At 42.3% G+C, this 57,671-nt stretch carries 39 protein-coding genes (2 of these 39 cut by a window edge); 26 read left to right on the top strand and 13 right to left on the bottom strand.

What is annotated here, in order from left to right; translation table 11 throughout:
- Both FN809_RS12055 and fghA read left to right on the top strand, forming a co-directional pair.
- Positions 1-1,026, top strand: partial view of an S-(hydroxymethyl)glutathione dehydrogenase/class III alcohol dehydrogenase gene (locus FN809_RS12055; protein ID WP_142533784.1) — the 3' portion only. It extends 96 nt beyond the left edge of the window; 1,026 of the gene's 1,122 nt are visible here — the last part of the coding sequence; its start codon lies off the left edge, out of view; the stop codon is at positions 1,024-1,026.
- A 75-nt stretch (positions 1,027-1,101) separates the two neighbouring features.
- The gene (gene fghA, locus FN809_RS12050) at positions 1,102-1,947 is read left to right on the top strand and encodes an S-formylglutathione hydrolase (RefSeq protein WP_142533783.1); all 846 of its coding nucleotides are present in this window, start codon (positions 1,102-1,104) and stop codon (positions 1,945-1,947) included.
- Between the two features lie 464 nt (positions 1,948-2,411).
- Here fghA and FN809_RS12045 read toward each other — a convergent pair whose 3' ends face one another.
- Complete coding sequence (locus tag FN809_RS12045) at positions 2,412-2,927, bottom strand: hypothetical protein (RefSeq protein WP_142533782.1); 516 nt, start codon at positions 2,925-2,927, stop codon at positions 2,412-2,414.
- Positions 2,928-3,068: 141 nt separating this feature from the next.
- Between FN809_RS12045 and FN809_RS12040 the strand changes: the two genes are divergently transcribed.
- The 7 genes from FN809_RS12040 to uvrA all read left to right on the top strand — a co-directional run bounded on the left by FN809_RS12040 (position 3,069) and on the right by uvrA (position 14,096).
- Entirely contained in the window at positions 3,069-4,256 is a 1,188-nt protein-coding gene (locus FN809_RS12040; protein WP_142533781.1) for a Re/Si-specific NAD(P)(+) transhydrogenase subunit alpha, read from the top strand.
- A gap of 8 nt (positions 4,257-4,264) precedes the next feature.
- Positions 4,265-4,579 carry an NAD(P) transhydrogenase subunit alpha gene (locus FN809_RS12035; RefSeq protein ID WP_142533780.1) on the top strand — a complete coding sequence of 105 codons (315 nt, stop codon included), beginning with the start codon at positions 4,265-4,267 and terminating at the stop codon, positions 4,577-4,579.
- A 6-nt stretch (positions 4,580-4,585) separates the two neighbouring features.
- Positions 4,586-6,025 carry an NAD(P)(+) transhydrogenase (Re/Si-specific) subunit beta gene (locus tag FN809_RS12030; protein ID WP_142533779.1) on the top strand — a complete coding sequence of 480 codons (1,440 nt, stop codon included), beginning with the start codon at positions 4,586-4,588 and terminating at the stop codon, positions 6,023-6,025.
- Positions 6,026-6,043: 18 nt separating this feature from the next.
- Complete coding sequence (gene acnA / locus FN809_RS12025; RefSeq protein WP_142533778.1) at positions 6,044-8,833, top strand: aconitate hydratase AcnA; 2,790 nt, start codon at positions 6,044-6,046, stop codon at positions 8,831-8,833.
- Positions 8,830-10,245, top strand: coding sequence for a nicotinate phosphoribosyltransferase (locus tag FN809_RS12020; protein ID WP_142533777.1), 1,416 nt, complete (start codon positions 8,830-8,832; stop codon positions 10,243-10,245). The genes acnA and FN809_RS12020 overlap by 4 nt, the downstream gene beginning before the upstream one ends.
- A gap of 95 nt (positions 10,246-10,340) precedes the next feature.
- Positions 10,341-10,895, top strand: a complete 555-nt coding sequence (locus FN809_RS12015) for an isochorismatase family protein (RefSeq protein WP_142533776.1) — start codon at positions 10,341-10,343, stop codon at positions 10,893-10,895.
- A 402-nt stretch (positions 10,896-11,297) separates the two neighbouring features.
- Positions 11,298-14,096, top strand: a complete 2,799-nt coding sequence (gene uvrA, locus FN809_RS12010; RefSeq protein ID WP_142533775.1) for an excinuclease ABC subunit UvrA — start codon at positions 11,298-11,300, stop codon at positions 14,094-14,096.
- A 60-nt stretch (positions 14,097-14,156) separates the two neighbouring features.
- Here uvrA and FN809_RS12005 read toward each other — a convergent pair whose 3' ends face one another.
- The 4 genes from FN809_RS12005 to FN809_RS11990 all read right to left on the bottom strand — a co-directional run bounded on the left by FN809_RS12005 (position 14,157) and on the right by FN809_RS11990 (position 17,424).
- On the bottom strand, positions 14,157-14,567 hold the full coding sequence (locus FN809_RS12005) for a hypothetical protein (RefSeq protein ID WP_142533774.1): 411 nt from the start codon (positions 14,565-14,567) through the stop codon (positions 14,157-14,159).
- A 67-nt stretch (positions 14,568-14,634) separates the two neighbouring features.
- A complete protein-coding gene (locus tag FN809_RS12000; RefSeq protein WP_142533773.1) occupies positions 14,635-15,570 on the bottom strand; it encodes a hypothetical protein in 936 nt (311 codons plus the stop codon).
- A 68-nt stretch (positions 15,571-15,638) separates the two neighbouring features.
- Positions 15,639-16,625 carry a dihydroorotate dehydrogenase-like protein gene (locus FN809_RS11995; RefSeq protein WP_142533772.1) on the bottom strand — a complete coding sequence of 329 codons (987 nt, stop codon included), beginning with the start codon at positions 16,623-16,625 and terminating at the stop codon, positions 15,639-15,641.
- A gap of 76 nt (positions 16,626-16,701) precedes the next feature.
- The gene (locus FN809_RS11990; RefSeq protein WP_142533771.1) at positions 16,702-17,424 is read right to left on the bottom strand and encodes a YggS family pyridoxal phosphate-dependent enzyme; all 723 of its coding nucleotides are present in this window, start codon (positions 17,422-17,424) and stop codon (positions 16,702-16,704) included.
- A 381-nt stretch (positions 17,425-17,805) separates the two neighbouring features.
- Between FN809_RS11990 and FN809_RS11985 the strand changes: the two genes are divergently transcribed.
- The 3 genes from FN809_RS11985 (at position 17,806) to FN809_RS11975 (ending at position 21,952) form a co-directional block, all read left to right on the top strand.
- Entirely contained in the window at positions 17,806-18,276 is a 471-nt protein-coding gene (locus tag FN809_RS11985; RefSeq protein WP_142533770.1) for a MaoC family dehydratase, read from the top strand.
- Positions 18,277-18,530: 254 nt separating this feature from the next.
- The gene (locus tag FN809_RS11980) at positions 18,531-19,895 is read left to right on the top strand and encodes a S41 family peptidase (RefSeq protein WP_142533769.1); all 1,365 of its coding nucleotides are present in this window, start codon (positions 18,531-18,533) and stop codon (positions 19,893-19,895) included.
- Positions 19,896-20,077: 182 nt separating this feature from the next.
- A complete protein-coding gene (locus FN809_RS11975; protein WP_142533768.1) occupies positions 20,078-21,952 on the top strand; it encodes a tetratricopeptide repeat-containing sensor histidine kinase in 1,875 nt (624 codons plus the stop codon).
- Positions 21,953-22,011: 59 nt separating this feature from the next.
- Here the strand turns inward: FN809_RS11975 and rplS are convergent, their stop codons facing one another.
- A complete protein-coding gene (gene rplS / locus FN809_RS11970; RefSeq protein ID WP_142533767.1) occupies positions 22,012-22,365 on the bottom strand; it encodes a 50S ribosomal protein L19 in 354 nt (117 codons plus the stop codon).
- A 317-nt stretch (positions 22,366-22,682) separates the two neighbouring features.
- Here rplS and FN809_RS11965 point away from each other — a divergent pair, with 317 nt between their 5' ends.
- A complete protein-coding gene (locus FN809_RS11965) occupies positions 22,683-23,399 on the top strand; it encodes an energy transducer TonB (protein ID WP_142533766.1) in 717 nt (238 codons plus the stop codon).
- Here the strand turns inward: FN809_RS11965 and FN809_RS11960 are convergent, their stop codons facing one another.
- Complete coding sequence (locus FN809_RS11960; RefSeq protein ID WP_142533765.1) at positions 23,400-24,977, bottom strand: peptide chain release factor 3; 1,578 nt, start codon at positions 24,975-24,977, stop codon at positions 23,400-23,402.
- A gap of 385 nt (positions 24,978-25,362) precedes the next feature.
- On the opposite strand from FN809_RS11960, the gene FN809_RS11955 reads away from it, so the two are divergent.
- Positions 25,363-26,337, top strand: coding sequence for a M23 family metallopeptidase (locus tag FN809_RS11955; RefSeq protein ID WP_142533764.1), 975 nt, complete (start codon positions 25,363-25,365; stop codon positions 26,335-26,337).
- Positions 26,338-26,413: 76 nt separating this feature from the next.
- Here FN809_RS11955 and FN809_RS11950 read toward each other — a convergent pair whose 3' ends face one another.
- Positions 26,414-26,983 carry a YceI family protein gene (locus FN809_RS11950; protein ID WP_142533763.1) on the bottom strand — a complete coding sequence of 190 codons (570 nt, stop codon included), beginning with the start codon at positions 26,981-26,983 and terminating at the stop codon, positions 26,414-26,416.
- Positions 26,984-27,268: 285 nt separating this feature from the next.
- On the opposite strand from FN809_RS11950, the gene FN809_RS11945 reads away from it, so the two are divergent.
- On the top strand, positions 27,269-28,915 hold the full coding sequence (locus FN809_RS11945) for a diphosphate--fructose-6-phosphate 1-phosphotransferase (protein WP_142533762.1): 1,647 nt from the start codon (positions 27,269-27,271) through the stop codon (positions 28,913-28,915).
- A 212-nt stretch (positions 28,916-29,127) separates the two neighbouring features.
- The gene (locus tag FN809_RS11940; RefSeq protein ID WP_142533761.1) at positions 29,128-29,526 is read left to right on the top strand and encodes an RrF2 family transcriptional regulator; all 399 of its coding nucleotides are present in this window, start codon (positions 29,128-29,130) and stop codon (positions 29,524-29,526) included.
- A 41-nt stretch (positions 29,527-29,567) separates the two neighbouring features.
- Here the strand turns inward: FN809_RS11940 and FN809_RS11935 are convergent, their stop codons facing one another.
- Together FN809_RS11935 and FN809_RS11930 are read right to left on the bottom strand one after the other, a co-directional pair.
- Entirely contained in the window at positions 29,568-30,272 is a 705-nt protein-coding gene (locus FN809_RS11935) for a 16S rRNA (uracil(1498)-N(3))-methyltransferase (RefSeq protein ID WP_142533760.1), read from the bottom strand.
- A gap of 47 nt (positions 30,273-30,319) precedes the next feature.
- Positions 30,320-32,539 carry a sensor histidine kinase gene (locus FN809_RS11930; RefSeq protein ID WP_142533759.1) on the bottom strand — a complete coding sequence of 740 codons (2,220 nt, stop codon included), beginning with the start codon at positions 32,537-32,539 and terminating at the stop codon, positions 30,320-30,322.
- Between the two features lie 269 nt (positions 32,540-32,808).
- Between FN809_RS11930 and pruA the strand changes: the two genes are divergently transcribed.
- The 4 genes from pruA (at position 32,809) to FN809_RS11910 (ending at position 37,917) form a co-directional block, all read left to right on the top strand.
- Positions 32,809-34,434, top strand: coding sequence for an L-glutamate gamma-semialdehyde dehydrogenase (gene pruA / locus FN809_RS11925; RefSeq protein ID WP_142533758.1), 1,626 nt, complete (start codon positions 32,809-32,811; stop codon positions 34,432-34,434).
- A gap of 384 nt (positions 34,435-34,818) precedes the next feature.
- Entirely contained in the window at positions 34,819-35,376 is a 558-nt protein-coding gene (locus FN809_RS11920; protein WP_142533757.1) for an RNA polymerase sigma factor, read from the top strand.
- A 179-nt stretch (positions 35,377-35,555) separates the two neighbouring features.
- The gene (locus tag FN809_RS11915) at positions 35,556-37,115 is read left to right on the top strand and encodes an outer membrane beta-barrel protein (RefSeq protein WP_142533756.1); all 1,560 of its coding nucleotides are present in this window, start codon (positions 35,556-35,558) and stop codon (positions 37,113-37,115) included.
- Positions 37,116-37,302: 187 nt separating this feature from the next.
- Positions 37,303-37,917: an L-threonylcarbamoyladenylate synthase gene (locus FN809_RS11910; protein ID WP_142533755.1), complete on the top strand. Its 615-nt coding sequence runs from the start codon at positions 37,303-37,305 to the stop codon at positions 37,915-37,917.
- A gap of 104 nt (positions 37,918-38,021) precedes the next feature.
- On the opposite strand, the gene FN809_RS11905 is transcribed toward FN809_RS11910, so the two are convergent.
- Complete coding sequence (locus FN809_RS11905; protein ID WP_142533754.1) at positions 38,022-38,744, bottom strand: XRE family transcriptional regulator; 723 nt, start codon at positions 38,742-38,744, stop codon at positions 38,022-38,024.
- A 255-nt stretch (positions 38,745-38,999) separates the two neighbouring features.
- On the opposite strand from FN809_RS11905, the gene dinB reads away from it, so the two are divergent.
- Together dinB and FN809_RS11895 are read left to right on the top strand one after the other, a co-directional pair.
- Positions 39,000-40,214 carry a DNA polymerase IV gene (dinB, locus tag FN809_RS11900; RefSeq protein ID WP_142533753.1) on the top strand — a complete coding sequence of 405 codons (1,215 nt, stop codon included), beginning with the start codon at positions 39,000-39,002 and terminating at the stop codon, positions 40,212-40,214.
- A gap of 476 nt (positions 40,215-40,690) precedes the next feature.
- Positions 40,691-43,630, top strand: coding sequence for a DNA polymerase III subunit alpha (locus tag FN809_RS11895; protein ID WP_142533752.1), 2,940 nt, complete (start codon positions 40,691-40,693; stop codon positions 43,628-43,630).
- Positions 43,631-43,768: 138 nt separating this feature from the next.
- Here FN809_RS11895 and FN809_RS11890 read toward each other — a convergent pair whose 3' ends face one another.
- Together FN809_RS11890 and FN809_RS11885 are read right to left on the bottom strand one after the other, a co-directional pair.
- Positions 43,769-44,503 carry a hypothetical protein gene (locus tag FN809_RS11890; protein ID WP_142533751.1) on the bottom strand — a complete coding sequence of 245 codons (735 nt, stop codon included), beginning with the start codon at positions 44,501-44,503 and terminating at the stop codon, positions 43,769-43,771.
- A gap of 151 nt (positions 44,504-44,654) precedes the next feature.
- Positions 44,655-45,482 carry a nitroreductase family protein gene (locus tag FN809_RS11885; RefSeq protein ID WP_142533750.1) on the bottom strand — a complete coding sequence of 276 codons (828 nt, stop codon included), beginning with the start codon at positions 45,480-45,482 and terminating at the stop codon, positions 44,655-44,657.
- 254 nt (positions 45,483-45,736) lie between these two features.
- On the opposite strand from FN809_RS11885, the gene asd reads away from it, so the two are divergent.
- From asd to FN809_RS11865, 4 genes are all read left to right on the top strand, one after another.
- Positions 45,737-46,612, top strand: coding sequence for an archaetidylserine decarboxylase (gene asd / locus FN809_RS11880; RefSeq protein WP_142533749.1), 876 nt, complete (start codon positions 45,737-45,739; stop codon positions 46,610-46,612).
- A 1,466-nt stretch (positions 46,613-48,078) separates the two neighbouring features.
- Positions 48,079-52,587: a T9SS type A sorting domain-containing protein gene (locus FN809_RS11875; protein WP_142533748.1), complete on the top strand. Its 4,509-nt coding sequence runs from the start codon at positions 48,079-48,081 to the stop codon at positions 52,585-52,587.
- Between the two features lie 81 nt (positions 52,588-52,668).
- Positions 52,669-56,625 (top strand): PKD domain-containing protein, encoded by a 3,957-nt coding sequence (locus FN809_RS11870; protein WP_142533747.1) that lies wholly within the window; start codon positions 52,669-52,671, stop codon positions 56,623-56,625.
- Positions 56,625-57,671: the beginning of a CARDB domain-containing protein gene (locus FN809_RS11865; RefSeq protein ID WP_142533746.1), read on the top strand. Its footprint extends 8,007 nt past the window's final position; only the first 1,047 of its 9,054 coding nucleotides appear in the window; its start codon is at positions 56,625-56,627; its stop codon lies off the right edge, out of view. Before FN809_RS11870 ends, FN809_RS11865 begins: the two co-directional genes overlap by 1 nt.

The following is a 57,671-nucleotide window of genomic DNA, read 5'->3' as shown; positions in this document are numbered from 1 at the left end:
GAAGTGATGGTAAAAATTATCGCCACCGGTGTTTGCCACACAGATGCCTTTACATTATCTGGTGAAGATCCTGAAGGTATTTTTCCGGCTATTTTAGGCCACGAAGGTGGAGGCATTGTACATGCCATTGGCGAGGGCGTAAGCAGCGTTGCCGTGGGCGATCATGTTATTCCTTTATACACTCCGGAATGTGGGGAGTGCAAATTTTGTACATCGGGTAAAACAAATCTTTGCCAAAAAATTCGCGAAACGCAAGGTAAAGGCTTAATGCCCGATGGCACCACACGCTTTTTTAAAGACGGCCAGCCCATTTATCACTACATGGGTACATCCACATTCTCTGAATATACGGTAATGCCCGAAATATCACTTGCTAAAATAAATAAGGAGGCTCCACTCGAAGAGGTATGCCTCTTAGGTTGTGGTGTAACAACCGGTATGGGTGCAGTTTTGAATACGGCTAAAGTAAAAGCCGGCGATACCGTTGCTATTTTTGGCTTGGGTGGTATTGGATTATCAGCTATTATTGGTGCAAAAATGGCAGGAGCGAGCCGTATTATTGGTATCGATATCAATAATAGTAAATACGATTTAGCCACCAAACTGGGTGCAACAGATTTAGTTAACCCTAAAGATTTTGACAAACCAATTCAAGATGTGATTGTAGAAATGACCGATGGCGGCGTTGACTTTTCATTCGAATGTATCGGTAATGTGGATGTGATGCGCTCGGCATTGGAGTGCTGCCATAAAGGATGGGGCGAGTCGGTAATTATAGGCGTGGCCGGAGCAGGTCAGGAAATCTCTACCCGTCCGTTCCAACTGGTAACAGGCCGAGTATGGCGGGGTAGTGCATTTGGTGGCGTGAAAGGCCGTTCGGAGTTACCTGAAATTGTAGAGCGTTACATGGCTGGTGAATTTGCACTGGACGACTTTATAACCCATACCATGGGCCTTGAAGACATTAATGATGCATTTGATTTAATGCACCAGGGTAAAAGCATTCGCACAGTAATCCATTACTAAAGCAGATAATTAATAATAATTTAAATTTATAAGCCGCAATTCTTACTTTAATCTTGTGGCACTATACATATAGTTATGTTAGAAAATATTTCAAGTGTAAAAGTATCCGATGGTTGGCATAAGCAATATAACCATAACGCTACAAGCACAAACTGCAGCATGCGTTTTGCCATATTTTTACCTCCTGGTGCTAGCGAGAGCAATAAAGTGCCCGTGCTATATTGGCTTTCGGGCTTAACCTGTACGGATGAAAACTTTATGCAAAAAGCAGGTGCCTTCAAAAAAGCCGCTGAATTGGGTATGGCCATTGTGGCACCCGACACCAGCCCCAGAGGCGAAAATGTACCCGATGAAGACAGCTACGACTTTGGCCAGGGTGCGGGATTTTATGTAAACGCTACACAAGCACCGTATGCTACACATTACCACATGTACGATTATGTGGTAAATGAATTGCCCCGGCTTATTGAAAAGCACTTCCCTGTTACCGGCACAAAAGCCATTAGTGGGCACTCAATGGGTGGGCACGGTGCCTTAATGATTGCGCTTAAAAACCCGCAAAGTTATGTCAGCGCATCAGCGTTCAGCCCTATCGTAAATCCTGTAAATAGCCCATGGGGTGTGAAAGCCTTTACGGGTTATTTGGGTAATGATAAGGCCGTGTGGGCTCAATACGATTCATGCGAATTGATGCGTCAAGCCAAGCAAAGCGATTATTTACCTATGCTGGCAAGTCAAGGCGATGCCGACAATTTTTTAGAGGAACAATTAAAACCAGAGAAATTAATAAACGTTGCCAAAGAAAAAAACTATCCGCTAAGCTTTGAAATGCAAGCTGGTTACGATCATAGCTACTTTTTTATCAGCACCTTTATCGATCAGCATTTATCATTTCATCATAAGTATCTGCAGGGTGAATAAGCGAATCGCTGTCTTGGTGAGGATATTGTCGATTAGGGCTTCATAGACATAAATTCATACACCGCTTGCAACAAATCCACCCCCTTTTTTGCACCTCCGCTAAAGCTATACGACGGCAAGCAGAAGGGTGGGGTGGATAATATAGGTGCTTACGCTAGGGTTTGCGCAGAGCTGATTTTTCTGATGGCTACAGCTCTTGGCTAAGGACACTGCGCCTGCAGAAAGCTTTCTTTAGAGTGTAGTCATGTGCTTGCGCCAGGGACTTCAGCCCAGGAGCATGACGCATGATTCAGCCACCGCGTGCGGTGTTAAATTAAAAAACGGGTTGGTTATATACCATACCAACAAAAGTCATATTTGATGGATAAACCGTGAATCACTTTATTTGTTTGTTTAAACAAATATTCCAGTAGAGATTAAACTAACAGCGCTGGTATACGTTCTCAATCTAAACTTTTATCTCTTCACAACTTCCTCAACAGTCTTTTTGCCCGGGCTTTAAATGCTATCGTGTTGTTGTTGGTTTGTTCCTCTATAATCAGCTTTAATTCAGCACGGAGCTCAGGGTAGGTCTGCGAAATGTTGAATAACAATTGCATGGCGTGTACTTTTACTGCTACTGCTACCGATTCATGTTGTAACAAATCAAAACAAGTATTCACAAAGTTACCATCAACTTTTTCTGTGATGTCGTAAAACGATAGCAGCTTACCCAAAATACGTCTTGTACTGTCGTTATCGCTCAACATAAAAAGGTTTATCATCTTATTTACATAGGTGTTTATTAGGTTCGGATTATCTTGATAAATATGATCGAGTACCCAGGCCGCTTTCCATGCTTTTTTATGCTTGGGATCTTCCATCAATGCAAAAATTAATTCTATCAAAGGCTTATTTTTGGCTATGTGCCCGGCCAAAAACAGCGCCTGCTGCTTAGAGTTGCAGCTCTCAATCTTTTGAAACAGTTCTTCTTCGTTCATATCATAAAAATATTCCACCTCGCCATTCAAACAAATATGCCTTTTGTTGGTTGGAATGCTATAAACGACCTAAGTGTCTTTATTGAATTCCCCGATAAATTTATCTAATTTAGAGTAATTATTAAATAAAAACTATTTTCTATGATTCTTGGCTTACTTAGAGAGCCCGGTGACGAAACGCGTGTGGCGTTGCTCCCGGAGTTGGTAAAAGAGCTGGTAGTGGCTAAAGTGGAAGTGCTCACCGAAAATTCGGCCGGTGAAAAAGCATTTGCCAGCGATGCCGACTATGAGGCTGCAGGAGCAAAGCTTGCTTCGCGAGAGGCTGTTTTTGAGCGTGCAGAGGTGTTGTTACAAATTCAACCACCCAACGACAGCGATTTATCTCTTATCAAAAAAACACAGATATGGATCAGTGTTTTTAATCCACTTTGGGAAACGGTATTGGTAGATACCTTTTTAAAAAAGGGACTTACTACCTTTAGTCTGGATTCTATACCACGTAGCACACGGGCGCAGGCCATGGATGTTTTATCTTCTATGGCTACCGTGGCAGGATACAAGGCGGTGCTGGAAGCTGCGTTACGCTTACCTACCTTCTTTCCAATGTTTATGACAGCTGCGGGTACGATACGCCCGGCGAATGTATTAATTTTAGGAGCCGGGGTAGCAGGTTTGCAAGCCATTGCATCAGCCCGCAGGCTGGGTGCTCAGGTTCAGGTGTTTGACGTACGCTCTGCTGTAAAAGAAGAGGTGATGAGCCTTGGTGGTAAATTTGTAGAGGTGGAAGGTGCTGTAGAAGATAAGGCGGCAGGAGGATATGCCGTGGAGCAGACAGAAGAATTTAAAAGGAAACAGCAGGAAGCCATAGACCAACATGCGGCCAAAGCCAATGTAGTTATTTGTACGGCACAGATTCCCGGACGTAAAGCACCCGTTCTTATTCATAAAGCAACGGTAGATAACATGAAACCAGGTTCGTTAATTATTGATTTGGCTGCTTCTACCGGAGGCAATTGCGAGCTGACCAAAAACAATGAATCCGTAGTACACAAAGGGGTTACCATCATAGGGCAGAGCAATTATCCGGCGCAGATGCCCGTGGATGCCAGTCGTATGTTTGGTAAAAATGTGTTTAACTTTTTAAAGCTTATCATAGGCGAGGAGGGTACACTCAACCTTAATTTCGATGATGATATTGTAAAAGGAACCTGTATCACCCATCAGGGCGAAGTATTGAATGAAAGAGTGAAATCGATAATAGAGAAAAAAAACGGAAGTCCGGCAATAAAAGAAACAGAAATAAAAACCGGAACAAAAACCAAAAAATAATTTGAGATATGGAAAGCGTATTACAATTCTTCTTTACACATAAAGAAGCCATTTTTATCATAGCTTTATCCATTTTTTTGGGTATAGAAGTTATTTCAAATGTCCCTTCTGTATTGCACACCCCACTTATGTCGGGAGCCAATGCCATTAGTGGGGTCATCATCATAGGAGGCATAATTTTAGTAGGTCATGCCGACCTTTCTACCTTCTCATTAAACCTGGTACTGGGTATCCTGGCCCTTATCTTTGGTACCTTAAATGTGGTGGGCGGTTTTGCCGTGACGGACAGGATGCTAGAAATGTTTAAAAAAAAGAAAAAGTAAAAAACTATGGATAAAATATTAGGCGTTCTGAACGGTACTGCATATACCGTTGGAAGCACATTGCTTGAACTGAGTTATCTCCTTGCGGCTCTTTTGTTTGTTTATGGACTTAAATTGCTCTCCCATCCCGAAACGGCACGCAAGGGCAACCTGTGGGCAGCCGGCGGTATGGGACTGGCCATGCTGACCACCTTACTGCTGCATAAAAATGCAGCCGGTGGAGGTATCTCTTTAGTTAATATATGGATAATAATTGCTGCAATAAGTGTAGGTGCTCTAGCCGGCTGGATTATTTCGCGTCGTGTTAAGATGACGGCCATGCCGCAATTGGTGTCTTTGTTCAACGCATCCGGAGGTGCTGCATCGGCACTGGTGGCCTTGTTGGAGTATCCCAACGCAATGGCAGGCAACGTGGGTTCTATTTTGGTAACAGTGCTTGGCCTTATCATCGGTGCTGTAGCTTTTAGTGGTAGTATGATTGCTTTTGGAAAGCTCGATGGTAAAGTGGGTGATGTGATGAAACCTTTTATGACCTACTTTAATCTGGGGCTTTTAATCGTGACCCTGGCTCTGGGAGCTTATTTGGTGGCTTCGCCAAATCCCCCGCTTCAAATGCTTTGGGCCATCTATTTATTAACAGCTCTTGCGCTTTTGTATGGTGTTACATTTGTGTTGCCCATTGGCGGGGCCGATATGCCCGTGGTAATATCGCTGCTAAATGCTTTTACTGGCGTTGCGGCAGCTATGGCCGGATTTATTTATAACAATCAAGCTATGATTCTGGGGGGTATTTTGGTAGGCTCGGCCGGAATGATATTGACCGTACTCATGTGTAATGCCATGAACCGATCTTTGCTAAACGTGATTATTGGTGCCTTTGGTGGTGGAGGTGCCTCTGCTACTGGCGAAGAGGGTACCATTGCAGAAATTACCTTGAGCGATGCAGCTGTTCTGCTTAGCTATTCGCAAAACGTGGTGGTAATACCCGGATACGGATTGGCAGTTGCCCAGGCGCAGCACATTGCGCACGAACTCGACATTTTATTAGAAGGAAAAGGTGTACAGGTACGATATGCCATTCATCCCGTGGCAGGTCGTATGCCCGGGCATATGAATGTGTTGCTGGCAGAGGCTGATGTACCCTACGAAAAATTGGTGGAGATGGATAGCATTAACCCCGATATGCCCAATGTTGATGTGGCCATAGTGGTGGGAGCCAACGATGTGGTTAATCCTGCTGCACATAGCGATCCGGGAAGCCCTATTTATGGTATGCCCATCATAGAGGCCAGCCAGGCTAAAAATATCATCGTAATGAAACGAGGAATGGGAAAAGGTTATGCCGGGATTGAAAATCATTTGTTTTTCAACGATAAAACACGTATGCTCTTTGGTAACGCCAAAGATACCCTTCAAAAATTGGTGACTGAGATAAAGAATTTTTAAGATTAAAAAATAAATATCATGGAAAAGGACATCTTTCATATTAAAAAAAATATTTCGGTAGAAGGATCAGATTATACCTACTACAGTCTTTCTGAGCTGCAAAAGCAAGGATATAATATTGACAAGATGCCCTTTTCCATTCGCATCTTGCTCGAAAATGCCCTGCGCAATTACGATAACTTTGCTATTACACGCGAAAACATCGAAACCATTTTGCAGTGGAAGCCCAAGGCCAGCGACAAGGACATACCCTTTAAGCCTGCCCGGGTATTGATGCAGGATTTTACAGGAGTGCCGGCAGTGGTAGATATCGCTGCCTTGCGCGCCGAGTTTGCCCGAAAAGGCCATAATCCTGATGCCATCAACCCCTTAATTCCGGTAGATTTGGTGGTGGATCACTCCGTACAGGTTGATTATTTTGGTACCGAACAATCCTACCAAAAAAATATAGAGCGAGAGTATGATCGGAATAAAGAGCGTTACCAGTTTTTAAAATGGGCGCAAAATTCCTTCGATAACTTCAGGGTGGTGCCACCGGGGATGGGAATTTGCCACCAGGTAAACCTGGAATATTTCGCCAAAGGAGTCATTACGCGGAATAACGAAATCTTCCCCGATACTTTAGTTGGTACAGACAGCCACACACCAATGGTAAACGGAATAGGCGTGGTAGCTTGGGGTGTTGGTGGCATAGAAGCAGAAGCGGCCATCCTGGGCCAACCCATCTATTTTATCATGCCCGAAGTAATCGGTTTGAAACTCACCGGCAATCTACCGCTGGGTTCAACGGCTACTGATCTGGTGCTGACCATAGCCAACCTGCTGCGTAAATTTGGCGTGGTGGGTAAATTTGTGGAGGTGTTTGGACCCGGACTTGATAATCTTTCGGTGCCCGATAGAGCTACCATTGGTAACATGTCGCCCGAATTTGGATGTACCGTCACTTATTTTCCCATAGATGACAAAACATTGGAGTACATGAAAAAAACTAATCGCTCCAATGAACAAATAACTTTGGTCGAAAAGTACTGCAAAACCAATATGTTGTGGCGCGAAAATGAAGATAAAATTAACTATACCCATGTATTAGAGCTTGATATTTCCACCGTTCACCCCACTGTTGCAGGTCCTAGCCGGCCACAAGACAAAATATTACTAAAAGATTTTAAAGATCAGTTTATCCAACTCCTGCACGATTCTTTTAACCGGGAATATATCCCTCAGAACGAGCGCGAAATGGATAAGTCTATTACCAGGTTCGACGGCGAAGGAGGGGATCTCCTCTTTTTGGATAAGGATAAAGATAAATTGACAATAGAAATGGAGGCGCGTGAAGCAAACGGCCTAAAAACAGTTTGGATAACCAGAGGGCCTGAAAAATTTATGCTTTCCGACGGAGCGGTAGCTATTGCCGCCATTACTTCCTGCACCAATACTTCAAATCCTTTTGTGATGATAGGGGCCGGCTTGTTGGCCCGCAAAGCCAGAGAACGCGGAATAGGTGTCAGACCTTGGGTTAAAACATCACTCGCTCCGGGTTCCAAAGTGGTAAGCGATTATCTTGAGAAAGCCGATTTGATGAAAGATCTGGAGGCTTTGGATTTTCATTTGGTGGGTTATGGTTGCACCTCGTGTATCGGAAATTCGGGGCCTTTGTCGCCCGATATCGCTAAAGCCATTGACGACCAGGGATTGGTGCTCACTTCTGTTCTCTCCGGTAACCGGAATTTTGAAGCCAGAATACATCCGCAAGTGAAAATGAATTTTCTGATGTCGCCTATGTTAGTTGTGGCCTATGCTATTGCAGGCCGCGTGGATGTCGATTTAATCAACGAAGCTATTAGTTATGATTCGAATCAGGAGCCGGTTTATCTTAAGGATATTTGGCCGTCAGACGATGAAATAAACGATGTTATGCGTCAGGTTTTAAGTCCTGATGATTTTGCAAAAAACTATGGGAAGATATTTGAAGGCAACAGTACATGGCAAAACCTGCAAGTTCCCAAGGACAAGCTTTATCGTTGGAATAACGAATCAACCTATATTAAAGAGATACCTTTTTTCCGTGATATTTCGGTTGAGCCTGAAATGTTGAAGGATATTAAAGAGGCAAGAGTGCTGTTGAACCTGGGCGACAGTGTTACAACCGACCATATATCTCCAGCCGGTGCATTTAGTGAAGATTCAGCCTCGGGGGAATACCTATTATCACGTGGCGTGGAGAAACGGGATTTTAATTCCTATGGTTCGCGCAGGGGAAATGATGAGGTGATGGTGAGGGGTACTTTTGCCAACGTAAGGATAAAAAACAAGTTGGCCACAAAGGAAGGTGGCTATACGCGTTATTTGCCTACCAACGAGGAACTGACTGTTTACGATGCTACGGTGAAGTATAAAGCGCAGCAAACTCCATTGATGGTGTTGGCAGGAAAAGAATATGGCAGTGGCTCGTCACGCGATTGGGCTGCCAAAGGCACTTTTTTACTCGGAATAAAATGCGTGCTCGCCGAAAGCTATGAGCGTATCCATCGAAGTAACCTGGTGGGTATGGGTGTGTTACCGCTACAATATAAAGAGGGCGAAACAGCACAAAAATTAGGGCTCACCGGTGAGGAAGTATATACCATTACAGGGATTGAAGAGGGTTTAAAGCCTTTGAAAGAGATACAGGTTACCGCCAAAAATGAAAAAGGGGAACGCACATTTCGGGTTATTGCCCGTTTAGATTCGCAAATTGAGATAGAGTATTACCGCAACGGTGGCATATTGCAATATGTATTAAGGCAATTTCTAAAAAAAGCAAAATGAATCGCAATACGGAACATTTAGGGCTTTTTCTGGATCATTACGAGCTGAGTATGGCTCAGGGATATTTTTTTACCGGAAGAGGTAACATAAGCTGTAACTTCGATTATTTTTTCCGGACTAATCCCTTTGAATCCGGGTTTACAATTTTTGCTGGTTTGCAGGATTTATTGGAGATGATTGGAGATTTTAGATTCGATAAAGAAGCCATTGATTATCTGCATAAAATTGGCTTTAAAAGTGATTTTCTTGAGTTCTTGAAAAGCTTTTCGTTTAAAGGAAATATCTATGCTGCCCGCGAGGGGGAAGTGGTATTTTCAAACGAGGCTGTCCTTTGTGCACAAGGAACCATTATCGAAACTCAATTGTTGGAAACACTCATTTTAAATGTCCTTAACTTTCAATCCCTCATCGCCACAAAGGCAAATAGAATGCGCAAGTCGGCCGGAGACAGGAATTTAATGGAATTTGGTATGCGACGCGCACAGGGCAGAGCCGCCATCGGGGGCAGCAGAGCCGCCGTTATCGGAGGCATGGACAGTACTTCTAATGTAATGAGTGCTTTCCTGTATGGTGTAAATTCATCCGGAACACAGGCACATTCGTGGGTGCAGAGTTTCGACGATGAGCTGACTGCCTTCAGAAAGTTTGCCGAAACACATCCCGAAAATTGCGTACTACTGGTGGATACCTATCAAACTTTAGAAAGCGGGGTACCCAATGCCATAATCGTGGCAAAGGAAATGCAGCAAAGAGGACAAGAACTGGCGGCCATTAGATTAGATAGTGGCGATCTGGCATATATTTCTAAAAAAGCCAGAGCAATGCTCAATGCTGCCGGTTTGAAGGGTGTAAAAATTATTGCTTCCAACCGCCTGGATGAATATCTGATTAATAGTTTAATTCAGCAAGGTGCACCGATCGATGGTTTTGGGGTGGGTACCAGTTTAATTACGGCACACCCCGATGCAGCGCTCGACGGTGTATACAAGTTAAGTGTAATTAATAACAAGCCAACCATTAAGTTATCGGAGGATGCTGCTAAAGTAACATTGCCGGGCATTAAAAAAATTGTGAGATACTTTAATAGCGATAAGCAGTTTTGTGCCGATGGTATCGTGCTCAATGAGGAGAAAGAAGAGGATATTGACTCTATTTATCATCCCCAATTTACAGATAAAAAATCCTGTGTAAAAGGATTAGAAAGTGAAACCATTGTTTCAAAGGTATACGAAAATGAAACCATAATCAACAAGAAAAAAACCATTGCCGAAATATCAGATTACAGAAAGCACCGGGTGGCACAATTACCTGAGGAGTTTCATAGATTTGAGTATCCTCATGTATATAAGGTTGGACTGAGTAAAGGCTTAATTCAATTAAGGAATGATTTGATTCAGGGAGTCCATAAATAAGGCGCTTAAATAGTAATAATTATGGAAGAGCCTAGCCTTAGATTGCTCACTATGAAACCCCTAATCCCTAATGTCTAACATCTAATCTTATTCCAATGAAAGCACTTTTTATAGTAGATTTGCAAAATGATTTTTGTCCCCATGGGGCGCTCCCTACACCTAAGGGGGATGCAATTATTCCGGTGGTCAATAAGCTCATGTCAAAGTTCGATTTTGTGTTGGCATCTAAAGACTGGCATCCTGAAAAATCGGTTCATTTTAAAAAATGGCCTGTTCATTGTGTCCATGATACCCATGGGGCCGAGTTCCCTTCCTCATTAACTGTCGATAAGATAGATACGATATTTTTAAAAGGTACCGACGATAAAGACGATGGTTATTCGGCTTTTGAAGCAAGTAATATCAATCTGGCCGACTATTTGAAAAAGAATAAGATAACAGCGCTTTATGTAGCCGGGCTGGTTATTGAGTTTTGCGTTAAGCGGACGGTTATGGATGCATTAAAGCACGGATTAAACACCTTTGTTGTCAAAGATGCCGTAGAAGGTATTTATCAAAATCCCGGTGATGTACCCCTGGCTTTTGAGGAGATGAAAAATGCCGGGGCTACCATTATTCATTCCAGTGAAATAGTGGGGGGAAGGGAATAGTATTTCTCTCCACCATATAAATTCAGGGTTTATTTAAAGTAAACACCTTCGGAGTTTTAATTTGTAGCAATCAACGAAATTTACAGAACAGCTGGCCATACAGTTGTGAAATTAGTATAGCTGCCGTATGTAAAATCTACGATACACCGTACGAGCGTCCTGTGCATAAGCATCAGTGGAGTTTACGCAACTGGGGGTAAAGGAAGTGCAAGTATAAACTCCGTAGGATCTGGGGATAAGCAAAAACCGGAAAGAGTTTCAATCGCACTACCTCCGCTATAATGAATTGAGTAGTTCCGGGTAGCCAAGCTTTTTTAGCAAGCACCACCCATTCACCCTTTTAAAACCCATTAATTCCGCTCGTATTTCCTATCTTTGCACTCTTCTTAATAAAAATGCCACATGTCCAAATCTGTTTCTAAAAGTATTCAAATAAAAGGAGCAAGGGTACACAACTTAAAAGGTATCAACCTCGATCTCCCACGCAATAAATTTATTGTTATTACAGGCGTTTCCGGTTCAGGGAAATCTTCCCTGGCCTTTGATACACTTTATGCTGAGGGGCAGCGGCGCTATGTAGAGAGTCTGAGCTCCTATGCACGTCAGTTTTTGGGTAGGATAGACAAGCCGGAGGTGGATTACATTAAAGGTATTCCACCGGCTATTGCCATTGAGCAAAAAGTGAATACGCGAAACCCACGTTCAACGGTGGGCACTTCAACCGAGGTGTACGATTACATGAAACTGTTGTTTGCCCGAATTGGGAAAACCATTTCGCCTGTTTCGGGGAATGAGGTAAAACGACATTATGTTACCGATGTGGTGAATCATATTACCAACCACGAGGATGATACCAGGTTGGTAATTCTTTCGGCTATTCACCTACCTGTGGGCAGAACTTGTGCCCAGCATTTGGAAGTGCTGATGAAACAGGGATTTGTGCGTGTGGAGAGCGAAGGCGAGTTTTATAAGATAGAAGATTTACTGAACGACAAAAGCCTGTTGGGTGGCTGTACCTCTTTTAATTTGGTTATTGATAGAGCAACGGCAGCCAAGGATGAGGATAACTTGTCGCGCCTGGCCGACTCTATTCAAACTGCCTTTTTTGAAGGTAAAGGAGAGTGCATGGTTAATGTGTACAAAAGGAATGGGGTAGAAATTGCTACTTTTTCTAATCGTTTTGAGTTGGATGGGATGGAGTTTGAAGAACCCAGCGAACATATGTTCACTTTTAACAATCCGGTGGGTGCCTGTAAAAGGTGTGAGGGTTTTGGCAATGTTATCGGTATTGACGAGGATTTGGTTATACCCAATAAATCATTATCGGTGTATGAAGATACGGTGGCCTGCTGGAAAGGCGAAAAAATGGGGGAGTATAAAAAGATGCTGATTTCCTCGGCACACCATTTTAATTTCCCCGTGCACAAACCGTATTACGAACTCACACAAGGTCAGCGTAAACTACTTTGGGAAGGCAACAAGTATTTTTATGGTATTAATACTTTTTTTAAACACGTTGAAGAACAGCAGTATAAAATTCAGTATCGGGTGATGCTGTCGCGGTATCGTGGTAAAACAAAATGTCCGGAATGTAATGGTACCCGACTAAAAAAGGAAGCTTCGTATGTAAAAGTGGGAGGGAGGTGTCTCTCCGAACTGGTGTTGATGCCCATAACAGAGTTGATGGATTTTTTTAAACACTTAAAGCTTACCCAACACGAAGAGAAAGTGGCCGTTCGCCTGTTCAGGGAAATCAACACCCGCTTAAAATTTCTGTACGAGGTGGGCTTGGGCTATCTAACACTGAACCGCCTTTCATCAACTCTGTCCGGGGGCGAGAGTCAGCGCATTAACCTGGCTACTTCGCTGGGTAGCAATCTGGTGGGATCCTTATATATTTTAGACGAACCCAGCATTGGCCTGCACTCGCGCGATACCGCACTCTTAATTACCGTTTTGCAGGAACTGCAGCGCATGGGCAATACCGTGGTGGTGGTAGAACACGATGAGGATATTATGCGTGCTGCCGACATGATTGTTGATATTGGACCTGGTGCGGGACGTTTGGGTGGTGAAGTAGTGTTTAAAGGTAAGTTAGAAGAAGGTGCAGATGCACAGCTGAGTTTAACCCATCAGTATTTATTTGGAGCTAAAAAAATAGAATTGCCTACCTCACGCAGGAGTTGGAACAATTATTTGCAAATTCTGGGTGCCAGAGAGAATAATCTGAAGGGGATAGACCTAAAAATTCCCCTTAACGTGCTCAATGTGATAACGGGTGTGAGTGGTTCGGGCAAATCGTCGCTCATCGGCACCATATTATACCCGGCCATCAAAAAACGCTTGGGCGGATATGCCGATAAAACAGGTGCTTTTGACCTGCTTCAAGGCAATGTGGAAGATATTGCCGAGGTGGAGTTTGTAGATCAGAATCCCATTGGTAAATCCTCACGTTCAAACCCGGCAACCTACCTAAAAGCCTACGATGAGATACGTAAGCTAATGGCAGAGCAAAAAGTGTCCAGGATAAATGGCTATAAGGCGTCGCACTTCTCATTTAATATCGATGGAGGACGCTGTGAGGAGTGTCAGGGCGAAGGAACCATAAAAGTAGAAATGCAGTTTATGGCCGATATTGTGCTCACCTGCGAAAGCTGTGGAGGCAAACGTTTTAAATCGGATATTCTGGACGTAACATATCGTGGTAAAAACATACACGACATATTGGAGATGACCATTGAACAGGCCATCGGTTTTTTTGGTGGGGAGGCAAAAGCTACCCCTAAGCGTATCGTAACTAAATTACAACCATTGGCCGACGTGGGTTTGGGATACGTAAAAATGGGGCAGCCCAGCAGTACCCTTTCCGGAGGTGAGAGTCAACGTATTAAGCTGGCCTCATTCTTGGCTAAGGATAAGAACGATCCTACCTTGTTTATATTTGATGAGCCAACTACGGGGCTGCATTTTAACGATATCAAAAAACTGCTCGCTGCCTTTGATGCCCTGATTGCCAAGGGGCATTCGCTGGTTATTATAGAGCATAACATGGAAATTATTAAATCGGCCGACTGGATTATTGATCTGGGCCCCGAAGGTGGCGAAAAGGGCGGATATCTGGTATTTGAAGGCCTGCCTGAAGATTTGGTGGAAAATAAGGCATCCTATACGGGTAAGTATCTAAAACCCTACTTGCAATAAAAGAAAAAAGCTGCGGTTCAAAGCAGCTTTTTATCTTTAAATAGAGGTGTGTTATCAGATTTATTTTTTAATTCCAAAAAGAACAGCCACACAGCCTTTTGTTACACTTGGGTTTTCGCTTTGGTAATCATCGAGCACTTTTAATTTTAAAACGAGCATTTGTGTTGATTTTACCGTAAAGTCCCATATATCGGCATAATGATGATCCTTATTGTCAAAAATAACGTTATTTTCCTTGTCTATCAGGCGAAAGTGAATGTTCGGAAGCTTGTCTATTTTCGTTACGGAAACTCTATAGGTTTGTCCTTCAAAAAATGTTTTATACAATTCTGCTGTTTCACCCACTCCTAAAATTGTAGCATTATAATTTCCGTCGTGCACAAAATTACCCAATTTGGGTTTGGCTACATTTTTAGCAAAACTAACACATTGTGCTTGTCCATTAAATGGTAACAAACATATGAGAGCCATGCATATTACAACGAAGGGTGTGCTTGTATTGTTAAATTTCATTATTAAAACAAAGTGTGATTGCCAATTACGAGATAAATTCTGTTCTTATTTCAGTTACTTTTTTTATTAGTGCTTCAAACACTTCTTTGGAGATGTAAGTCTCGGAGTCGGCTTTGATGATAGTCACTTTATTTTCGGTATCTGTTTCAGATTCTACTTTTGAGGTGTTTACAATTTTAACCTGTTCAAAAATGCCTTTTAGCTCGTTCATTTTTCCGAGCAGGTATTGTATGTCCTCATTGTGGGAATGTGACTCCAACAAATTCATCATTGTAATCAAGGATAGCTTCTGATAAATAATTCTATCTAATAATCGCTTGTTGTTCTCCATAGATCCATTGGTGAGAGCCGATGCCAGATACAAGCCCTCTACCCATCCGCCTACTAATACCATGACCGAAATGGCGGCCCTGTCATTTTCTTTTAAATAGGCGTTGGACGACATAAATGTTTCAGAAATAATTTCCAAAACAACATCTCTGTTATTCATGTTATCCTGTAAGCTGTTGATGGTATTTTCGTCTATAGCATCGATAATACTCAAACCTTCGGCCATTTTTTTTGCACATCCCATATACTGGATGGTGCTTTGCGTTTGATCAAATAGGCTGGTGTAACTCAAATCGGCACTATAAACTCCCAGGTTAAGTGCCATTTTAAGGTTGGTGTTATAGTTATCTGCGTTACTGATGGGATTTAGTATTTCCTGGTTGTATCGTGCTCCCGATCTTTTAATAAGCATGGCCGTTTCTAATGGTGAGGGCAGCGAATAAAAAATCAATTTTGACTTGTTAAAGTCTTCCATCAATTGCGCATCAACCTGTTTTTGAGCCGATGAAATTATTTTATCTTGTTCTGTCGATGATTTTTTTTTGTTATCTGACTGGCAGGACGACAGGATATAGGTGCCGAGAAATAAAACTGCTAATAGTTTACAACTCAGAAGTAAATTTTTTCTCATTTTGTATTATTTTGAGGGCTAAAATATCAATTATAATTTATAATGTAACCAAATGATAATAAGTTTTTTTACTCCATATTCGAAAAGTACCTCATGAATTGTGCTCTCTCATACATCACGGGATCTTTTATTTTGCGGTAGCTCATCATACCCCTGAAATCTTCAATATCTTTAAACCCCTTGGCTTCCATCCAATACGATAGTTCGTTTAGCATGTCGGATATTACTTTAGGGCCTTTTTGATAGATGGCCGAGCATACCTGAACCGTGGTGGCACCAGCCAAAAGTTGTTTGATAACTGCCTCTCCATCGTGGTTTCCTGTAGATGCCGATACATCTATTTGTTTCACCTTGTCGGATACAATGGCCACCCAGCGTAGTGTTCTTCTGATGTCGGCAGGGGTGCTAAAAACAGAAGCCGATCCCAGTTTTAGTTCGTTAATATCAATGTCGGGCTGAAAAAAACGATTGAAGAGTACAACACCTTTAGCACCTTGTGCATACAATTTGTTTACCACTCCAACAATATTGGCGAAGTTATCGCCCATTTTTATGGCAAATGGAATATGGAGTGCTTTGTTGAGGTTTTCGGCTACGCTGTAATAAAGTTCTTCAATGGCGATAGCATCGGTGTACTTATCGGTATTTACCACATGCACGTTTAGTTCAATGGCATCGGCACCAGCCTTCTCTATTTGTTTGGCAAAGGAAAGCCACTCGTGAGTAGAAAAACAGTTGATACTGGCGATGATGGGAATGTTGAATTTTGACTTGGCATCTGCAATCAATTGAAGGTATTCGCCTACAGAATTATTTTTGGTGTATCCGGCTATGTAATCCATAGCTTCGGGATAATCTAAACCGTGCCCGCCTTGAATCTGCTTATTGATATCGTGGTTAATCTGTTCTTCAAAAAGCGACTTAAGTACAACGGCACCCGCTCCTGCGTCCACCAGCTTTTGTATCTTATCGATACTATTGGTTAAACCGGAACTGCCCACAATTATAGGATTTTTAAGCGTTAGCCCCAGATAGCTTGTATTTAATTTTGTCATAGGTTTATTGTTTTCAGAACAAATATAGTTGATTTAAAAGATTATTGTAAACAAAAAGCATCTTTAATGCATCGGGTTAATAATTTCTGGCTCCAAATATGGAGCTCCCTACACGTATTATGGAGCTCCCTTTTTTGATGGCAAGTGGATAGTCACCCGACATACCCATCGAAATTTCCTTAAAGTTATCTTCTTCTTTAAAATAAGTTTTTTTTAGGTGTTGAAATATATTGGCTAATGTATCAAATTCCTGGGCTATCTGATTTTCATCATCTGTATAGGTGGCCATTCCCATTACGCCACATAGGTTTATATTTTTTAATTCGCCAAGTGGCGAGCTGTGCATCATCTCTTCAAATTCATCTAAGGAAAAACCAAATTTAGTGCTTTCTCGTGCTATATGAAACTGCAATAAGCAGGGGATGGTGCGATGGTTTTTTTTAGCCTCTTTATTAATGGTCTTCAGTAGTTTAAGGGAATCTACGCCATGGAGTAAGCTAATAAAGGGAGCGATATATTTTACTTTGTTGCTTTGCAGATGTCCTATAAAGTGCCATTGTATATCCTTGGGTAATTCTTCGTGTTTTTTGGTTAGTTCCTGTACTTTATTCTCACCAAACACTCGGTGCCCGGTTTCGTAGGCTTCCATAATTTCATTATACGATTTTGTTTTGGAAACGGCCACCAGGCATACATTAGAAGGTATGGATTTTTTAATTCGGATAATTCTTTCAGCAATGCTCATTTGTATGTATTCAATATTATTATTGTGAATTACAAAAATATCATAAAAAACCATGAAGTAAAAAAAATGGACTATTAAAGCCTGTAACCAGAAGAACAACTTTTAATGATTTAGAGGTGCCGGATGAGCATAGACAAAAGCCTACCCAACGGTATGTATTATTTCTGCCCAGGTACAGGATTGCAACTTAGCGGAGGAGTATAGATCCTTTACCTCCCAGAAAACCTGAGAATGCAAATTAAAATAGGCTGCTGGCAGGCTAGGTTGCTTCCATATAAAACGATACACTTATAAAGTGAATAATAACACCCCATAATTGCGGCTTGTATCTGTTACGCGTGCGAGCTGTATTATCCTAAATATTTCAATTTGTTTGGTTTAGGTTTAAAACATTATATTTGCACCCAAAATTATAACATAACTTATAAAATAGGCATGGCAAAACTGATAATCAAAAGCTTTGAAGAACTCGAAGCGCTAATAGGAAAAGAAATAGGAAAATCGGAGTATCACAGTATTACACAGGAGCAAATAAACCAATTTGCCGATGCCACCCACGATCACCAATGGATACACACCGATCCGGAGAGAGCAAAAGCAGAATCGCCCTTTGGCAATACTATTGCGCATGGTTATTTAACAGTGTCAATGTTGGCCTATTTGTGGGAGCAAATGGTAGAGGTGCAAAACATTAAATTACAGGTTAACTACGGAATCGAATCGTTGAAATTTAATCAACCTGTGGTGGTAAACTCAAAGATAAGACTGGTGGCCAAAGTGGATGAAGTTAAAGACCTTAGAGGTGTTACCAAAGCGGTTATCGGTGTGGTGTTAGAAATAGAAGGAAACAAAAAACCTGCGTTCGAAGGTAAAATCATTTTCTTATATCATTTTATTAGGAATTAAAGAGCAGGTAAATTTTTTTGATAAAATCAGGCCGCCCATTGCTGGGCGGCCTTTTTTGTACGTTTTTTTTAGACTATTGTTGTCAGTAATTAAATGAATATATTTTTTTGTTCAAAATTCAATAAAAATTGCTCATCTTTTCTCATCTTTTTAATTAAATTGCCATGTGTTTTTTAATCAACAAAACTACCCAAGCTAAATTTTTTAAATAAGACGATGAACCAACGATAAGATTAATCATTAACGAAAATTCAATGCGAAACTTAAATCTAACACCCAAATTCATCCTTGTTGCACTAGCCTTTATATGCGTGTTAGGAGCGTGCAGCGACGATGTGGAAATCGATCCCGCTGTAGTCGAAATAAACCGTTTTGTTTCACAGAATATGAAAGACTTGTATTTGTGGAACACCGAAATGCCGGCTCTTAACCCGAAAACGCAACCCGATACCAAAGCTTTTTTTGATGAGCTTTTATACAAAAAAATAGATAGATGGTCATTTATTACAGATGATGTTGACGAGCTGGATAATTATTTTGCGGGTATCCGCAAAGAGTTGGGTTACTCGCTACGCGGTTATTATTTAAAAGAGGGCAGCGACCAGGTGGTTGCGTATGTTGAATATGTTGAGCCTGGTGGACCGGCCGATAGGGCAGGTGTAAAACGGGGCGATTTGATTATTAAAGTACAAGACGAGGATATTACCCCCGACAATTACAGTACCTTATTTTTTGCCGATAAGCTTACCATCGGCCTGGGGCTTATTACTGATAGTGGCCTGCGTGATTCACCTACTTCAATAACTTTCAATTCGGAAGTGCTTCAGGTCAACCCGATATTAAGCCATAATGTTTTTAATGTGGAGGGTAAACTTATAGCATACCTTGCTTTTACTGGTTTTATTGATGATTTTGACGATGAACTGCAGGCTGTTTTTGCTCATTTCAAAGCCGAGAGAGTGACTGATTTAATTTTAGATCTCCGATATAACGGTGGTGGGGCAGTTTCAACGGCTCGGCTATTGGCAAGTATGATATGCCCGGCTTCCTGTGCGGGCAAGTTGTTTTTACGATCGGCATACAATGAAGGACTGGAAGCCGCTATAAAGACGGAACTGCCGGATACCTATACGGATTTTTTTGAAGACTATTTTGAAGACAATGTAAATAACCTCGATTTGAGTAACCTGTATGTACTGACCACCCAGGGGACGGCTTCGGCCAGCGAAATGGTTATTTATAGTCTGTCGCCTTACATGAATGTGGTGCAAATTGGTGAACAAACACATGGTAAGTACTATGGGTCCACAACTATAAAAGATGAAAATAAAAAGCATACCTGGGCCATTCAGCCCATTATAATGCGAGCCGAAAATACCGACAACTCAATTGACTACGGACAGGGCCTCATCCCTGATATTAAAGTTAACGATGATTATACTTATCCACTGGGTACAACCGACGACTATTTAACTGCCATTGCAATACAAGAAATTACAGGAGCGCCCATGCCTACTGTACAATTAAAATCAGGGCGTATGGAGTATCTTAAACCTGCATCAAACTTACAATTTGAAGAACACCCGCTGAAGTACGAAATGCATTTCAATCAAAAGTAGAAGAATGGATTTGATTTTTTTGGGTTTTTTATGGCAGATATTAGTTTTTTTAAGTAAATTGTAAGGTTGTTTACTACTAAAAAATAGAATGTTATGCCGGAAATTCAAACAGATCCACCAAAAAAGTGATTTAAAGAAGAATAGATATGTGTTTTCATACCTATTCTTATTTTTAAAAAAGCATGAAATCTACGTTTTTGACGTTATTTTTAATTGTGACATTTTCGCTCGCAATGGCCCAAAGCAAAGGTGCTTATGTCGATAGCTTAAGAATTGAGCTAAATCGTAAGCCAGCCGGGAGTCTCAGCGATTCGGTAAAGTACGATATTTTGCATGCGATTTCTCTCCATTCAAAAGATCCGAAGGAAAAAATTACCTATGCACAGTTGGCATTTGAGCACGCTAAAATAAGTAACAATAAGGCATGGATGGCGTCTGCATGTTTTTTAGAAGCATACGGGCAGAGTTTAATAGGTGATACAAAAGGAGCCATTGAACTTTTATACCAAAGTAAAGAGTTGTATTCGGCTATAGGAAGCAAAGAAGGTGAGGCGGTATGTTTAGGCGAGCTGGCACGTTTGCATAAAAGAAACAGTGATTATCATAGTTCGGAGAAAACCTACAACGAGGCGATTCAACTCCTGCAATCATTACAAGATACTATAAAAATATCGGCGGCCTATCTTAATCTTGGCGAATTATACCGGGAAACAAAACGATTTAACAAAGCCCTGTATTATTTTCATATAGCAGAATCCCTGTATCAGTCCATCCCATATCCTTATGGTGTAGCCTACGCAAAAGGCAATGCCGGTTTGGCTTATGTGGGCTTAAATAAACCCGATAGTGCTAAAAGCAATCTAAATAGTTCAATTGGGATTCTAAAACCCTTGAACGATAATTACGCACTGTCCTCGTACCTTGACGGATTGGCCCAAATGTATCTGCACCATGAAGCCTACGATAGCGCCCAAATAATGGCGCAGAAAAGCTTAGATCTGGCTCTGCAGTATGGCCTAAAAGAACAGGTGCGCGATGCCAGTTTGCGCCTGTCGGATATTTACAGCCGGCTGAACGACTATAAAAGCGCATATGCTTTCCACAAGCAATACATTGCCTACGACGATAGTATTAACAACGAACAAAACATTCGCGATATAGCGAACCTGCGTGTTGGTTATGAAGTGTCGCAAAAACAAAAAGAAATTGATGTTCAGAAGGTTCAAGCCAAACGATATTTAACCATAGCCGTAGCTTTAATTTCGGTAATGACGCTATTGATTGTGTTGGTAATTGTAATGCTAAAAAATAATAAGGATAGAAATATAGCAAACCGGAAATTACAAGCACAGCACGATGAACTGGAATTGGCCAATGCAACCAAAAATAGGTTTTTTTCTATTTTATCGCATGATTTGCGTAGTCCCCTTGCTAATTTTTATAGTTATGCCAAAACAGTTGAAATGCTTATTGAGGATAACGAAACAGAAACACTCAAGGAAGTTAGCAGTGAATTGCGATCCGCATCGTATAACTTGCTTAGTTTATTGGATAACCTGTTGCAATGGGGAATAAACCAAATGAAGGCCAATCGGTATGTGCCCAAAGAAGTTAATTTAAAACAGGTGGTAGAGATGGAATTAGGACACTTGAAAAACATATCTACCAATAAGCATATTACGGTTGAGACAGTTATTCCTCAGGATATCACCTTATTTGTGGATGAGGTAAGCATTAGTGTAGCAATTCGTAATCTCATTAGCAATGCATTTAAGTTTACCTCTTCGGGTGGAACTATTCGTATAAATGCCAGCCAACAGAATGGGCAAACCGTATTTGCTGTTGCTGATACGGGCATAGGGATGAGTTTGCAACAAAAACAAAAGCTTTTTGATTTTAACCAGATAGACAGCACTTACGGTACACAAAACGAAAAAGGTGTGGGGCTGGGCTTGCAATTGGTTCATGAGTTTATAAAAAAGAGCGGAGCTGCCATAGTGGTTAAAAGTAGCGCAGGGCATGGTACTACTTTTATAATTACCTTTCCGGCCAGATAAGTTAACCAAAAAAAATCCCCGCACTACGATAGGGCGGGGATTCCTTTATGAAGAGTTTCTTACATTCTTCTTTTTTCTTTGATACGGGCTTTTTTACCGGTACGCTCACGTAGATAGTAAATACGTTTTCTACGCACTTTACCGCGTCGGTTAACCTCAATCGATTCGATAAAAGGTGATTCAACCGGAAAAATCCTCTCCACCCCTTGGTTTCCAGACATCTTCCGTACGGTTACCATTTTAGTGGAACCGGTACCTTTAATCTGAATAACTACACCTCTGAAAATTTGGATACGCTCCTTGTTTCCCTCTCTAATTTTGTACGATACAGAGATGGTGTCTCCTGCCCCAAAAGATGGTTTTTCCTTTGATTCAGTTTTAAATGCGTCTTCGGCAACTTTAAGTAAATCCATTTTTTTAAAATATCTTTGCATTTAACAAATACATGCAATATTACGTGAACCACTTGTTCAATAAGAGATTACATGTAGATTAATAATAATCGGGCGCAAAGATAAGGTTTTGTTTTGTTTTACAACAAATTATCCGCTGTTTTTTGAAACTAAAAAGTGCTTGAGTACGTATAAACATATACATCGTAACATGCAAAAAGTAGAGTGCTTAAAATACCTGACGGCGCCGAAGCTTTTTATACTTTCTTAAAAATAATATCATCTCCGGTGCGGTACAGGTCACAAACATTGACTTTTAACCATTTAAACCTGGAGCCATGATACCACGTAAATCTACACAAGCAGATTTAGAGCATAAACGCTCTATGTTTTTCCAAATTGGTCTTGTTATCAGTTTAGCTATTGTATTATTTATGATGGAACTAAACTTTAAGACCAGGGATGTAAATCAGTCATTAATCGATACGGGCTTTCGTACCGAAGAGGAAATGGTGCCTATTACCCGTCAGGAGCTTAAAACGCCTCCTCCACCTCCCCCTAAAAAGATAATGGCCACCGACATTATCAGCATAGTGGATGATGATGTGGAACTTGACGAAGAATTGGAGTTGTTCGATAGTGAAACAGATCAGGATCAGGAAATTAAATTAATTGAAATTCCTGTAAACCTGGAAGAAGAAGTGGAGGAAGAAGCACCAATTTTTATAGTAGTAGAAGAGATGCCCATATTCCGACCCCAGCTATGCGCTACCCCCGAAGAGGGTAACAGGGAGTTGATGAAGTTTGTTAGTCAGGCCATACGCTATCCGGTTATTGCTGCCGAAAACGGCATCCAAGGACGTGTTTACGTAACTTTTGTAGTATCGCCCAATGGAAGTGTTACCGACGTTCAGGTAAGCAGGGGAGTAGATGCCGCACTCGACAAGGAGGCTATACGGGTAGTACAGGAACTGCCCGAATTTTCTCCCGGCAAACAAAGGGGCAAACCGGTGCGAGTGCAATATTCTATCCCCATAAATTTTATTTTACAATAATTAAAACTCGCTCGTAAAATGGAATTCTATATCCGTAAAATTTTGTTGGGCAAGTTGTAGCATATAGGACGAATCGGCCAAAAATACATCACGCCCCTGCTTGTCCTTAGCCATATACTGTGCCTTGCGTAATTTAAAATCTGCCAACTCGGTTGTGTTTTCCGAACGTATCCAGCAAGCTTTATAAAGGTTTATTGGTTCGTATCGACATTTAGCATTGTACTCGTGGCTTAAGCGATGCTCAATCACCTCAAACTGGAGTGCCCCTACCGTCCCAATTATTTTTCGCCCATTAAACTGACTGGTAAATAGCTGTGCCACACCTTCATCCATCAGCTGATCTATTCCCTTGTTCAGCTGCTTTGTTTTCATGGGGTCGGCGTTTTCAATATATCTGAACAGCTCAGGCGAAAAGCTGGGCAAACCTTTAAAGTTTATTTTTTCGCCTTCGGTAAGGGTATCGCCAATGATAAAATTCCCTGAATCTGGTAAGCCCACGATATCGCCGGGATAGGCTTCGTCGATAACCGATTTTTTTTCGGCCATAAATGCGGTGGGGCTCGAAAATTTATAATTTTTTCCCTGTCGCACATGCAGGTAGTTTTTGTTGCGCTCAAACTTACCCGAACAAATTTTTACAAAGGCAATGCGGTTACGATGGTTGGGATCCATGTTGGCATGTATTTTAAATACAAAGCCGGTGAATTTATCTTCATTGGGTTCTATTGTTCGTGTGGTGGTTTCAGATGGTTGTGGTGTTGGGGCTATTTGTATAAAACAGTTTAAAAGTTCGTTTACTCCAAAGTTGTTAAGAGCACTCCCAAAGAAAACCGGAGCAAGCTCACCTTTTAGATATTTTTGGGTCTCAAATTGAGGATATACCCCCTCCATCAATTCTATTTCTTCCCGAAGTAACTGCGCCGGATCTTCTCCGATTATATTATCCAGCTCCGGATTTTTTACATCGTCGATAGCCAAGGATTCCTGCACAGTGGGTTTATTGGCCTCAAAAAGGTTCAGGCTATTTTCAAATACATTATATACCCCCTGAAAAGACGGTCCGTTACCAATAGGCCAGCTCAATGGGCGTACCTGTATCTTCAGTTCATCTTCTACTTCTTCCAGCAGGTCGAAGGGGTCTTTGCTCGGGCGATCCATTTTATTGATGAAAACCATTACCGGCGTGTTACGCATACGGCACACTTCCATCAGCTTACGAGTTTGATTCTCTACCCCTTTGGCGGCATCAATTACAATAATAACGCTATCCACTGCCGTTAAGGTTCTAAAGGTGTCTTCGGCAAAATCCTGGTGGCCCGGGGTATCCAGAATGTTTATTTTATGATCATTATATTCAAATCCCATTACAGAGGTTGCCACCGAAATACCACGCTGTTTTTCTATTTCCATAAAGTCGGAAGTAGCCGTTTTTTTTATCTTATTTGATTTAACGGCGCCTGCAACATGTATAGCACCTCCAAAAAGAAGTAGCTTTTCGGTCAGTGTGGTTTTTCCGGCATCGGGGTGGCTAATTATGGCGAAGGTTCTTCGGCGTTGTATCTCTTGTGTAAAGCCCATAACATCATTTTGTAAAAACGAGCGCAAAGGTAAGCATTGTATCTAATAATTGCAGGTTTTAGGCTTGTATTTATTTTTAAATATAAGTATTGATGTTTTTTGTTAAAATGACTAACAATTATATATTTGCCGTCAATGTGCCAAAATTGTTGACGGAGAATTTTGTGTTTTGTCTTTTTTTATTTCCACAACTTAAAAATCTGTCATTAAAGCGCTGTTTGTTAGGTGCTTGTGGTGTTGGTTGTGTTTTTTTTGTAACCATTTTTGTAGGAGAACGTACAAAACACTGTCTTTGACCAACGAATTGAAAACCGGTGCAAAAAGCTTTAATACTATTAGGGATAAAAAAAATTAGAATAAAGGTTAATAAGCAAGAACTACCAATATGGCGAAAGAAAAATATGTATTCGATCCCGATACCTTAATGTATGTTCGGGTTGATACAGGGTTTAAGCAAGTTATAAAAAGATTATTTCCATACATGTTGGCAGGTGGGGTAGTTGGTCTGATGGCCTTTGCGGTTCTGGCTTTTGGATCGTACACAACACCCAAAGAAAAACTGCAGGCTCAACTTATAAATAAATTGAAGGTAAATCAAAAGGTGCTGAATGAAAGAATAAATGAAGCAAGTAGCACCTTACAGCATTTGGTTGCATTAGACGACAGCTTGTACAGAACCATGTTAGGCGAAAATGCGCTGAGCCGTTCCATACGGCAGGCAGGAACCGGTGGTACCAATAAATACGAGAATCTGGAAAGAAACAATACGCCCGAAGGCATTATTAAATCATTTAAAGAGCTGGACAAACTGGTGGCGAAAATGAATGTTCAGGAAAACTCTTACGAAGAACTTTTTAAAAAGAGTATGGCAAATATGGATCGTTTACAACATCTGCCTGCTATCATACCTGTGGCCAACTGGGACTTAAAAAGAATAGGATCAGGATTCAATCCCCGTAGGTTTCATCCTATATTGAACCGATGGAGGCCTCACAAAGGAATTGATTTGGTGGCCAATACAGGTACCGATATATATGCCTCAGCAGACGGTAGGGTAAAAAGTGTGAGATACTCAGATAGCTTTGGAAAAATGGTGAAAATTGATCACGGCTATGGTTTGGTAAGCCTGTATGCCCATATGAATAGTCAAAAGGTTAAAGTGGGCGACCACGTTAAAAGGGGGCAGGTGATTGGCGAGGTAGGAAGTACCGGCCTGTCGGCTGGCCCGCACCTTCATTACGAAATTCACCTGCATGGTGTTGAGGTTGATCCGGTAAAATATTTTTTCAAAGATTTAAGTCCGCAGGAATATAAAGCTGTTGTAGCACAGGCGCAAAGCATCGATTTTTGTATGGAATAAATTTAGAATTAAAACCATAAAAAAAAAGGAATCCTACTCAGGATTCCTTTTTTTTTATGGTGAACTATGGTGTTTTTTACAACGCCATGATGTTAACTTTCAAGGTAAACTCATCGTAGATCATTTTATCGCCCAGGTTGTCGAAAAATGATTTTGAACCGTAGCGTACATCGTATTTGGAACGGTCAACTGTTAGCTCGGTAGTGTAAGTGTTATCATTTCGTGTTACTTCAAATTCAACGGGGTGAGTAGTTCCTTTGATGGTTAAATCCCCTTTTACCTTAGCTACATTGTTGGAAAACGGGCTGCTATCGGTAATGTTAAGCTTAGCCGTGGGATGTTTCTCTACGCCAAAAAAATCGTCCGATTTTAAATGATTTACCAGCTTATTCCTGTATTCATCACTCTCGATGTCGTTGTTGGTGATGGATTTCATGTCAATAATAAAAGTTCCTGCTGTTATTCGGTTGTCTTTTACTGTAAAACTACCTTCTTTTAGTTGTATTTCACCATCATGTTCGCCGGTAACTTTTTTACCATGCCATTTTATTGTTGCATTATCTGCATCTAAATTATAGCTTTGCGCGTTGACACCTGATAAGGCCAATATTAAGAAAGCGGCCAGTACGAATTTAATTTTTTTCATAATTTAAAATTTTATTATCCCAATTTTTATGCTATGTTATGCGTAATAATTTATTACGCATATTACCTCTATTAAATATTTTTTTAATGAGGAAGTTTGTATTACAACAACAAATCTGGTAAAATGTTTTTCGTTACCATTTACCTAAGGTGTGTAAGCCACAGTTTAAATAAGTGTTAAATTGTAAATAATAAGGGTTAAATATTTTTAATTAGAAAAAAATATAGGCAATTTTGCAGCCGCTTTTAAAAAGTACTTCTAAAAATTTTATATAAAAATTGTATTATGATTAAAAGTCCACTTCAAATTGCTCGTGAGAGCTATAACCCTAAGTTGCCTGAGGCACTGAAAGGTACGGTAAAAATTGTTGAGGGAAATAAAACTGAATCTGTAGCCGATCAAGGCGATATATCCAAGCTTTTTCCTAATACTTACGGAATGCCTATTTTGAGTTTTGAAGCAGGAGAATCGGCTGCTACGGACAAAGCCATAAGTGTAGGTGTAATATTATCAGGAGGACAGGCGCCAGGGGGGCATAATGTTATTTCAGGTATCTATGATGGTTTAAAAAAGTTGAATCCGGCAAACAAAGTGTATGGCTTTTTGGGTGGACCCGGAGGATTGGTCAACAATGAATACAGCGAACTGACAGATGATGTTATCGATCATTACAGAAATACCGGAGGATTCGATATTATTGGTTCCGGCAGAACAAAATTAGAAGAAGAAGCTCAGTTTGATAAAGGACTGGAAAATTGCAAGGCACTGGGAATTAATGCCCTTGTAATTATTGGTGGGGATGACTCAAATACAAATGCTTGTGTGTTGGCTGAATATTTCCTTCAAAAAAAGTCGGGTGTGCAGGTTATCGGTGTGCCTAAGACTATTGATGGCGATCTTAAAAACGAAATGATAGAAACCTCGTTTGGCTTTGATACGGCATGTAAAGTGTATAGCGAGCTGATTGGTAATATTCAGCGCGATGCCAATTCGGCAAAAAAATATTGGCATTTTATTAAGCTGATGGGACGTTCTGCTTCGCATATCGCCCTGGAGTGCGCATTACAAACCCAACCTAATGTAACCATTATCTCAGAGGAGGTAGAGGCTAATAATATGACCCTGGGAGAGGTGATCGATCACATTTCAGAGGTGGTTGTAAATCGTGCAGCCAATGGCGAAAATTTTGGAACCGTGCTGATTCCGGAGGGCTTGGTTGAATTTATGCCTGCCATGAAAAAACTGATTTCGGAGCTTAATGATATCTTGGCTCATAATGAAGTGGCAGTGAGCACGATGGAGACAAATAAAGAACGAAGGGAATTTGTGGTAAAAAAGCTATCGGCAGATATGGCCGAGGTATTCCGCAGCTTGCCCAATTCTTTTGCCAATCAGTTGATGTTGGATCGTGATCCCCACGGTAACGTGCAGGTGTCGATGATTGAAACGGAGAAACTTTTGATAGACATGGTGAAAGCCAAGCTCAAAAAAATGAAAAAAGCAGGCGAGTACAAAGGCAAGTTTTCTGCGCAAGGTCACTTTTTTGGCTACGAAGGTCGTTGTGCAGCGCCCTCTAATTTTGATGCAGATTACTGTTATTCGTTAGGATATACAGCTTCAGTATTGATTGCCGCCGGAAAATCAGGTTATATGGCATCGGTACGTAACTTAACAGCACCGGCAAGCGAATGGATTGCCGGAGGGGTGCCAATTACCATGATGATGAACATGGAGCGCCGCCATGGTGCTATGAAACCCGTAATACAAAAAGCATTGGTTCGTTTAGATGGAGCCCCGTTTAATGCACTCAAACGACAGCGCGACGAGTGGGCAGCGAACACCATGTACGTGTACCCCGGGCCTATTCAATATTTTGGTCCTTCCGAAGTATGCGATATGCCCACCAAAACCTTATTGGAAGAAAGCAAATAATTTTTCCCGTAGAAATACATATAAAAAAACCCGCACTTGCAAGTGCGGGTTTTTTTATATGTATTTAAGCTAAACTAATTTTTTTTACCGATTGTATTTGTTTTATTTGTAAATACTATTGTTTCCGTTTTATAAAGCATACAAAAAAGCAACCTTGAATAGTCTTTTTTCTGACTATTTGGTATTTGGGTGTTCAATTAAATAAATCTTTGATGTCTAAGATTATCACTTTATCCGAAGCCGCCTCCATAGCTTTGCATGGCATGGTTTTAATTGCAAAGTCGGATAAAAAGCTCAATGTAAATCAAATATCCGAGACCATCGATAGCTCTCGGCATCATGTAGCAAAGGTGTTTCAACGTTTGGCTAAGGAAAATTTTGTGTCCTCTAACCGTGGCCCTAATGGAGGGTTTGTAATGAAAAAGGAACCTAAGGATGTAACGCTACTCGAGTTGTATGAGGTGATAGAAGGACCAGTGGAGGTGCAGGGCTGTCCCAGTAACAAGGAAAAATGTCCTTTTAACAAGTGTATTATGGGCGACCTGGCAACGGCCTTGGCCTGCGAATTCAAAGATTTTCTGGGTCGTCAGACTTTAGCCGACTATGTATAGTGGCTAAAGCAGCGATGAACGCAATTATTTAATGGTATTATTTACATCATATTAACGATATTTACCGTTGCGCAAGCTATCAATGCGGCAGTTTCGGTACGTAAACGTTCTTCTCCAAGGCTTATCGCACGGCATCCCCTTTCCAGCGCTAGTTTAATTTCGTCCTTCGTAAAGTCGCCTTCAGGGCCAATTAAAATCAAAACATTGCTATTTGGCGTGTAGGCAGTTTTTAATAACTCTTTCGAGCTGTCTTCGCAATGGGCAATAAAACCATTGTTAGATTCCGTTAAGGATACGATAAAATCTTTGTATCGGGTAGCTTTATTAAGCACAGGCACATATGCTTTAAGCGATTGTTTGGCGGCTGCTACAATTACTTTTTCTAACCTTTCGTGTTTAATCACCTTTCTTTCTGAGTGATCACAGATAATGGGGGTGATGTTGTCTATTCCTATCTCGGTCGCCTTTTCCAGAAACCACTCAAAGCGTTCGATATTTTTTGTTGGTGCTACAGCCATATGAATGGAATAGCTGCGTGGTTCCGTAGTTTGGGTGTCGATAATGTTTAAAACACATTTTTTTGGATTGGCCTCAGTGATACTTGCTGTACACACAGAGCCTCTGCCATCCATCACACGCACTATGTCGCCTTGCTTATGCCGTAATACCCGAATACAGTGTTTTGATTCGTTCGGGGATAAAGAATAACCGTTACTTAAAAAATGAGGCTCGTAAAAAAGATGCATCCTAACAATGTTTTTTTGATAAGCAAATATAATTGTTTTGATATCACTTAGACCCTAATAGTAAAACTAAATACTGAACCTTTTTTGAGTTCCGACTCTACCCATATGGATCCTCCCAGGAGGTGAACGAGACTGCGTGTTATAGACAAGCCAAGCCCGGTTCCCGAGGGCAGGGTTTGTGTGTTGTTGGCCTGCCTGAAGCGTTCAAAAATAATTTTTTGGTCTTCTGATGTTATGCCCTGACCGGTATCCGAAACAATAAAGGTGAGTAAGCCATTGTGAGTGGGGTGATATTTTAAAACAATACCTCCTTTGTTTGTAAACTTTACCGCATTGGATATTAAATTCAACAGGATTTGTTCAAGCCTGTAGGGGTCAGAATTAATAAATACGGCGCCTTGATCTGTTGCGTTGACCAAACTTAGCGTAATGTTTTTTTTGCGGGTCTTAATTAATGTTTTTCCTGCATACATAACGTTTGTAAGTAGTTTATTTAGGTCAAAACGTTCCTTGCGGATGGTAAGCTGCCCAGATTCGATTCTCGAAAAATCAACGATGTCGTTAATAATGTTCAATAAATTCTCGCCACTATTTTTAATCTGCGATAGATAATCTTTAATTTCTGAGGGACTTAGGTTGTAGTTTATCAATATATCTGAGAAACCAAGTATAGCGTTCATGGGTGTGCGTATTTCATGGCTCATATTGGCCAAAAAAGAGGATTTTAAGCGATCGCTTTCCTCCGCTTTTTCTTTAGCTATTTTCAGCTGCCTTTCAAACTCTTTTCGCGACGATATATCCTTGGTAATGCCGGTGATGCGAACGGGCGCATTATTTATGTCATATTCTGTTACTTTACCTTGAATAGAGAAATAGCGAAAGGAGCCATCTTGCATACGCATGGGAAGCTCTAGTTTTAATACAGGAGTATCGCCATTGAGGTGGAGTAAAAAGGCTTTCTCCATCTTTGGTACATCCGCTGCTCTGAACTGTTTATGCCAATTGTCGAAGTCTAAGGCTAAGTCCTTTGTGGATTGGTACCCCAGCAATAAAGCATAATTTTTGCTGTACACTATTTTACGAGTTGGTAGCTGTATGTCCCACATCCCCTCGTTGGCTCCATTCAGTGCTAGTTCCAGACGCTCCTCACTCTCCAAAAGCTTCCGTTCAATGCTTTGCCGCTTTGCGATGTTTCGTATCAAAACGATTATAATAACAAGCAATAGTATAAGTGCACCTAAAAAGAAGGCGAATTGTTTATTGTAACGGATGTAAAATGGTATTTGTTTGTTTATGAATGTGGTGTGTTTGGGTAGTTGGCCGGAGTTAAGGTGGTATTTATTTAAAATGTTGTAATCAAAGGTAGCATGATACGAAGTGGCCATTAAATCGGGAAAGTGCAGATGTGGTTTGTCTATTCTATTTGTTAGAAGTTCTGCTGCCTTATAACCTTGCCTGAAACCTGAAATAACACTACCTCCGGTGATGAAATCATCTAACAAAAAATCCCAAAAACTATATATTGGGATTTCAATATCTTTAAAAAGTTCCGAACTTATATTTTTTATGCTGACAGGGACATCATCTATTTTAGAATATAAGCTCAAAAGTATAATAGCTTTGTTCTCAGGTGATAATTGTTTCAGTTTATCCTTAATCTTCCTATAGTCGCTTCCGTCCAGTATTTTGCAGGGGATTTTTGCATTGTATTGCTTCAATTCTTCATCAAAACGACTCCGAAAAAAAAATCCGGATAAGGTATTATCAGTGATAACAATAAGCGAATCGGTATTTGGCTGCAAAGAATAAAGGAGGTCTAAAGTTCTTTTTACATCTATATCTTCCCTTATGCCCTTAATTCTTTGTGTGTTATACTGATAATTGTCGATGTTATTGACACCACAAAACGTAACAGGTATGTTTTTGCCCCAAATATTGTCGCCCTCCTTTAAATAAAACTCAAAAGCGTAGTTGTCGGAGCAAATGATGCCATCAATATTTATTTTGCTGTAGGCATTCTTGTACAGGTTTACCAGCTCCGAAAAATGCGTTCCACCTTCAAAGCGTTTCGAGTCAAGGTACTCTACAAATAACTCGGCTTTATTATTTGGTACAATGGCATCTCTAACGCCTCGGGTTACATCATCCGTCCATTGATATCCCACGTGATAGGAGTTAAGTAATAGGATATTTTTGTCACCTTTTTCTTGTGCCTGCACCACAACAAAGGTTGTTAAATAAATAATATAGCTAAAAAATAACCTCATGGATTATAAATTAAAAAACTTTTGTTTTTAAAGTTAAAAAAATGCTCCGGACTACACATTCAGGGTACGAAAAAAAATAAAAGGATTCTTTGGCTCAGCCTTTTATGTCACTAAACGCTGACTTTTATCATGTCATGACCAGTGTAAACAATGACTAATTTCATTAAATTAAGCAGGTATTCTTTTGTAAATTTGTAAGAGTGCAGTAATCAGATGTAATACTGCCATCTTAAAAAATGAAAATTATTTTACTATAAAAATTTAAAGTTATGCCTAAAGGGATATTCAGAGTACCTACAGCCAAAAATGAGACGGTATTGAGCTATGCACCCGGATCGCAAGAAAGAAAAGAGCTGGAAGCACAATTAAAGGCTTTTAAACAGCACGAAGTGGACATCCCCATGTATATAGGCGGACAGGAAATCAGAACCGGGAATAAGATTTCGATGCATCCCCCGCATAATACCAAGCATTGTTTGGGGTATTATCACCAAGGCGACGAAACGCATGTTTACAAAGCTATTGATGCCGCTTTAACCGCCAAGAAAAAATGGGCCGACTTGAGCTGGGAACATCGGGCATCTATATTTTTAAAAGCGGCCGAATTGGTGGCAGGCCCGTACCGGCAAAAGCTGAACGCAGCTACTATTTTAGGGCAATCGAAAAATGCTTACCAGGCCGAGATAGATTCGGCCTGCGAACTGGCCGATTTTTTACGTTTTAATGTGCAATATATGTGCGATGTATATGCCCAGCAACCGGAGTCGTCGCCGGGCATATGGAATAGGGTGGAGCACCGTCCCTTAGAAGGCTTTGTATTTGCCCTTACCCCCTTTAATTTCACCGCCATTGCCGGTAACTTGCCAACGGCACCTGCCATGATGGGCAACACCGTTGTTTGGAAACCTTCGAAATCGGCCGTTTACTCTGCAAAGGTTTTGATGGAGGTATTTATGGAGGCGGGTGTGCCTGCCGGAGTTATCAATTTGGTTTACGCATCAGGTCCCGTTATGGCAAAAGTTGTTTTTGGACATCCTGAGTTTGCCGGTATTCATTTTACAGGATCCACCGGTGTATTCCAAAGTATGTGGAAAACCATAGGCGCCAATATCGAAAAGTATAAATCGTATCCGCGTATTGTAGGCGAAACGGGTGGTAAGGATTACATCCTGGCGCATAAATCGTGCGATGCCAAAGCGGTAGCCACAGCAATTGTACGTGGAGGTTTTGAATACCAGGGGCAAAAGTGCTCGGCTGCCTCGAGGGTTTACATTCCCCAAAGTCGTTGGGACGAGATAAAAACTTATGTGGGTAATCAGTTGTCAGAAATAAAGGTTGGCGACCCGGAAGATTTCTCCAATTTTGTTAATGCAGTCATCGACGAGGCGTCCTTCGATAAACTTGCTGCTGCAATTGATGAGGCTAAAGCAAGCAAAGAGGCTCAGGTTATTTTTGGTGGTAATTATGATAAGACGGAAGGTTATTTTATTGAACCCACCATCATACAAACAACAAATCCTAAATATATTACCATGCAGGAGGAGCTGTTTGGGCCTGTACTCACCTTGTATGTTTACGAGGACAATAAGTTTGAAGAAACAATGGATATACTGGACAGTACTTCTGTTTATGCACTTACCGGAGCTATATTTTCGCAGGATAGGTATGCCGCCGAATTAGCTACCCAAAGGTTGGTAAATACAGCAGGTAATTTTTATATTAACGACAAGCCAACGGGCGCAGTAGTGGGTCAGCAACCTTTTGGTGGAGCCAGAGGTTCGGGTACCAACGACAAGGCCGGATCGGCTATTAACTTGATGCGTTGGGTAAGCCCGCGTACTATCAAGGAAACCTTTGTTCCGGCACACGATTACAAATATCCTTTTTTAGGATAACATAAAAGAGTAGTGCTTTGTGCAGGGGCGAATATTTACACGTTGTAAGTATTCGCCCCTGCAAGTAATTGGTGTTTTTTTGCAGCTATTGCGCTATAATACGCCTATTCCTTTACCACTAAATCGCTTACCTTTACTCCGGCATAAAGCAAACAAATGGTAACAGACACTAGTATGAACAACTTCTGAATATTCCAAAAAAATCTGTCCCCGGCCAATATAAAACGTTTGCTCCAGTTCAGTACACGAAAAAATTATAATATATTTTTTTGTTACGGACGCAACCTTAGTATAAATCTTACATCTTGTTTTAAACTTTATCCTATGTTTATGTTTTGAGTTGGAGTGGTAAAGGTTTAACTTTGAAACAACAAGGATATTTTAATGAGCGTGAAGAACCTTACCGAAATTATAAAACAATGCCAAAGGAATAATTCCAAAGCGCAAAAAACTTTGTACCAGAAGTTTTCGCCTTGGCTGTTCGGTGTGTGCTTGCAGTATTGTAAGGATAGGACGGATGCTGAGGATAATTTACAGGACGGTTTTATCAAGATTTTTACTAACATCGATAAATTTAGGTTCGAAGGTTCTTTTGAAGGTTGGATGCGAAGGATAATGGTAAATACGATTATAGAATCTTTCCGGAAAAAAAATCCGGTATATCTGGTCGATTCCATGGAAACCTATCAGATAGAAGATGAAGAAAGTACAGATGACGTTCCGCTACATTCTTCCAGGGAGCTGCTCCAAATAATAGAGTCGTTGCCACCAAAGTATAAGCTGGTATTTAACCTTTATGCACTCGAGGGTTTATCCCATCAGGAAATATCCGAAATGCTGGATATATCCGTAGGCACCTCAAAGTCGAATTTGTCGCGTGCCCGTAAGATTTTAAAACAGAAGCTATCTTTGAAAAAAGACAGCAAAACGCAAACAGCTTGAAGAAAAAAACGGCACGGAAGGAGTAAATAGTTAATTTTAATACGGTAGAAAATGTACCAGTACTGAATGCAAAAACTTTGCTTATTTAATTAACGAAGCGGTTGGCAACAAAAACCAAATACCAATGAAAATAACAAACATGGAGCTGCATCCGATCTTAAAAATATAATTATCTACGGATGAAAAAAAACAATAATATAGACCGTATTTTTTCCGAAGGCCTGGCCAACTATTCCGAAACGCCTCCTGCTTTTGTATGGGAGGCAATAGGTGAGGGAATGCAAGGAGCCAAGGGAACTAAGAAAGCACTGATTATATGGCGGAGTCTGGCTGCCGCCGCTGTGATTGGACTTGTGTTTTTGGGAGGCCTGTTTTGGCATAACATAAACAAAAGTAACGCAATAGCCGATGCTGATTTGCAACAGGTAGGTTCGCTTGAGCACTTATCGGAGGATGAAAATAAGGGAGCATATAAATATAAGGGGGCTGGCAACAGTAAAGCGGATATGGCTAATGATGCTATGCGCAACGGACAAACCCAAACCGGGCTAAACGAAAGCAAGCCGTACGAAATTGTCGATAAGTCCCGGTTTGACAATGTGGTACAGGCCAATCCTGCAAGTGCATTAGCCTCAGTAACTAGCGCAAAAATATTGACTGCCGAAGAGAACATAGTTGCAGGGGAGGGAGGTAATGCTTCAGATAGTCAGCAGTATGCGGCAGTAGATAACAACTCCGTTTATACAAATAGGAGGGGTACGGGGTATGAAATTGAAAACAGCAATACCCCAGTGCTTCAAAAAATAGACGAACATGCAGATTTTAGACTGGCCGATTACAAGGGGGTTGATGCCAATCGGATTTTTAAGGATAAAAATAAGGCTGCATTAAAAGCTGGTACCATCAATAGTTTAATGCAGGCTTTCGATAAGCAAATATCTTCTCCTGAAACAGAGAAAAGGGCTTTGCAGTTTGCCTTGGGAGGTCAGTTTTCGCCCAGCTATTCGTATCGTGAAACAGGATCGTCTGGTGCTTCCGGCAGGTCTGCTGTCAACGAAGACGGTATCGTGTCGTACACGGGAGGGATAAACCTGAATGTAAAAACACGGAAAAGATGGGAAATAGAAACCGGGGTGTATTATTCGCAGGTGGGACAAAAGTTTAGCAACCCGCTGATTGGTCACCCGGACAAAATGTTTTTATCTGCCGGATCGGATGCGGGTGTCCAAAGCAAAAAACCCAATCTGCAAAACTCCTTGGGCAATATTGCCTTAGATCCTTCATCTCAAAAGGAATTAGTAAAAGAAGTAGCTATCACTAATGGAGCTTTCCGTTTAAATTCGGACAACCTTGGCTATTCACCAAATCAAGTGGACGCCATAACAGTACAGCAAGAGTTGGATTACATTGAGGTGCCTTTACTTTTGCGTTACAATCTGATCGATAATTTAGTGGGGCTGTCGGTGTCGGGCGGAATGAGTGCCAATTTTTTGATTGATAACAATGCCTACCGGGTAGAAAACAGCTCAAAAGATAGGATCGGAGAAACGCAGGGTATCAACGAAATAAGTTATAGTGCCATATTTGGTATGGGGTTGCGTACCCCCATATTTAAATCGCTCGATTTTAACCTGGAGCCCAGGCTAAGGTATTTTATGAATTCGGTAAGTGATAGTCCCGGAAGTAGTTATAAACCTTATTCAATTGGAATTTATACCGGGGTAAGCTATCGTTTTTAACAATATTCGTGTTCGCCATAACGGATATTTAGTGCATCTAAGAAAATTCGGATATTTTTGTGTGGCTCGATAAAAAACGCCAAAGACAAGCGTAACGCAGTATTTGGCGTTTTCTTATAGCCACTATTTACCATTATTCGTTTTAATACATTACTTTTGGTAAACACTTTTTGGTAAAAATACAGCTATGTTTTTAAAAATCTACGAAGAAAATCCTAATCCGAAAGATATAAGGGAAGTGGCCGAAGCCTTACGTAAAGGTGCCATCGTTATTTATCCTACCGACACCATTTATGGTATTGGTTGCGATATAAATAATGCAAGGGCTGTGGAAATGATTGCCCGCATAAAAAATATCAACTTGAAAAAAGACCACCTGTCATTTGTTTGTTACGATTTGAGCCAAATAGCTGAATATACTAAAAGTTTGGATAACAGTACTTTTAAGGTAATGAAGAGGAATCTGCCGGGACCATTTACTTTTATCGTGAACGCCAACTCCAATGTGCCTAAGCTTTTTAAAAACAACAAAAAAACGGTGGGCATAAGAGTGCCCGATAACAATATTATCCGGGAGCTCGTTAAGGAATTGGGTAACCCTATTTTAAGTACATCGGTACACGATGACGATGAGATAATAGAATATACCACCGATCCTGAACTTATTTACGAAAAATACCAGCATATGGTGGATATAGTTATCGATGGTGGATACGGCGATAATAAACCCTCTACTATTGTGGACTGCACCGGTGGTGGTTTTGATATACTTAGGCAGGGAAAGGGCGAGCTGGAGTTTTAAAAAAGAAGAAGTCCTTACTTCTCCCCAAAATGGGGGAGAGATAGATCGTGAAGGCCCTTACGAGGTATTCGGGTGGGACGATAGGAATGGTTGTTTTTTATCATTTAAGCGTTCGCATCACCTATCTCAAACCTATTATATGTTTCAAACTTCCATATTTCAAGCACCTTATTTATGGAAAGTTCGTAAGGCTTGTAATCGCGGTTGGTAGACACCAGCAACAGGCTTTGTTTTTTTTGTAGTTGCTTGTACAGCAACTTAAATACGATACCCTCGTCGCGGGTTACCACGATGCAAGGGGTTCCGTCCTTTATTTCTTCCCAGTTTTCGAGATACGAACAAGTTACCCACGCCCCCTCAGGTACGGGAAGCATCGAGTCGCCACGGATTTGGAAAGTACGGTAGGTTTTATCCTTGGGTAAAAAAGGCAGCGAAAATCTCTCCAGCGAGCCTATAAAATCCAAATCGCCATAGCTGTTGGTGTAACCGGCTTGTGCTTTCAGAGGTACTATTTCAATATTTTCATCCCCCTGGCTATCCACCGAAATAGTGAGCAGGCGTAACTTTTTACCTGTTACGTCCACATCAAAACCATCTTCTATTTGCGTAAGCTGAAATTCTGACAGAGCCTGCAAATTGTACCGTAACAGGGCATCGATAGAAAGATGGAAGTATTCGGCAAATCTGATGAGTACCTTAAATGGCGGCTGAACATTTTTTTCGTAACCGGCCAGGGTAGTCCGCGTAAGTTCCAGTTGAGCTGCCAGATCGGCCTGAGACAATTTGCGCCGTTTACGTAAAAATTTAATATTGTCGGGGAAGTACATGATGTATGTTTTGTAATTTATGTTTCTGTGTTCGGACAGCTTGTTTATTGACAAACAAGAAAAGCGATTTGTACATCGGGTAACAATATATTTACCAATCTTTAATTTTTGCCTGAATAAACGTTTCTATCTTTTTAGGGATAAAAGAATGCTGCTATTTGGATTCACCATCATTAAAAAATATCGTATTTCCTTTCAAATATATAAACTTTTGACTAATTTATTGTCAAAATAATGACGAAATAATCGACAATAGTGAAAAGAACAATTTTACATCTGGATTTGGACACCTTCTTTGTATCGTGCGAAAGATTGTTAGACAGCCGGTTGAACCATCGCCCGGTGCTTATTGGTGGCACTTCTGACAGGGGTGTGGTGGCGGCTTGCAGCTACGAGGCACGCACCTATGGCATCCACTCGGCCATGCCCATGAAACTGGCGCGCATGTTATGTCCCGATGCCGTGGTGATACGGGGCAGTAGCGGTATCTACAGCAAATTTTCGGATATGGTAACGGATATCATCAAAGAGCGTTCGCCCCTGTTCGAGAAATCCTCTATCGACGAGTTTTATGTGGATATCACCGGTATGGACAAATTTGTGCGCAGCAGCTATATGTGGTCGCAGGAGCTTAGGCAAATCATTTTAAAGGAGACCCATCTGCCCATATCCTTTGGGCTGTCCACCAGCAAAACAGTTTCGAAAGTAGGCACGGGCGAAGCAAAGCCCAACAACCATATCCGGATTGCAGAAGGGAAGGAGATGCCTTTTCTGGCTCCGCTATCCATAAAAAAAATACCCATGGTGGGCGATAAAACCTATCATAAGCTCCGCAGCATGGGCATCGAAAAAATTAAAACAGTGCAGGATATGCCCGTGGAGCTCATAGAGCGCGTGCTGGGGAAAAATGGCACTGCGATATGGAAAAAAGCCCAGGGCATAGACAACACGCCCGTGATAGCATGGCACGAGCGCAAGTCCATCTCTACCGAACGAACTTTTGAGAAAGATACCACCGATGTAATCAAACTACGCAGCATACTGATAGCCATGGCCGAAAGTCTGGCTTATCAGCTCCGCAACGGCAACAAACTAACGGCCTGTATCACCCTTAAAATAAGGTATTCCGATTTTCAGACCTACACCAAACAAAGGCGGGTGCCCTATACCTCGCTCGACCACACCATTATTGAAACCGTATTGGATTTATTCGAAAAAATGTACGACCGACGGGTGCTTATCCGGCTTATAGGGGTGCGCCTGAGCCACCTGGTTGGGGGGAGCTACCAAATCAGACTTTTTGAGGATTCGGAGAAGATCATAAGGCTGTACCAGGCTATGGACCGTATGCGCGACCGCTACGGGCAACATGCCGTAAAGCGTGCCGTAGGAATGGAGGTGAAAAGCATAGGTGGCACCAATCCTTTTAATGGCCAGCCGACCGTGATACCGGCGCATAGGAGGATTTGAGCAGCCTTCAGTAAGCAGTTAGTTAGCAGTTAGCAGTATGTGTAAAACAGGGAGCGGAGAGTGATTTGTTGAACCTCAGGGGGCGACTTTAAGCGCCATGTAAATGTCGCGCTCTGAGTAGGTGAGCGGTGAGCAAAATAGACTCCATCCCTGTGTCTTTGGCGTAGTACTGCATAAACTTATTTTGTGCGCCATGCAAGCTCTTCCCTCTCCCATTTCCATTAAGGGAGAGCCTGTTCCGAATTTACTTCGGAAGGGAAGTACCGCACCGCAGGTGTGGGGATGGGGGTTAGTTAGGTTTGTTTCTTTGCATGAGTTTGTTTAGGGGAAAGACCTACAACCACCCCGTTTGACCTGTCCGGCTCCTGACGGATATTTCGTGCCTCAATATCATCCACCTTCCGAATGCGAGTTCGGGACAAGCTCTCCTTTAAAAAAGGAGGGGAACTGCATGGCGCAAAAAACAGATTATTTTTATGCTTTTAAATTGTCATTCATATTATAGTTTTAAATACGGGGCGCTCTCGGTGGAGGAACTTTTAAAAGAAGTTTCGCAGGGAGGGCATGCCGCCGTGGCTTTGACCGATATTAACAATACGGCCACCAGCCTGGAGTTTGTGCGCCTGGCTCCCGAACATACTATCCGACCCCTTGTGGGTGTGGATTTTAGGAATGGCGCCCGGCAGCAATATGTGGGCATCGCCAAAAATGCCGACGGATTTAGGGAGATAAATGAGTTTTTATCACCTCACCTGCATAATGGCCGGGAGTTTGAACCCGATGCACCCGAATTTGATGATGTATTTGTCATCTATCCTTTTCAATCGCAACTACGAAAATTGGAGGACAATGAGTTTATCGGCATAAGTCCGCAAGATTTGCGTAACCTGCCTTTTAATCCCTGGAAAAAGCATCTGGATAAATTGGTGATACTGCAAACGGCTACCTTTCGCAACAAGCGCGACTATAATATCCACCGCCTGCTGCGGGCCATCGACAAAAACACCCTGCTGAGTAAACTCGCCAGAGAAGAACAAGCCAGTTTCGACAATCAATATAAAAGTGCGGCAGAGCTTTTGGCCATTTACGAGAACTATCCACAAATTATTGCCAACACCCAACGTTTGCTCGATGCGTGCAGCATGGAGTTTGATTTTACAACCAATAAAAATAAAAAGCTGTTTACCGATTCGGAGGAGCATGATTTCCAGTTATTAAAACAAGAGGCGCACAAAGGGCTGAAATACAGATACCATAAAGTTACGGATAAGGTAAAAGAGCGCTTGAATAAGGAGCTAAAGGTGATCAGGGAGCTTAACTTTTGTGCTTATTTCCTCATCAACTGGGATTTGGTGCAATATTCGCTGGGCAAGGGGTATTACCATGTAGGCAGAGGCAGTGGAGCCAATAGCCTGGTGGCCTATCTGCTGCGCATCACCAATGTGGACCCCGTGGAGCTGGATCTGTATTTTGAGCGTTTTATCAATCCTTATCGCACCTCGCCCCCCGATTTCGACATCGATTTTTCCTGGACCGACCGCGACGATATCACCCGTTACTTGTTCGATACCTATGGCTGGAACCGCACGGCTTTGCTGGGCACTTTTATTACCTTTAACCATAAATCGGCCTTTAGGGAGATAGCTAAGGTGTTCGGACTGCCCGAGGAGGAAATCACGCGATTGCAAAAGGATCCTGACCCCAAACGTGCCGACGAGTACGGCCAATGGGTTATTCGCTATAGCCAATATATTGCCAATTTTCCGAGCCATGCGAGCATCCACTCCTGTGGCATATTAATATCTGAAGAGCCTATCAGCAATTTCTCTTCTACGCAGCTATTGCCCAAGGGCTTCCCTTCTACACAGTTCGATATGTACATTGCTGAGGATCTGGGGCTGCACAAGTTTGATGTCCTCAGCCAACGGGGGTTGGGCAAGATAAAGGACACCCTGACCATCATCAAACAAAACCATGGCATAGATATCGATATCAACAACACCCGATTGTTTATGGAAGACCCTCGCGTAAAACAGATGCTAAAAAAAGGGGAAGCCATCGGTTGTTTCTACATCGAATCGCCTGCCATGCGTATGTTGTTGACCAAGCTCAAAGCCGAAGATTACAAAAGGCTGGTGGCGGCCAGCTCCATCATACGGCCGGGTGTGGCCAAAAGCGGCATGATGCGGGAGTATATCATCCGCTTTCAGGACAAGGCCAAACGTGAAGAAGCCAAACGTGCCCTGCCCGAACTATATTCAATACTGGAAGAAACTTACGGGGTAATGGTGTATCAGGAGGATGTGATTAAAGTGGCACATTATTTTGCCGGGCTGGCGCTTGACGAGGCGGATGTGCTGCGCCGTGGCATGTCGTGGAAGTTTAAACAGCGGAACGAATTCGGGAAAGTACGCGATAAGTTTTTTACCAACTGCCGAAAAAAGGGTTATGCCGACACAGTAGTACAGGATATTTGGCGACAGATAGAGAGTTTTGCCAACTACGCCTTTGCCAAAGGGCACTCGGCCAGCTATGCGGTAGAAAGCTTTCAGGCGCTTTATTTAAAGGCCTACTACCCGCTGGAATACATGGTGGCTACGCTGAACAATGGCGGTGGTTTTTATTCGCCTCAACTGTACTTGCACGATGCCGTGATGCACGGTGCTAAGGTAGAGGTGCCCTGCATTAACCGTAGTTTTTGGGAGAATACCATTAATGGGAATACCATTTTTCTGGGTTTTTATCTGCTACGCGACCTCGAAAAGGAAATTGTGAAAAACATATTGGACGAAAGGGGCATAAACGGAAACTACCTCAACCTCAGGGATTTTATTCAACGTGTGCCCATTAGTCTGGAGCAATTGATTATCCTTATCCGTATTGATGCTTTCAGGTTTACGGGCATCGGCAAAAAAGAGCTCCTCTGGGATGCGCACTTTTTGTTGGGGCACAACAAAAAAACCAAACCCGAAAGAACCCTGTTCCAAACGGAGGTAAAAGAGTTTCAACTTCCGGCTCTTTGGAAACATCGGCTAGAAGATGCCTTTGATGAGATGGAGTTGCTGGGGCTGTCGATCCGCTCGCCTTTTGAGTTGATAAAAGATGAGCTCCCCTCCTCGCTCAAGGCCTGTCATCTGCCACAACTATTGGGCAAGCTGGTGCGTATAGTGGCTTACCTCATCCACCGCAAGCCCACCCGTACCTCTAACGGTAAAACCATGTTTTTTGGCACCTGGATAGATATGGACGGACATTGGATAGATACGGTACATTTTCCTCCCACCGCACAGCTCTACCCTTTCCGAGGCCCGGGTTGTTACTGCATCGAGGGAACGGTGGTGGATGAATATGGTTTTTTGAGCATTGAAGTGAGCAGGATGGAGCGGATGGCTAACTTTAGTTTGGAGAGCGTGTGATGGGGATACTGTTAAGGTGCGAAGGGGCAGGTAGTTTTTTTTCGATATCGAGATGCTGCCCGGGGCAATAAGAGGTTCTAAGAAGTTCTTTTAGTACTTCTTAGCATCCTCCATTGCTTAGTGGTAAACAGCCAGCTCTTAGTAGTTAATCATCATCTCTGCATCCTCCACTATTACCTCGTAAAAATACCCTGCTCCAAAATCTTTATTTAGATTGAGGGTTCCTTTAAACGATTGCACTTGATTAATTGGAGGTACCTGGTTGCTAGTCAGGGTAAGGTCAAATTTATCATTGTGTCCGGTGCCATCTTGCAGATGAATCCAGTTTTTACCCATGATGCTTTTGTTTACCTTCACCACTGTTCCTTTTATCTCCACTTGTTTATTGGCATACCGTTGTGGATCGGCAAAAATTTGTGCGATAGTCAACTCACCCTCTGATTTTTGGATGGAAACATCGCTGTTTTTTGGCACAACTACCTTACCCGAATGGCCGTGCGGTGCCTGCATTATAGGGGTGTTAGTAACTGCTTTTTGTCCTAAGGGAGTTTTACTGATGTTATTGATAAAATCTACCGTCTCGAAATCCCGGTTCAGTTCCTTGCTATGAAAATCTTTCATTGGCAGCCCCTTGTCGTAGTAATACCTGTCGCCGGGCATGGCTTCTAATTTGCTAACGGCCACCCATCGCTCACTTTGGTTTTCACTTACTTTTAGATAGGTGTATTTTGTGGTTTGGAGAACCTCCTGAACAACAAATACTTTTTCGTCTGTTGGCATGGCCTGCTGTGATGAGCCGGAGTTATTGTTTCTTCCACATGCTGTGATGACGGCTAGTATCAGTAAGGTTTGTAATATTTTTGTTTTAAGCATCGTTTTCAGGTTTAAATAGATTTAGTGTTACAATTATCTGATAAATACAAAGCTCCTACATTAACACAAATAAGGCGCTTTTTGTTGAAGCACTACTTATAATAAAACGTTGTATTTACTATTTGATTCAATTGAAAGGCATAATAAACCCTTATAAAGTTATTTTATTCACGTGTAAGCCCTCGCTTTGAACGGATCTGGCAAATTTTACGGCAGGTTTACCAAAAATCACCATATAGCCAATAGCATGGTCTTCCGGAATACCCATTGCCTCTTTTAATTCCGGAGCTATATGGTCGAACACAGTCTTTAAAAATCCGTTCCACAGGGTTCCTATGCCATGTGTATTGGCCAATAGTTCAAAGTAACTTAACGATATCACACAGTCAGCCATTGACGAGGCAATAGCTTTGGGTGCCGAAGCGATTATAAAGTGGGGTGCATCCCTAAAAAGTACATCTATCCCTTTTTCGTTCCAAAGGTTTTGAAAATTGCCGAACATAGCCATGGCAGGCGGTAAGGTATTTGCATCTTTTGCTTTTTTAATGGCATCGTACACCAGCGAACGTACCTTGGCCAGGCCTTCGCGATCCTCGGTGACAGAAAGTAACACCTGATTTTTATTGTGCCCCGTGGGCGCATAAGCGGCTGTTTCCAAAAGCGCTAAAACCAATTTCTTGCTTAGCTCTTCCTTTTTAAATTTACGGATAGAGCGACGTGTTTTCATCAACCTTTCCAACGATTTGGAGTTTGGAATTTCCCCGTTTACAGGAATGCTGTCGTCCGGATCTTTACCCCATATGGACAAGGCCGCCGTTGGGCAAACCGCCAAACAGTGTTGACATTTGATACAATTTTTTTCTTTCCCTTCTTTTATTTCAGGAATTCCTTTTTTTCCATCGATAATCAATGTTGGACACTCCTGTGAACAAATCCCGCATTGGGTACATTTATCTTTGTTGATTTTAAAATCTATCATTTAAACTGTTTTTTGCTATTTAAATAACTTTGGCAAAGGTGATAAAAAAAATGAATCAAACGAAGCTGTGCTAACCCGTACTGCAATTACAAGTTGATTTTCTGATTTTAAAAGGAGAAAGCAGGTATGCCGGATACCGGTTTTGGATCTTGTAAAATAAACAATATTACTTTTCTTATAAAACGTATCTTAAAATTTAAAAAATAAGCACTATTTTGCATTCCCATTTATTATGCCCATTTATTAGGAGTTATATGGACACGATTGATTATATAGAGAGAAGTACCAATAAGATTAAAAAAGAATATGTAGTTGCCAAAGGAGCATTAAGATGGCTGTACTATACCCCCGGTGGAAAAATTACACTGCACATGCTTTTAAAGCGAAAGCTTGCCTCTACCATAGTGGGTCACTTTATGAACAGCCCCCTATCGTACAACCAGGTGAACAAGTTTATCAAAAAGCACAAGGTCGATCTGTCTCTGTACCATGACGAGGGAGGGTATAAAACTTTTAATGAATTTTTTCATCGGAGAATAAAAAAAGAAAAGCGACCTATAGGAGAAGCCCTGGTATCGCCAGCAGACGGTAAGTTGTTGGCGTTTCAGAACCTGAGCCACCTGCCTACTTTTTTTATCAAAGGATCGGAGTTTGCCCTGCACGAATTCTTGAGCGACGAGCATTTGGCCGAAAAATATAAGGATGGCTCAATGGTTATCGTGCGCCTGGCACCAACTGATTATCACCGTTACCATTTTCCGGTAAGTGGTTTGGCCACCGAAAGCAAGTCGCTAAAAGGTAGGTATTTTTCAGTATCGCCGGTAGCTATGAAAAAAAGCATTAAGATATTAAGTCAGAACCGGAGGGTGTTTAACCTCATCAAATCCAAAGAGTACGGCGATGTGTTGATGGCCGAAATTGGTGCCACTTTGGTCGGCAGCATCGTGCAAACGTATAAACCCAACAGCGTGGTGAAAAAAGGGGACGAAAAAGGCTATTTTGCCTATGGGGGTTCAACCATTGTGCTCATCTTTGAAAAAGATAAAATCACAATTGATGCTGATTTGCTCAAAAATACAAAAAGACATCTGGAAACGGAGGTTAAAATGGGAGAGACTATTGGAAGATAGTGTTTTATAGTATTTATTTAGCAGTAATCATACAAGCTGGTATGGCCAGCCAAATAATTTGTTGTTAATTTATTTGGATCTGCTATATCTGACTCTTCAATTAGAGATACAAAAAAACTACCGCGCTAACAGATCGTTCATATTATACGATCTCATAAGACAACTTGAGTCGTAGTGTTAATAAGTTACGCTATTAAGCTAAGTGAGATGCAAAGGTAGGTGGAAAAATTAAAGATGATAACTATTAATAGGGTGTTTTTGATTGTAGCCACAACATCTTTTAGTAATCCTGATATAACACTGACTCGCACATTGCATTTAGCATAAGCTATTCCCAATTTAGTCTGGTATTTAAAGAAATTTAGGCCGGCACATTCATAATATTTTTATTGCAGATGAAAAAATCTGAGCTATCGCTTTAAGGTTGATCCGGATGTAGTAATAGAATCGATGAATGTGTTAGAGCCATCATTGGATAGCCCATTATATGGAAGAAAAGCTGATAAGCTTGGATTGTCATTATTATCGAAAAAGGTTAAAGGCTTGTGAGATTTACAGCTGGCAGCAATCGTAAAACCATGGAGGTGTTGCCCAAAATGGGGTGTGTCACTAAAAATAACACTGTGCTAAAACTTGCCATAAGTGTTGAGCTACACAGAAATCCTAAAATAAATGTCACACTAAGACAAAAGTCATTGGTGGTAGTTGGTGGTCAGCAAGTTACCGTGAGATCTTGATATTTGATAGACCCCTAAGACTATAAAAGAAATTGATGTAGCTGAGGATAAAAGTAGCAAGAAAGAATAGGGAATTAGAGGCAATGTGGCGTTATGCAAAGTGACCACCAAAAGAAATAAAATTGCCAGCTATGTAACGATCATTGCCAAAAGAAACAGTTTAATAGATGTGACCAAACACAACAATAAACGGACGCAATAATTAATACAGATCCAATAAAGTAAGATGAAATTTGGACACGATAAAGCTCCCCTGCTCGTATTTGTTGATGGTAAAGGAATGCCCGGCAATACGTTCAAAATCATCAATCCCGCAACCATCGAATCCACCATTGTAGCGAAAGTCAAGAGGCAGCCGATAGACATGCGGCCAAAGCTGTACATGGTGCTATACCCATAAGGCTTTAAAAAGAAAAGAATCGGATAGTAAAAGTGTGGAATAAATTGAATAAAACAGGATGTCTCTTTAAGATAATCTGTTTTTATTTAGGTTTTGATCTTGCTTTTTTCATTTCGACCCAAAGTATCCAATGTTCTGATTTACATATATATCCACATCTTAAATTTCGATTATGTCTGTTATTTACGTGTTTGGCACCGATTCAGGATATTTCATCAAAACAGCGTATATTCTTATCCTTATATCCTTGACATTTTATTTTTAAAGGCGTTAATTATAGTGCACTTATACTAAAAGTACTCATACTACAATAATTAAATCCTTCCGTTATGAAACGTATTTTTACCCTCGCATTAATTTTAATGGCCTTTTTTTGTGTAAAACCTATCCAAGCCGCAGATTTTGGTGGTACGGTATCTGCCAACACAACCTTAACCCAGGCTAACAGCCCCTATAACATTACCAGTAATGTTACCGTCAATGCCGGCGTCACCCTCACCATCGAGTCGGGTGTCGAAATCCGTTTTGGCAGCAACATGTATTTTGTGGTCAGAGGAACAATGAATGCCACCGGAGTTACCTTTACAGCCAACACAGCCTCTCCCTCAGCAGGCTTCTACGATGGTATCTATGTTAGTTACCAGGGATACCCCGACATCGGCGAGGTAAACCTCGATGGCTGTACCGTGGAATACGCCAGGCAACTCCATGTGCGCAACGGCTCGCTAAATCTGACGGGCTGTACGCTTCAAAATTTCAGCGGCTATGGCGTCGATGTTTATAACAAAGGGATACTCAATATAACAAATACCACTATTACAGGCGCAACTTATCCTATCTACTTTAGGGATACCAACGGTGGCAACTTTAGCTCCGGCGGAGGCAACTTACTTACCGGAAACTCCAACGACTTTGTGTTCATCAACTTCAGAGACATCGACGAATCCTTCAGGATGTACGATATGGGGATTCCGTATTATTACGATTCCGAATTGCGGATTACCGATAGCGGTACATTAGTTATAGACCCGGGTGTGCAAGTTCAAGGAAACACAGGTGCTTTTATAAACGTTAATGGAAGGATAAGTGCCGTAGGGGAGGAGAATAACCCCATACTGTTTACAACCCGAACGGGCAATACTTATTGGCTTGGACTTAATGTAAACAATTCGGCCATTGACCTGGATTGTGTTTTCAGAAACTGCATTTTTGAGAATGCCACTTATAACCATCGGCCATATAGTGCCATGGGTATTTTTGATGCTTCTCCTACCATCGATAGTTGTTACTTTCGCAATAATGCCTACAATGTAGAGATTCAGGGACGGAGCTTACCCGGTTTTTCCAACAACTCCTTTGGAGCCTCAAACCAAACAGGGGCAAACGCATATAGTATTAATACAGACTTAAACGCCGAGCCAACTTTTACCAACGATACCTTACACTTTAACAATACCGAAGCCCGTGCCATCGGTATTTTAGGCAACAATGTGGTCAACAACGGTCATTTGAAGCAACTTGATTTTGTGGGCATCAACAATATTACCTACCTCCTGGTTTCCGATGTCACCATTACCGAAACAGGTTCGCTGGCTATTGATGCAGGGGTGGTTATAAAAACAAACGATCATAGTTACGATTTGATTGCCAATGGTGCCCTTACGGGGATCGGTACCGCTGAAGCACCCATCGTTTTTACACATCGTAACGACGATAATTACGGCAACCCGGCCGACACGTACAACAATGGAGGTGGGGCTGCTATTGCTCATTCCAATGCAGGCAGAATAATGCTCAACAGCAGTGCCCTCTCAACACTCGACAACTGGCATATCCGTTATGCGGGCTATAGTTCCGGTTATTACGGTGTATATGTGCGTAACAACAATGTCATCACCAATTCAACCATTAGCAACAGTTATAGAGCTGTGTATTTTGCGGAGGACGCACAGATAATCAACAATGTATTTGAGGATATCGATTATTATCCTGTTACCCGTTACGTAAACGAAGGCAGTCCCGCTTTAATCAGCAACACCATCAATAATGCCAACACCAATGCTATAAATATCGCTGGCTTTGCCACCGATACGGTTACACTGGCTCCTATGGATTTTGCGGGATACGGCCAAGTGGCCTATCTTATCGAATCTGACAAAGCCATCCCTTCAAATGCCATCGTTAATGTTGCGCCGGGAACCGTGTTTAAATTTAACGGATCGGCCAGGTTAACTGTCAATGGCGGTCTTTCAGCTATTGGCACGGGAAGCAATAAGGTGGTGTTCACCTCCATCCACGACGACTCGGCGGCGGGCGACACCAACCTAAACGGTACCGCGAGCGCACCGGCGGCCGGTAATTGGCACGGAATATTTTTTAATGACGGCTCACTGGACAATATCAACAAGCTGGAATTTTGCGACATACGCTATCTATATTATGGGCTTACCATAAACAACTGCTTTGTGGATATGCTATCCTCAACAATGAATTTCTCCACTACCAACGGCCTCTTGATCTATGGCAGTGCCAACCCCAACGTGGCCAACAATCAATTTTATAATTTGGGTGCAGAGCCTATCCACATGGATATGTTTGCATCACCGGTTTTTTCGGGTAATACAGTAGCTAACGTGCCCAGGATGGGTATCAGCTTAAATGGCCAGACCGTAAGCGGAACAGTTCCGGTGCGAAACTTTGCCGGCATTGACACCATAACCTACGTAATAAACGAACATATGACGGTAAACGATCATTTAATCATTCCGGCCGGACTGACGTTTAAATCCAATACCGACAGGAGATGGTACGTTAACGGACGGCTTGATGTACAGGGTACTGCCGATGCTCCGGTTGTATTTACCTCTTATCAGGATGATGCTTATGGCAATCCCCGCGACCTCGAGGGCAATGGCCTGGGAACGCAATACGAAAGAGGCTCGCATATTTATTTCTACGATGGCAGCAACGATAATAGTACCATCAACTATGCCATTTTCAGGTATAGCGAAGATATTGCTATCCGTTGTATCAATGCCTCTCCCACCATCCAAAATACGCGTTTCGAGCAGTTTAATCGTAGTGGTATATTACTTTCGGGTATAAGCACCCCAACGATAAATAATTGCACCTTCCATAATATTGCCTATCCTTTGCAAACGTCCCTTACGTCATTCCCGGCAGCACATAGCGGAAATGTTATTTCCGGCAGCACCGGAAAAGGCATTCGTGTTTCTGACGAAACACAAACACAAGACGTTACGGTAAGCAAGAAAAACTTTGCGGGCATTACCAATATCCCTTATATCATGGGCAACTATACCATTGGCACCGGATCGGTGGTTACGGTTGATCCCGGCGTGGTGTTTAAGTTTCTTCAATATGGTTCTCTCAATGTTTACAAGGGTTTGTTGACCTTGGGAAATGCCGGCGAAAAGGTAGTCTTTACCGCCAATACGGATGATTTTTACGGTGGCGACACCTATAATGACGGTGATGCCAGCCTACCCAACAGATGGCATTGGTATGGTATCCATTTTTATAACGAAGCAATAGATGCCCAGTGCCAAATGGAGCACAGCATCATCAGACATGCCTCGTATAATGCCGGCTCAAACAGTAGGGGAGCCGTTACCGTAAACAATTCTTCTCCTACACTTACCGATTGCTTGTTCGACAACAATCTGTACGGTATCGTTTCGCGCAATACCTCTCAACCTGTCATCAACAATTGCGACTTTATCAATTTTGACCCCAACTCGGGCTTTTCTATCTATAACCTGACCACGGCAAATAATATAAATGCCATTAACTGCTGGTGGGGCGATGCCACCGGCCCTTACCATGCAACACTCAACGCATCCGGCTTGGGCAAGGTAGTTTCGGATGGGGTAACCTTTAGTCCCTGGAATACCATATTGGGTAGCCCAATTCTCGGGGATGTGAGCCTCAATGGAGAGATAAAACCTTACGATGCTTCGCTGGTGTTGCAGCATACGGTGGGTAATATTACCCTGTCGGCTACTCAGCAAGGTGTGGCTGATGTTTCAGGGGATGCTTCCATATCCAGCTACGACGCTTCCTTGATATTGCAGTATTCCATTGGCTTGATCACCGATTTTAACAATGTGCCACCTCCCGCGGCAGCATTAAAATCTACGGGGCCAAAGGGATTAAGTATTACAGGTACGGATGTTCAGGTTACGTCATCTCTTTTTGATGTCACGCTACAGCTTACAACATCGATGGATGAGGACATAAGGGGCATCGATATAAAATTGGCCTCCAATCCTTCACATATCAAGCTGATCTCCGTGGAAGGATCCGATTTGCCAGGGGACATCATGATAGCCAATGGATACAACAGTTCTTCGGGCGAAATATCCCTTTCGATGGCATCGGCTCATAAACTAAACTTCGATAGAACGAATGTTAACCTTAGGTTTGAGATGCTCGACGACAACATCCCAAGCTCCGTTATTGAGCTGATGAGCGCTTCCGCTAACGAAGCAAGCACCATTATTCCATTGGATATTGAAGTGGTTTCGCCCATTTCTACCTCAGTTGACTTGCCGCAGGGTGTGGATAAGCTAAATGTATGGCACAACAACAATGTGCTTTACCTGGATATTGCCACAGTAAATGCACTGCCCAACTCAACCGTTACAGTGACCGATTTGAGCGGTAAGAATATTCATCAGTTCGTAATTGAAGATATTGAATCCGGTATACATAGCTTTAACTTGCCGATAAGCTCCGATGCGGGCAGTTCCGGCATTTATCTGATTACCATCAGAAACAATGACTTTACCGTAACCAGGAAAATATCGGTGAAATAGTGTTCACTTAAGGGAGGTCTGCCATATCGGCCACCTCCCTTTATTTGTTGTCGATGAGTAAGACTATTTAAATTATAAGCTATGGATAATTATTACCAACATATAAGACTGATGATTTTGGGAGTATTTATATCCCTGAGCATGAGCTCTTTTTCGCAAACAATCAATTTTAGCGTCGAAGGTAAAAGTGTAGAAGAGCGCGATACTTTTGTTGTGGCCGTGCAAGCGGATAGCAACCTGACCGGCGAAGGTATCTTTGCCTATAGGTTCCACATTACCTACAACGCAAACTATCTGGAGTTTTTGGGGGTAGAGGATGTAGGGGATATCCTGACGGGGTGGGGATTACCCACAACAAACCTGGTTTCACCCGGAAATTTGAGGCTGGCCGGTGCAGGTGCCAACGCCCTGACGGGAACCGGGGATGTTATTTATCTTAGATTCCGAGCCACACGACACGGGAATACCTATATTGGGTTTAACAACGCCCAAAGTTATTTGAACGAGGGAGCGCCCGCATCAGCCTATACAAGTGGTTATATAATTGCGTCCCAGCGTTCCTTTCCTAATATTTCGCCCGATAGCGGACAGCTTTTTGTGGGCGACGAAATTACCCTTTCGGCCAGTGGTGGCCTTGAACCCTATACCTTTGGCAGCGAAAACACAGCAGTGGCACAAGTGGTCAACGACAATACCCTGCGTGCCATTGGGCCGGGAACCACACGGGCTTATGTTACTGACAATAATGCAGAAACAAATTATACCACAGGTGTGATGGACGTGAGGGCCATACGCATGTCTATCCCCAACGATCTTACCGTTTATCCTTCACAAACCGTATTGGTGCCGCTACAAATCGAAGTGGCTCCGGGAACCCAGGTATTTTCGGGTACGATTGAGTTATCTTATCCCGGGGGTCTCACGCCCGCTGAGACACCGGTTCAACAAGGCGATTATTCCATATCCGTGGAACGAAGGATTCATTCCAACAGGGTTTCTTTGTCTTTTGCATCGGGAACCGGTATAGCCGGCAATGGCGTTTTGGTTTACGTACCCTTTGTAGGCATAAGTCCGGGCAATCAATATATCAGTTTTCAAAGTGCGATGTTCAACGAATCTTTATTGTCATTTGTTACCAACAATTACGTACAAGTCAACACCTTGCCCAACTTAACCATATCCCCTACATCGGGTTCGCTTATGTGGGGCGAAACGATTAATATGAGCGTTAGTAATGGCAACCCACCCTACAGCTATTCTGTTTCTGATGCCAACGTGGCTTCAGTGGATGCCGCCGGTGTGGTCAGCGGTTTGAGCGGTGGTACTTTCACCGTGACGGCTACCGACAACGTAGGAGCAACGGTGACGAGCGGAACTTTTACCGTAAACGACCATACGCTGAGCATTAACAATACCGATGGCGATTTGGACAATGATACCCGGGTGGCCGTAAGCACATCCCAACTCCCCTCCGGGCGAAACATTTTTAGCTTTGAAGGAGAAGTTACTTTCCAAACTCAATATTTGAATTTTGTGGGCGTAGAAGCAGCCGACCCCGGTATGTTAATCGAAACTACGGTGGATGGGAATACTATCCAATTGGTAGGTGCCGGATCGAACCCCATTTCATCGGGCAATGTGTTCTATCTGCTTTTTAGAATTAAGAATGCCCTATCAATTTTTAGCAATACAGCGGTTAATTTTAACGGCTTCACCATAAATGAAGGTAATATAAACTCTGTTTTGGCAAACGGAAGGGTTACCCGTGTTGAGCAGGCCAGCTACAGGCCGGTGGCTGATGCGGGCGCCAACTTTTCGGTAGATGAAAACACCCCGGCGCAGCTGGATGGTTCGGGTTCTTATGATAACGATGGCGATCCTTTTACCTATTTATGGATAGCCCCCGCCGGAATTACGCTCGACGATCCAACATTAGTCGATCCTTCGTTTACCGCCCCTGAGGTACACCAAAACACTAATTTCACTTTTAGTTTGGTCACCAATGATGGCACAAGCAATTCGGATACCTCAAAAGTTACGGTCACCGTTAGGCAGATAAATAAAATGCCCGTAGCCAATGCTGGTACCGACATGTCGTACCCCGAAGGCAGCAATGTATCCTTAAACGGCACGGGCTCTTTCGATCCGGATGGCCAAGCCCTTGTTTTCAACTGGCTATCGCTCGACGGCGTTGTTTTGTTCAACTCCAATAGTGCTACTCCCACCTTTATTGCCCCGGCAGTTCAAACGGATTCAGACTTTCGCTTCAGCCTAACCGTAAACGACGGTATCGTGGATTCGCAAGCCGATACGGTGACCATCAAGGTCCTTCAGGTCAATCAAATCCCACTGGCCCATGCCGGCGTGGATCAAACGGTTAACGAGCGGGACAATGTTCAATTGAACGGTTCGCTTTCTTCCGATCCGGACAATGACGATATCACTTATTTATGGACAGCCCCGCCGGAGGTAACGCTGTCATCCAACACTGTGGCGCAGCCAACTTTTACCGCGCCAAGTGTGCGTTTAGATTCTATCCTGGTGTTTACCCTGGTGGTAAACGACGGACAGAGCAACTCCTTGCCGGACATGGTAAATATATCGGTAAAAAATATCGACGTACTGAGCAGCGATGCAGATATCATCAACGTAACATTAGCCGATTTAGAATCGGCTGATATCGATGCCGGTGCGGCAACAGTAGCGCTGCACATGCCTTATGGTTACGATGTGCGGAATATGTCGCCGGACTTTGAACTCTCTACCTGGGCCACAATAACGCCTGACGGAGGGACCAACCGGGATTTTGCGATACCGCAAAATTATACGGTAACTGCCGAGGACGGTTCCACTACCAAGATATGGACGGTAAGCGTTCATGTTCCTCAACATACGCTGTCGAGGTCTATCGCTTCGGGCTGGAACATGCTTTCCTTGTCTGTTACACCGCCCGACTTTGGTATTGATGAAGTGCTGTCGAGCCTTACTTTTGCGAATCTCGACTATATAAAATCACCCATGGCTTCTGCAACCTGGTACAGCGGATACGGCTGGTTCGGTGATTTAAAAGAACTACCTGCCAGCCTTGCCGTCAGGCTCAAAAAAGCTACGGGCGGCACCTTGCAGCTTACAGGCAATGAAATCAACCCAACGCTCACCGGCTTACCTGTAGTGTCGGGTTGGAACAGTTTACCTTATCTTTTGAAGGCAAATGCAGATATTAACGATGCTATTTTGCCGGCATCCATCCCCAATGGCGATGTGCTGATAAAAGGTGAAGGTGGTGCGTCTATTTATTTCCCCGGCTCTGGATGGGTGGGAGATTTGCAAACCATGGAGGTGCTGCACGGATATAAGCTGAACCTGAAAAACGCGGGTATGCTCCGCTACGATGCCGCTGCGTTAACTACGGTGCCACCTGCCCCAAAATTAAAGAAAGCAACGGCCACCAACGGTTTTGATAATGAATATGAGTATTCCGCCACGCTTGTTGCGGAGCTGGTGAATCAAAACGGGCAAGCCATAACTTCCGAAAACGATATTTTAAGAGCCTATAGCGATGGTGTTTTGCGCGGAGAAAAAACAGCTGACCCTGTTGGCAACACAGGACGGTACATCTTTGTGCTCTCTTATTACTCCAACAACAATGGCGAAACCATCAACTTTAAAGTAGTACATAATGGCGTGGAAAGAGAGCTGAATTGGACGAAAGAATTTAAGTCCGATGAAATTACCGGAAGTGCCTCTGCTCCCGAGAAGCTGGTTTTACCAATCGCGACGAGTGCAAACAACCCGTTTGGAAATGGAACCATCAGCTTATCGCCCAATCCGGCAAGCAGTTTCATCAACATCAGTAGCGATATGGAAGTATTGGACATTAGCATCTATAGCGCTACCGGATATAAGGTGATGCAGTGGAACGAGCTAAGTAGTTCCGGCAGGCTAAACATAGCGCATCTGCCCAATGGAGTATATTTTATCGAAGTCGCAGTAAGTAACGGCGTTCATTTGCATAAATTTATTAAAACCACCAAGTGATGATAAAAAAATGTTATTCATATCCGTCAGAGGCGGGCAACACACAATCTCTTGCCTCGAAAAGTTTATACAGGTGGCTTTTGCTTACCTTCAGTTTATTCCTATGCATCAATTTAGGAGCTACCCTGCAACTTCCACCGATACCTTCGGTGGAAGATTTTAACCGATTATACGAGTATAATTCAGAATATGCCATCAGGGTCAGTCTCGATGCCACGTTCCTGGAGTCTGGCGCCATTGTAGCTTACGTGGATGGGCAGATAAGGGGTGCACAAACCCAGGCAGACGTATTTCCACCCACCGGAAATAAGGTGTATAAATTACGTATATACAGCAACAGTGCTTCGGGTGAAACTGTCTCACTCAAGTATTATGATATCTTTAACGATAAGATATACGATTTGACCCAGACCATCCCTTTTGTGGCGGATGAAGTGCCCGATTACAGTAATCCGGATATCTTTAACGCATTTTGCCCCACACCGGTAGCCGCAAACTTGCTACTGCCGGCAGGCAATGCGCAAAATGTTAACGACAGGGCTACCTTTTCGTGGGAAGGCTCTGCGGCCAATACGCATTATGGTCTGTTATTATGGAAAGATGGGGAGACCGAACCGACCGTTCCGTACTATACCGGCATCAAGGGGACGAGTACTACGGTTTATAACCTCACCGCTGCAAGTACCTACAACTGGCGAATCATTTCGTACAACGGTTGCGATAATACGGTCAGCGATGCCTCTTCTTTTACTGTGCGTGAGCTGCCCGACTTGGTGGTGAGCAGTATTACCACGCCTGCCAATGTGGAGTCGGCTACCAACTTTAACGTACAATATACGGTTCAAAACCTTACTGCGGGAGCTACCGTCGAAAGTAGTTGGTACGACAGGGTTTTTATTTCCCAAAATAACACTTATGAGCCAACAGACCTCTATTTGGGCAGGGTACTCAATTCAACAACTCTTGCCGGGAATGGTAGTTATTCCAACAATCTGGATGTTATGCTTCCGGCCGAATACAGTGGCACTTACTACATTATTGTGGTG

The organism is Saccharicrinis carchari, from assembly GCF_900182605.1.
GTDB lineage: Bacteria > Bacteroidota > Bacteroidia > Bacteroidales > Marinilabiliaceae > Saccharicrinis > Saccharicrinis carchari.
This window is presented reverse-complemented; position numbering and strand designations above follow the sequence as displayed.

Bases quoted from the DNA above. Each gene is read 5' to 3' on its own strand.
- FN809_RS12005 (WP_142533774.1), bottom strand. From the start codon at position 14,567: ATGGCTCTCATATGTTTGTTACCATTTAATGGACAAGCACAATGTGTT.
- FN809_RS11875 (WP_142533748.1), top strand. From the start codon at position 48,079: ATGAAACGTATTTTTACCCTCGCATTAATTTTAATGGCCTTTTTTTGT.
- FN809_RS11905 (WP_142533754.1), bottom strand. From the start codon at position 38,744: ATGTACTTCCCCGACAATATTAAATTTTTACGTAAACGGCGCAAATTG.
- FN809_RS11940 (WP_142533761.1), top strand. From the start codon at position 29,128: ATGTCTAAGATTATCACTTTATCCGAAGCCGCCTCCATAGCTTTGCAT.
- FN809_RS11945 (WP_142533762.1), top strand. From the start codon at position 27,269: ATGATTAAAAGTCCACTTCAAATTGCTCGTGAGAGCTATAACCCTAAG.
- FN809_RS11890 (WP_142533751.1), bottom strand. From the start codon at position 44,503: ATGCTTAAAACAAAAATATTACAAACCTTACTGATACTAGCCGTCATC.
- FN809_RS11935 (WP_142533760.1), bottom strand. From the start codon at position 30,272: ATGCATCTTTTTTACGAGCCTCATTTTTTAAGTAACGGTTATTCTTTA.
- FN809_RS11980 (WP_142533769.1), top strand. From the start codon at position 18,531: ATGCGAAACTTAAATCTAACACCCAAATTCATCCTTGTTGCACTAGCC.
- FN809_RS11960 (WP_142533765.1), bottom strand. From the start codon at position 24,977: ATGGGCTTTACACAAGAGATACAACGCCGAAGAACCTTCGCCATAATT.
- fghA (WP_142533783.1), top strand. From the start codon at position 1,102: ATGTTAGAAAATATTTCAAGTGTAAAAGTATCCGATGGTTGGCATAAG.
- rplS (WP_142533767.1), bottom strand. From the start codon at position 22,365: ATGGATTTACTTAAAGTTGCCGAAGACGCATTTAAAACTGAATCAAAG.
- FN809_RS12040 (WP_142533781.1), top strand. From the start codon at position 3,069: ATGATTCTTGGCTTACTTAGAGAGCCCGGTGACGAAACGCGTGTGGCG.
- acnA (WP_142533778.1), top strand. From the start codon at position 6,044: ATGGAAAAGGACATCTTTCATATTAAAAAAAATATTTCGGTAGAAGGA.
- FN809_RS11995 (WP_142533772.1), bottom strand. From the start codon at position 16,625: ATGACAAAATTAAATACAAGCTATCTGGGGCTAACGCTTAAAAATCCT.
- FN809_RS11990 (WP_142533771.1), bottom strand. From the start codon at position 17,424: ATGGTTTTTTATGATATTTTTGTAATTCACAATAATAATATTGAATAC.
- FN809_RS11950 (WP_142533763.1), bottom strand. From the start codon at position 26,983: ATGAAAAAAATTAAATTCGTACTGGCCGCTTTCTTAATATTGGCCTTA.
- FN809_RS12015 (WP_142533776.1), top strand. From the start codon at position 10,341: ATGAAAGCACTTTTTATAGTAGATTTGCAAAATGATTTTTGTCCCCAT.
- FN809_RS12030 (WP_142533779.1), top strand. From the start codon at position 4,586: ATGGATAAAATATTAGGCGTTCTGAACGGTACTGCATATACCGTTGGA.
- pruA (WP_142533758.1), top strand. From the start codon at position 32,809: ATGCCTAAAGGGATATTCAGAGTACCTACAGCCAAAAATGAGACGGTA.
- FN809_RS12020 (WP_142533777.1), top strand. From the start codon at position 8,830: ATGAATCGCAATACGGAACATTTAGGGCTTTTTCTGGATCATTACGAG.
- FN809_RS11885 (WP_142533750.1), bottom strand. From the start codon at position 45,482: ATGATAGATTTTAAAATCAACAAAGATAAATGTACCCAATGCGGGATT.
- FN809_RS11955 (WP_142533764.1), top strand. From the start codon at position 25,363: ATGGCGAAAGAAAAATATGTATTCGATCCCGATACCTTAATGTATGTT.
- asd (WP_142533749.1), top strand. From the start codon at position 45,737: ATGGACACGATTGATTATATAGAGAGAAGTACCAATAAGATTAAAAAA.
- FN809_RS11985 (WP_142533770.1), top strand. From the start codon at position 17,806: ATGGCAAAACTGATAATCAAAAGCTTTGAAGAACTCGAAGCGCTAATA.
- FN809_RS11910 (WP_142533755.1), top strand. From the start codon at position 37,303: ATGTTTTTAAAAATCTACGAAGAAAATCCTAATCCGAAAGATATAAGG.
- FN809_RS11965 (WP_142533766.1), top strand. From the start codon at position 22,683: ATGATACCACGTAAATCTACACAAGCAGATTTAGAGCATAAACGCTCT.
- FN809_RS11895 (WP_142533752.1), top strand. From the start codon at position 40,691: ATGCTTTTAAATTGTCATTCATATTATAGTTTTAAATACGGGGCGCTC.
- FN809_RS11915 (WP_142533756.1), top strand. From the start codon at position 35,556: ATGAAAAAAAACAATAATATAGACCGTATTTTTTCCGAAGGCCTGGCC.
- FN809_RS11930 (WP_142533759.1), bottom strand. From the start codon at position 32,539: ATGAGGTTATTTTTTAGCTATATTATTTATTTAACAACCTTTGTTGTG.
- uvrA (WP_142533775.1), top strand. From the start codon at position 11,298: ATGTCCAAATCTGTTTCTAAAAGTATTCAAATAAAAGGAGCAAGGGTA.
- FN809_RS11870 (WP_142533747.1), top strand. From the start codon at position 52,669: ATGGATAATTATTACCAACATATAAGACTGATGATTTTGGGAGTATTT.
- FN809_RS11920 (WP_142533757.1), top strand. From the start codon at position 34,819: ATGAGCGTGAAGAACCTTACCGAAATTATAAAACAATGCCAAAGGAAT.
- FN809_RS12035 (WP_142533780.1), top strand. From the start codon at position 4,265: ATGGAAAGCGTATTACAATTCTTCTTTACACATAAAGAAGCCATTTTT.
- FN809_RS12000 (WP_142533773.1), bottom strand. From the start codon at position 15,570: ATGAGAAAAAATTTACTTCTGAGTTGTAAACTATTAGCAGTTTTATTT.
- FN809_RS11975 (WP_142533768.1), top strand. From the start codon at position 20,078: ATGAAATCTACGTTTTTGACGTTATTTTTAATTGTGACATTTTCGCTC.
- FN809_RS12045 (WP_142533782.1), bottom strand. From the start codon at position 2,927: ATGAACGAAGAAGAACTGTTTCAAAAGATTGAGAGCTGCAACTCTAAG.